The sequence below is a fragment of the Sediminibacterium sp. FW305-C-269 genome (assembly GCF_058231045.1).
Map to the genome: position 1 here is coordinate 240,191 of NZ_JBIQXQ010000003.1, position 57,671 is coordinate 297,861.

52 protein-coding genes and 1 tRNA gene (2 of these 53 running past the window's edge) are annotated in these 57,671 nt (G+C 46.3%); 37 read left to right on the forward strand and 16 right to left on the reverse strand.

What is annotated here, in order from left to right; translation table 11 throughout:
• From ACH3Y6_RS11000 to fabG, 5 genes are all read right to left on the reverse strand, one after another.
• Window positions 1-709 carry the 5' portion of a hypothetical protein gene (locus ACH3Y6_RS11000; protein WP_490835659.1) on the reverse strand. 206 nt of this gene lie to the left of the window's left edge, so only the first 709 of its 915 coding nucleotides appear in the window; the start codon lies at window positions 707-709; the stop codon falls past the left edge of the window.
• 38 nt (window positions 710-747) lie between these two features.
• Entirely contained in the window at window positions 748-2,118 is a 1,371-nt protein-coding gene (locus ACH3Y6_RS11005; RefSeq protein WP_490835660.1) for a sugar transferase, read from the reverse strand.
• Window positions 2,119-2,120: 2 nt separating this feature from the next.
• Entirely contained in the window at window positions 2,121-3,095 is a 975-nt protein-coding gene (locus tag ACH3Y6_RS11010; protein ID WP_490835661.1) for a Gfo/Idh/MocA family oxidoreductase, read from the reverse strand.
• Window positions 3,096-3,184: 89 nt separating this feature from the next.
• A complete protein-coding gene (locus ACH3Y6_RS11015) occupies window positions 3,185-4,990 on the reverse strand; it encodes an acyl-CoA dehydrogenase family protein (RefSeq protein WP_490835662.1) in 1,806 nt (601 codons plus the stop codon).
• A 68-nt stretch (window positions 4,991-5,058) separates the two neighbouring features.
• Window positions 5,059-5,796, reverse strand: a complete 738-nt coding sequence (gene fabG, locus ACH3Y6_RS11020) for a 3-oxoacyl-ACP reductase FabG (protein WP_490835663.1) — start codon at window positions 5,794-5,796, stop codon at window positions 5,059-5,061.
• Window positions 5,797-5,955: 159 nt separating this feature from the next.
• Between fabG and ACH3Y6_RS11025 the strand changes: the two genes are divergently transcribed.
• The 3 genes from ACH3Y6_RS11025 to ACH3Y6_RS11035 all read left to right on the forward strand — a co-directional run bounded on the left by ACH3Y6_RS11025 (window position 5,956) and on the right by ACH3Y6_RS11035 (window position 9,366).
• Window positions 5,956-6,687 (forward strand): FkbM family methyltransferase, encoded by a 732-nt coding sequence (locus ACH3Y6_RS11025; protein ID WP_490835664.1) that lies wholly within the window; start codon window positions 5,956-5,958, stop codon window positions 6,685-6,687.
• A 189-nt stretch (window positions 6,688-6,876) separates the two neighbouring features.
• Entirely contained in the window at window positions 6,877-7,302 is a 426-nt protein-coding gene (locus ACH3Y6_RS11030) for a response regulator (RefSeq protein WP_490835665.1), read from the forward strand.
• Between the two features lie 468 nt (window positions 7,303-7,770).
• Window positions 7,771-9,366, forward strand: coding sequence for a M20/M25/M40 family metallo-hydrolase (locus ACH3Y6_RS11035; RefSeq protein WP_490835666.1), 1,596 nt, complete (start codon window positions 7,771-7,773; stop codon window positions 9,364-9,366).
• Window positions 9,367-9,423: 57 nt separating this feature from the next.
• Here ACH3Y6_RS11035 and ACH3Y6_RS11040 read toward each other — a convergent pair whose 3' ends face one another.
• The 4 genes from ACH3Y6_RS11040 to ACH3Y6_RS11055 form a co-directional block, all read right to left on the reverse strand.
• Window positions 9,424-10,260, reverse strand: a complete 837-nt coding sequence (locus ACH3Y6_RS11040) for an MBL fold metallo-hydrolase (protein ID WP_490835667.1) — start codon at window positions 10,258-10,260, stop codon at window positions 9,424-9,426.
• Window positions 10,261-10,322: 62 nt separating this feature from the next.
• Window positions 10,323-10,562, reverse strand: coding sequence for an acyl carrier protein (locus ACH3Y6_RS11045; protein WP_490835668.1), 240 nt, complete (start codon window positions 10,560-10,562; stop codon window positions 10,323-10,325).
• Between the two features lie 153 nt (window positions 10,563-10,715).
• A complete protein-coding gene (locus tag ACH3Y6_RS11050; RefSeq protein ID WP_490835669.1) occupies window positions 10,716-11,165 on the reverse strand; it encodes a DUF1573 domain-containing protein in 450 nt (149 codons plus the stop codon).
• A gap of 188 nt (window positions 11,166-11,353) precedes the next feature.
• Window positions 11,354-11,875 (reverse strand): DUF2911 domain-containing protein, encoded by a 522-nt coding sequence (locus ACH3Y6_RS11055; RefSeq protein ID WP_490835670.1) that lies wholly within the window; start codon window positions 11,873-11,875, stop codon window positions 11,354-11,356.
• Between the two features lie 213 nt (window positions 11,876-12,088).
• On the opposite strand from ACH3Y6_RS11055, the gene ACH3Y6_RS11060 reads away from it, so the two are divergent.
• The 3 genes from ACH3Y6_RS11060 (at window position 12,089) to ACH3Y6_RS11070 (ending at window position 16,146) form a co-directional block, all read left to right on the forward strand.
• Complete coding sequence (locus ACH3Y6_RS11060) at window positions 12,089-14,059, forward strand: glycoside hydrolase family 127 protein (protein WP_490835671.1); 1,971 nt, start codon at window positions 12,089-12,091, stop codon at window positions 14,057-14,059.
• A 27-nt stretch (window positions 14,060-14,086) separates the two neighbouring features.
• The gene (locus ACH3Y6_RS11065; RefSeq protein WP_490835672.1) at window positions 14,087-15,715 is read left to right on the forward strand and encodes a sodium/sugar symporter; all 1,629 of its coding nucleotides are present in this window, start codon (window positions 14,087-14,089) and stop codon (window positions 15,713-15,715) included.
• Between the two features lie 68 nt (window positions 15,716-15,783).
• The gene (locus ACH3Y6_RS11070) at window positions 15,784-16,146 is read left to right on the forward strand and encodes a YrdB family protein (RefSeq protein ID WP_490835673.1); all 363 of its coding nucleotides are present in this window, start codon (window positions 15,784-15,786) and stop codon (window positions 16,144-16,146) included.
• Window positions 16,147-16,174: 28 nt separating this feature from the next.
• Here ACH3Y6_RS11070 and ACH3Y6_RS11075 read toward each other — a convergent pair whose 3' ends face one another.
• Window positions 16,175-16,537: a hypothetical protein gene (locus tag ACH3Y6_RS11075; protein ID WP_490835674.1), complete on the reverse strand. Its 363-nt coding sequence runs from the start codon at window positions 16,535-16,537 to the stop codon at window positions 16,175-16,177.
• Window positions 16,538-16,775: 238 nt separating this feature from the next.
• On the opposite strand from ACH3Y6_RS11075, the gene ACH3Y6_RS11080 reads away from it, so the two are divergent.
• The 19 genes from ACH3Y6_RS11080 to ACH3Y6_RS11170 all read left to right on the forward strand — a co-directional run bounded on the left by ACH3Y6_RS11080 (window position 16,776) and on the right by ACH3Y6_RS11170 (window position 33,948).
• Window positions 16,776-17,234 (forward strand): (2Fe-2S)-binding protein, encoded by a 459-nt coding sequence (locus ACH3Y6_RS11080; protein ID WP_490835675.1) that lies wholly within the window; start codon window positions 16,776-16,778, stop codon window positions 17,232-17,234.
• A gap of 23 nt (window positions 17,235-17,257) precedes the next feature.
• On the forward strand, window positions 17,258-19,420 hold the full coding sequence (locus tag ACH3Y6_RS11085) for a xanthine dehydrogenase family protein molybdopterin-binding subunit (RefSeq protein ID WP_490835676.1): 2,163 nt from the start codon (window positions 17,258-17,260) through the stop codon (window positions 19,418-19,420).
• 16 nt (window positions 19,421-19,436) lie between these two features.
• On the forward strand, window positions 19,437-19,850 hold the full coding sequence (locus ACH3Y6_RS11090) for a c-type cytochrome (RefSeq protein WP_490835677.1): 414 nt from the start codon (window positions 19,437-19,439) through the stop codon (window positions 19,848-19,850).
• A gap of 15 nt (window positions 19,851-19,865) precedes the next feature.
• Window positions 19,866-20,963, forward strand: a complete 1,098-nt coding sequence (locus ACH3Y6_RS11095; RefSeq protein ID WP_490835678.1) for an XdhC family protein — start codon at window positions 19,866-19,868, stop codon at window positions 20,961-20,963.
• On the forward strand, window positions 20,960-21,553 hold the full coding sequence (locus ACH3Y6_RS11100) for a nucleotidyltransferase family protein (protein ID WP_490835679.1): 594 nt from the start codon (window positions 20,960-20,962) through the stop codon (window positions 21,551-21,553). The genes ACH3Y6_RS11095 and ACH3Y6_RS11100 overlap by 4 nt, the downstream gene beginning before the upstream one ends.
• A 4-nt stretch (window positions 21,554-21,557) precedes the next feature.
• Complete coding sequence (gene moaA, locus ACH3Y6_RS11105) at window positions 21,558-22,538, forward strand: GTP 3',8-cyclase MoaA (protein ID WP_490835680.1); 981 nt, start codon at window positions 21,558-21,560, stop codon at window positions 22,536-22,538.
• A 10-nt stretch (window positions 22,539-22,548) separates the two neighbouring features.
• Window positions 22,549-23,724, forward strand: coding sequence for a molybdopterin molybdotransferase MoeA (locus ACH3Y6_RS11110; RefSeq protein ID WP_490835681.1), 1,176 nt, complete (start codon window positions 22,549-22,551; stop codon window positions 23,722-23,724).
• 5 nt (window positions 23,725-23,729) lie between these two features.
• A complete protein-coding gene (locus ACH3Y6_RS11115; protein ID WP_490835682.1) occupies window positions 23,730-24,458 on the forward strand; it encodes a sulfite exporter TauE/SafE family protein in 729 nt (242 codons plus the stop codon).
• Window positions 24,459-24,462: 4 nt separating this feature from the next.
• Window positions 24,463-24,696, forward strand: coding sequence for a MoaD/ThiS family protein (locus ACH3Y6_RS11120; RefSeq protein ID WP_490835683.1), 234 nt, complete (start codon window positions 24,463-24,465; stop codon window positions 24,694-24,696).
• Between the two features lies 1 nt (window position 24,697).
• Window positions 24,698-25,792, forward strand: coding sequence for a ThiF family adenylyltransferase (locus ACH3Y6_RS11125; RefSeq protein ID WP_490835684.1), 1,095 nt, complete (start codon window positions 24,698-24,700; stop codon window positions 25,790-25,792).
• A complete protein-coding gene (locus tag ACH3Y6_RS11130; RefSeq protein WP_490835685.1) occupies window positions 25,789-26,232 on the forward strand; it encodes a molybdenum cofactor biosynthesis protein MoaE in 444 nt (147 codons plus the stop codon). The genes ACH3Y6_RS11125 and ACH3Y6_RS11130 overlap by 4 nt, the downstream gene beginning before the upstream one ends.
• A 1-nt stretch (window position 26,233) precedes the next feature.
• A complete protein-coding gene (gene moaCB, locus ACH3Y6_RS11135) occupies window positions 26,234-27,145 on the forward strand; it encodes a bifunctional molybdenum cofactor biosynthesis protein MoaC/MoaB (RefSeq protein ID WP_490835686.1) in 912 nt (303 codons plus the stop codon).
• A 405-nt stretch (window positions 27,146-27,550) separates the two neighbouring features.
• Window positions 27,551-28,207: a response regulator gene (locus ACH3Y6_RS11140; protein ID WP_490835687.1), complete on the forward strand. Its 657-nt coding sequence runs from the start codon at window positions 27,551-27,553 to the stop codon at window positions 28,205-28,207.
• 13 nt (window positions 28,208-28,220) lie between these two features.
• Entirely contained in the window at window positions 28,221-28,616 is a 396-nt protein-coding gene (locus ACH3Y6_RS11145; protein ID WP_490835688.1) for a response regulator, read from the forward strand.
• Window positions 28,617-28,618: 2 nt separating this feature from the next.
• Complete coding sequence (locus tag ACH3Y6_RS11150; protein WP_490835689.1) at window positions 28,619-30,517, forward strand: sensor histidine kinase; 1,899 nt, start codon at window positions 28,619-28,621, stop codon at window positions 30,515-30,517.
• Between the two features lie 28 nt (window positions 30,518-30,545).
• A complete protein-coding gene (locus ACH3Y6_RS11155) occupies window positions 30,546-31,619 on the forward strand; it encodes a hybrid sensor histidine kinase/response regulator (RefSeq protein WP_490835690.1) in 1,074 nt (357 codons plus the stop codon).
• 4 nt (window positions 31,620-31,623) lie between these two features.
• Window positions 31,624-32,421, forward strand: coding sequence for a response regulator transcription factor (locus ACH3Y6_RS11160; protein WP_490835691.1), 798 nt, complete (start codon window positions 31,624-31,626; stop codon window positions 32,419-32,421).
• Window positions 32,422-32,523: 102 nt separating this feature from the next.
• A complete protein-coding gene (locus ACH3Y6_RS11165; protein WP_490835692.1) occupies window positions 32,524-33,300 on the forward strand; it encodes a hypothetical protein in 777 nt (258 codons plus the stop codon).
• A gap of 270 nt (window positions 33,301-33,570) precedes the next feature.
• Entirely contained in the window at window positions 33,571-33,948 is a 378-nt protein-coding gene (locus ACH3Y6_RS11170) for a hypothetical protein (protein ID WP_490835693.1), read from the forward strand.
• 19 nt (window positions 33,949-33,967) lie between these two features.
• Here ACH3Y6_RS11170 and ACH3Y6_RS11175 read toward each other — a convergent pair whose 3' ends face one another.
• From ACH3Y6_RS11175 to ACH3Y6_RS11185, 3 genes are all read right to left on the reverse strand, one after another.
• Window positions 33,968-36,586: a sensor histidine kinase gene (locus tag ACH3Y6_RS11175; RefSeq protein WP_490835694.1), complete on the reverse strand. Its 2,619-nt coding sequence runs from the start codon at window positions 36,584-36,586 to the stop codon at window positions 33,968-33,970.
• Between the two features lie 267 nt (window positions 36,587-36,853).
• A complete protein-coding gene (dapA, locus tag ACH3Y6_RS11180) occupies window positions 36,854-37,732 on the reverse strand; it encodes a 4-hydroxy-tetrahydrodipicolinate synthase (RefSeq protein WP_490835695.1) in 879 nt (292 codons plus the stop codon).
• 66 nt (window positions 37,733-37,798) lie between these two features.
• The gene (locus ACH3Y6_RS11185; RefSeq protein WP_490835696.1) at window positions 37,799-38,800 is read right to left on the reverse strand and encodes an acetyl-CoA carboxylase carboxyltransferase subunit alpha; all 1,002 of its coding nucleotides are present in this window, start codon (window positions 38,798-38,800) and stop codon (window positions 37,799-37,801) included.
• A gap of 122 nt (window positions 38,801-38,922) precedes the next feature.
• Between ACH3Y6_RS11185 and ACH3Y6_RS11190 the strand changes: the two genes are divergently transcribed.
• The 7 genes from ACH3Y6_RS11190 (at window position 38,923) to ACH3Y6_RS11220 (ending at window position 46,804) form a co-directional block, all read left to right on the forward strand.
• A tRNA-Asp gene (locus ACH3Y6_RS11190) sits at window positions 38,923-38,996 on the forward strand.
• 258 nt (window positions 38,997-39,254) lie between these two features.
• The gene (locus ACH3Y6_RS11195) at window positions 39,255-41,231 is read left to right on the forward strand and encodes a hypothetical protein (protein ID WP_490835697.1); all 1,977 of its coding nucleotides are present in this window, start codon (window positions 39,255-39,257) and stop codon (window positions 41,229-41,231) included.
• 19 nt (window positions 41,232-41,250) lie between these two features.
• Window positions 41,251-42,141 (forward strand): hypothetical protein, encoded by an 891-nt coding sequence (locus ACH3Y6_RS11200; RefSeq protein WP_490835698.1) that lies wholly within the window; start codon window positions 41,251-41,253, stop codon window positions 42,139-42,141.
• A 74-nt stretch (window positions 42,142-42,215) separates the two neighbouring features.
• The gene (locus ACH3Y6_RS11205; protein ID WP_490835699.1) at window positions 42,216-43,100 is read left to right on the forward strand and encodes a hypothetical protein; all 885 of its coding nucleotides are present in this window, start codon (window positions 42,216-42,218) and stop codon (window positions 43,098-43,100) included.
• A gap of 86 nt (window positions 43,101-43,186) precedes the next feature.
• Complete coding sequence (locus tag ACH3Y6_RS11210) at window positions 43,187-44,365, forward strand: acetyltransferase domain-containing protein (RefSeq protein ID WP_490835700.1); 1,179 nt, start codon at window positions 43,187-43,189, stop codon at window positions 44,363-44,365.
• Window positions 44,366-44,397: 32 nt separating this feature from the next.
• Complete coding sequence (locus tag ACH3Y6_RS11215) at window positions 44,398-45,048, forward strand: methyltransferase domain-containing protein (protein ID WP_490835701.1); 651 nt, start codon at window positions 44,398-44,400, stop codon at window positions 45,046-45,048.
• A 106-nt stretch (window positions 45,049-45,154) separates the two neighbouring features.
• Entirely contained in the window at window positions 45,155-46,804 is a 1,650-nt protein-coding gene (locus tag ACH3Y6_RS11220; RefSeq protein ID WP_490835702.1) for a SulP family inorganic anion transporter, read from the forward strand.
• Window positions 46,805-46,847: 43 nt separating this feature from the next.
• On the opposite strand, the gene ACH3Y6_RS11225 is transcribed toward ACH3Y6_RS11220, so the two are convergent.
• From ACH3Y6_RS11225 to ACH3Y6_RS11235, 3 genes are all read right to left on the reverse strand, one after another.
• Window positions 46,848-47,255 (reverse strand): VOC family protein, encoded by a 408-nt coding sequence (locus ACH3Y6_RS11225; protein WP_490835703.1) that lies wholly within the window; start codon window positions 47,253-47,255, stop codon window positions 46,848-46,850.
• 21 nt (window positions 47,256-47,276) lie between these two features.
• Entirely contained in the window at window positions 47,277-49,919 is a 2,643-nt protein-coding gene (gene mutS / locus ACH3Y6_RS11230; protein ID WP_490835704.1) for a DNA mismatch repair protein MutS, read from the reverse strand.
• A gap of 172 nt (window positions 49,920-50,091) precedes the next feature.
• On the reverse strand, window positions 50,092-51,702 hold the full coding sequence (locus ACH3Y6_RS11235; protein WP_490835705.1) for a M20/M25/M40 family metallo-hydrolase: 1,611 nt from the start codon (window positions 51,700-51,702) through the stop codon (window positions 50,092-50,094).
• A 95-nt stretch (window positions 51,703-51,797) separates the two neighbouring features.
• Between ACH3Y6_RS11235 and ACH3Y6_RS11240 the strand changes: the two genes are divergently transcribed.
• The 5 genes from ACH3Y6_RS11240 to def form a co-directional block, all read left to right on the forward strand.
• The gene (locus ACH3Y6_RS11240) at window positions 51,798-52,310 is read left to right on the forward strand and encodes an RNA methyltransferase (RefSeq protein ID WP_490835706.1); all 513 of its coding nucleotides are present in this window, start codon (window positions 51,798-51,800) and stop codon (window positions 52,308-52,310) included.
• Between the two features lie 62 nt (window positions 52,311-52,372).
• A complete protein-coding gene (locus tag ACH3Y6_RS11245) occupies window positions 52,373-53,299 on the forward strand; it encodes a UbiA-like polyprenyltransferase (protein WP_490835707.1) in 927 nt (308 codons plus the stop codon).
• 123 nt (window positions 53,300-53,422) lie between these two features.
• Window positions 53,423-53,836, forward strand: coding sequence for a Holliday junction resolvase RuvX (ruvX, locus tag ACH3Y6_RS11250; protein ID WP_490835708.1), 414 nt, complete (start codon window positions 53,423-53,425; stop codon window positions 53,834-53,836).
• A gap of 210 nt (window positions 53,837-54,046) precedes the next feature.
• Entirely contained in the window at window positions 54,047-57,166 is a 3,120-nt protein-coding gene (locus tag ACH3Y6_RS11255) for a PAS domain S-box protein (RefSeq protein WP_490835709.1), read from the forward strand.
• An 88-nt stretch (window positions 57,167-57,254) separates the two neighbouring features.
• Window positions 57,255-57,671, forward strand: the 5' portion of a protein-coding gene (def, locus tag ACH3Y6_RS11260) for a peptide deformylase (RefSeq protein WP_490835710.1). It continues 162 nt past the right edge of the window; 417 of the gene's 579 nt are visible here — the first part of the coding sequence; it begins with the start codon at window positions 57,255-57,257; its stop codon lies beyond the right edge, outside the window.

Here is a 57,671-nt window from a genome sequence, read left to right on the forward strand (position 1 = left end):
GAAGGGTGGTGTTCATCAGGTTATATATGCGCCGACTGTCTTTCAATAGTAACGCAATGGCTAGCAACCCGCTCTGCTGATCGCTGACCGATCGTACCAGGCATTGTTCTTTTGATTGCAAATCTTCACAAAGCAATTGGAACCGTTGGTAGTCGTCAGGCTGTACCTGTTGCATCCTGGAACCATATTGTTCCCTGAAATGTGACACTGCTTCCTGTATACTGCCATGGCTGTACACCAGTGATAGTTTTTCAGCTTTCCTGATATTTTCTTTCAGATCGCTTTTGTAATGTGTTCTTATCTCCTCTATGGATCGGTCAAGCGGAATGACCAGATTGGTTTTGGTTATCACCGGAACTGATTTCAGAAAGTCTTTGTTCAGAAAATTAAAATGAATATCGGCATAGAGAACAACGCTTCTGATCATCGGTAGTAGCGTTTCCATTGAAACGGACCTGCTATCGCCCACGAGTCCTAACTGTTGTATGAAAGCGGGTGTGTAAGCGTAACGGATCCCCCATTTTTTTCGAATCGGCAGGGGCATTACTGCTTCGTAATCGTTAACCACGATACCGTACCATTGTGTGGACAAAGCATTCAGGTAAGTGGTGTTGGCATAGATGAGTCCATTGGTCTGCTGCTGTATGCAGTGGTCCCATTGCTGGTACCCGATACTGCAGGAAGGCAGGATTTGAACAGTTGGTTTCATCAGGTGAAAAATACCGCAATATTTAGAGGCGGAAAAGATTATTTTCCTTTGCCCGAGAGAATAATACGCAGGCTATGCATCATGATCTTGAAATCAAGCAGGAGAGAAGCATTCTCTATATAGATGAGATCGTACTCCATCCTTTCAATCATCTCATCCACACTGGAAGCATAACCGAACTGTACCATGCCCCAGGAAGTAAGACCGGGTTTGGCCCGAAGCAGGTAGCGGTAGTAGGGGGTTCTTTGCATGATCTGGTCGATGTATTCCTTTCTTTCAGGCCTTGGGCCGATCAGGCTCATATCGCCCCTGATGATATTCCATAACTGTGGCAATTCATCCAGCCGCCATTTGCGCATGAATTTGCCCCAGGCTGTGATGCGCGGATCGTGATCGCTGGACAGTGCGGGGCCATTTTTCTCTGCATCAGCTACCATGCTTCTGAATTTATAGATGGTGAAAGGTTTGCCTTTGTAACCGATTCTTTGCTGGCTGTACACAATACCACCTTTTGATGAAAGGGCTGTACGAATGGCGATGAATAACAACAATGGACTTAACAGGATCAATGCGGTAACGGATAAGAGCAGATCGAACAGGCGTTTTACATTCTGCTCCCGGGCCGACAGGGCACTGCTCTGGATATCGATCAGCATAGCACCCAGTACGTTGTTGGTTTTAACAGAACCCGAAAGTATGTCGAGCGTATCGGGCACCAGTTTGATATCCACATCCTTCTGTGCCAGTCGGTTCACCAGCTCTTCCGTAAGCAGGTGTTGTTTCTTTTCCAGGGCAAGGATCACTTTTTCTACCTGGTGTTGGTCGATCAGAAGTTCCAACTGTTCTGTTGTACCCAGATGAGGCAGCCATTTGCCTAAACCGTTCCGGGTTTCGGGAGTGACTGTGATGAAACCGATGGTCTTAAAACCGAGATAACGATAGTTTTTATTGAGTTCTTTATACAGTTTTACAGCTTCCGGGGTATTACCAATGATCAGTGTGTTGAAAACGATATCACCTTTTTCGAGTGCGATCTTCACCTGGTATAATAGCAGGTTCCTGCCCAAAAAAACCAGTAGGAATTGCAGGACAAAATAGAGCAGGAAGGAATTGACAGAAAAAGATTCATTGCCGGGAATAAACCATAGGATCAGAAAAGATCCCAGGAAACTGTAGATCAGGGTTGACGTGAATTCGTTCAGCCTTGATTTTTCATAAAGGGATTGGGTATAGTTACCGGCAAATGCATATAGGATAATCCAGACAAGGCCCAGTGCCAGGGCTCTCAGTATTGCTGCCAGGCTGAAGCCACCGGATAGATAATAGGCGTAAAATAACAGTAAACCGGTTACAGAAAAAAGATAATCGCTGATAAGGTACCAGCTGATATTTTTTTTTCGGTTAGGCATGGTCAGACGAGTATACTGGTATTGTTGATCTTCTCCAGTATCTGGTGGGCCACTTCCATGGCCAGGAAACCATCGATCTCACTCACAACTGTAGGTTTGTGGTTGAGGATAGAATCTACAAATGCTTCCAGTTCCAGTTTGATGGCATTGAGTGGTTGTACGGTAGGGTTGGCAATAGCAATGGTTTTTTTACCGTTCAGGGTATCTATGTCGAAGGAGAAAACATTGGTGTCATCGGGTTGTTTCAGTTTGATGATCTCTGTTTTCTTTTCCAGGAAATCGATCCCGACATATGCGTCTTTCTGGAACAATCGCATTTTTCGCATCTTCTTCATGCTGATGCGGCTGCTGGTGAGGTTGGCCACGCAGCCATTGTTGAATTCGATACGGACGTTGGCGATATCCGGCGTTTCTGTCATAACGGCCACACCGCTGGCAGAAATATGTTTCACATCACTTTTCACCAGGCTCAGGATAATATCGATATCGTGGATCATCAGATCGAGGATCACGCTCACTTCCGTACCCCTCGGGTTGAATTGTGCCAACCTGTGCACTTCGATGAACATGGGGTTCAGCGGCATGTCTTTGATGGCCAGGTAAGCCGGATTGAATCGCTCCACATGTCCTACCTGCAGTTTGATATTGGCTTCCCGGACCATATTCACGATATCCCGTCCTTCCTGTATGGTATGTGCCAATGGTTTCTCTACAAATACATGTTTGCCTTTACGGATGGCCTGCATGCAGATGGCGAAGTGATGATCTGTGGGAGCGATGATATCGATGATGTCACAGGCATCCATCAGTTTGTCTTCATCCATGTACCGTTTCAGGCCGTATTGCTCACTGACCGCTTTGGCATTCTCGTTGTTGGGGTCAAAAAAGCCCACCAGCTTCACACCTTCAATTTCCTTCCAGTTGTTCAGGTGAAACTTACCCAGGTGGCCCACTCCAAAAACTCCTACTTTCAGCATATTGATGGCTTTTTATCAGGCGGTAAATATAATTATTCGCAGGCTTTCTGCTGGTGACCGGACAAAGATGTGGATATTCTCCTGCCATATCAGGCAAAGTAATCCAAGTTCTTTACCTGGGTTAATCCCCCGTGTGCCAGCAGGGTATTGGCACAGGCTTCTGCATGCGGCATTTCATAACGGAAAAAGAAATGAAGGGTATGGATCTTGCTTTCGTAAAAAGCCGGTGTATTCCGGCTGAAATCTTTTTTCGCTATCCTCTCTGCCGCTACCGCAGCCTGTTTCAGCCACTGCCAGCCGATCACTACATACGATACCATTTCCATGAATACGGTGGCATCCGCCAGGTAAAGGTCAATGTCTCCTTTCAGGGCAAAACGGGTAAGATGTCCCAGAACGCATTCGATCCGGTTCAATTCCTGTGCCAGCATTTCGGCATGCTTCTGCAGTTCGAGGTATGCATTGGCCGATTGTATGGTATGTTGAATCTCTTCGACCAGTAAGGCCAGCGCTTTTCCCTTCTCCATGGTCACTTTACGGCCCAACAGATCAAGCGATTGTATGCCGGTGGTTCCTTCGTAGAGCGACATGATCTTCAGGTCCCGGTACAATTGCTGAACAGGGAAATCGGTGGTATAACCGTATCCTCCCAGGGTTTGTATGGCCAGTGCAGCGGAACGGCTTCCCTGTTCGGATGCGTAGGTCTTTACAACAGGGGTCAGTATCTCCAGCAGCAGTTGGTATTTCTGTTTTTCTTCCTCACCGGCCACATGCGTCAGGTCGTATAACCGGTTACATTCCATGACCAGTGACAGCGCCCCTTCTGCTATGGCTTTCTGTGTGAACAGCATGCGTTGTACATCCGGGTGATGGATGATGAGGGTAGGAGGCTGGGAGGGGTCTTTCTCGCTGGCCAGCCTGCCCTGCGGCCGCTCCATGGCATATTGCAGCGAAGCCTGGTAAGCGGCCATGGCAACCGATGCCGCACTTTGTCCTACACTGATCCTGGCGCCGTTCATCATCTGGAACATATAGCTGAGTCCCTTATGAGGTTCGCCCACCAGGTAGGCATGACAATCATCGTTGTCGCCGAATGACAGATGGGTAGTAGCATATCCTCTTTGTCCCATTTTCTGGAAATCGCCTGCACAGTAAACATCATTGTAAGTGAGACTGCCATCTGTTCCTGGCCGGAATTTGGGTATGATGAACAGGGAGATCCCTTTTACACCGGCAGGGGCGCCCTGTATCCTTGCCAGGGTAAGGTGTACAAAATTCTCGCAGGCATCGTGCTCACCGCCCGAGATAAAGATCTTTTGTCCTTTTACAGTATAATAGCCCTTGCCGGTAGGCGTTGCAGCACAAACAATATCTGATAAGGAACTGCCTGCCTGCGGTTCCGTAAGTGCCATGGTTCCCTGCCATTCACCGGAGAAGATCCTGGGCACATAGGTGGCGATCTGCTCAGCAGAACCGAAACTGGTAATCAGTCCGGCGGCACCTGCAGACAACCCGGTATATCCTTCCACTCCATTGTTGGCAGCCTGGAACAGGTGATGCCCGGTGCTGAAGATCATTTCGGGTAATTGCATGCCACCGTGTTCGAAAGAAGCATATCCTCCGATCCAGTTCTGCTCAGCCGCTTTCCGGATGATGGTCTGCAACTGCGGGTGTGTTCTCACACCACCTTTACCGTCATACTGCGCGGGAGAAGCATCCATCTCTTTGAAATAAGGAAACATCTCCTGCTCAGCCAGCAGTTTAGCCGATTCAATGATCATCCATGCCTGCTCCCCATCCAGATGCGAAAAATGTTCATACGAAAACAGCTCCTCCACCCGGTGAACATCAAACAGCAAAAACCGCAGATGCTCCATACTTGTAAAACGTGCCATACTATTAAATTTATTACTACTCTCAACATTCACTCATTCACTCATCCACTCATTCACTCATTAAATAATCACCTCGCACTCCCCCCATCTATCGTTAAGCAGATACCATTGACATAAGCAGCTTCATCAGATGCGAGGTATAGATAACCGTAGGCGATATCCAGTGGTTTACCCCAATGCCCCACAGGGATCAAAGGGATCATTTTTTGTTTTACTTCTTCAGGTATGGCCTGGGTCATCTGTGTTTCTATAAAACCCGGGGCAATGCAATTGGCAGTGATGCCGAATTTACCTAGTTCCAGCGCCCACACTTTGGTCATGCCGATAATGGCCGATTTGGTAGCCACATAATTCGTTTGCCCGTAATTTCCTCTCAGTCCCACATTAGAAGAAGCGGATACGATTCGTCCATACCCTCTTTGTTTCATGTGTTCGGCAATGATCTGCGTACAGTTGAACACACCGGTCAGGTTGACTGCGAGTACCTGTTCCCAATCATCCTGCCCCATCTTAAGCAGCGTTTTGTCTTTGGTGATACCGGCATTGTTGATCAGGACATCTATTTTACCGAACTGGCCGATTGTGTCAGCAGCGGCATCGGTTATTTGTTGCCTGTCTGTTACGGATACCTGCCGGAACAATACCTTATGTCCTTCTGCAAGTAATTTGTCAGCGAGTTCCTTTCCGGATGCGGTAATGTCCCAGATGGCGACTGCGGCCCCTTCTTTGAGGAATAATTCGGTAGTTGCTAATCCGATACCAGCTGCACCGCCGGTGATTACAGCAACTTTATTGGCTAATCGCATGTATCGATCTTTTATATTTTGATGACTACCTTAGTAACGGATGTTTTGTGTTGCGTATCTTTTCAAGGTGCTGTTTCAACAGTAACCCATACCTTGAATTTACAATGAATCGTTGAAAACAGCTGGTTCTGTTTTATTTTTAACAGGTCAATTTTTCGCATGCTTAAAGACAGAATCCGCGGCTGGTGTCAGCAATTGCTCGGTTTAGAGCATTATCTTTTTGTGTTTGCCCGGATCCAGGTTTTCCGAACCCGCTACCTGGGTCATCAGCCAGAATTCAGGTTCTTTATGCAGCTGATACGGGGAGAGGGGATATTACTGGATATTGGTGCCAATATAGGCACCATGACGGTGCTGCTGGCCCAGCAGTTTCCACAGTGCCGGGTGTATGCATTTGAGCCGGTACCAATGAATGTAAGGACGGTTCGAAGATTAGTGGGGCTCTTCGGCCTTCGTAATATAACCATATGTGAAACGGCCCTGGGTAATACCAACGGAACACTGACCATGGTAAGCCCCACCCGTGAAAAAAGCCATATGCATGGGTTGAGTTATGTATGGCAGGGACCGGCAGGAGCCTATCCGCCCGGGGCATTTGAGGTACCGGTGGCTACACTCGACGATCATCCTGTGCTGCAGCAAGTGCAAAGGATCAGTGCGGTTAAAATAGATGTTGAGAATTATGAATACTATGTACTGCTTGGAGGAGTGGAACTGTTGCGGCGTCACAGGCCTCTTGTGTATGCCGAACTCTGGAATGATGCCAAACGCACGTTATGCATGCAGTTGATGCGGGAGCTGGGTTATCGCGTAGCCATTTTTAAAAAGGACAGACTGGTCGAATACCAGGGAGAAGATGCACTGAACTATTTTTTTCTACCCGGGCAGTAAGGGCAGATGCATGATGTTTAATTGAAATGTAAACCGGCGGCATAGTTTTTGTCCCGCTTACCCTGTACTTACAAGATATCAATTACCTTCGCTGCAGGTAAAAAGAATTCATTTCGTTTTCCTGAAAGATGCATCTTTGCCAGGTACGAATGATTGTCCGGGCCTGCTAATGTTTCAAACGAAGAACCAATGCTCAAAAAAGTACTTTGCGTTGATGATGATACGATCTCTCTGACGATCTCCCAACTGCTGCTGAAGCGGACAGGTTTTGCATTGGATGTGGATACCGTGATAGATGGCAGTGAAGCACTCGAATATTTTGAAAAATTATTTTCTGAAGTAGCGGACCCTTCGGCGGCGGCTCCGGAACTGATCCTGCTGGACATTAACATGCCGGTAATGAATGGTTGGGAATTCCTCCAGGAATACGATCCCCGCTTTCGTGATAAATTGCCGAACACGCATATCGTTATCCTTTCATCCACCATCGACCCCGAAGATTTTGCATTGGCAAAACAATACCCCGTGGTGGCACAGTTCATCAGCAAACCGTTGAGTGTAGAAAACCTGGAAGAGCTGAAAGAAAACCCGGTGATGAAGCCACTGTTCTCTTAAATAACGTCTCTTTTGATGCAATGACTTTGATCAGTAGCCATTCGGTTGCAGTATCGCTGTATCTGGTATATTGATTGCCGGCACTTACCGGCATAAAAAAAGCTTTGTAGAAGTTGTTCGTCCTACAAAGCTCGTGTAGCATCCCGCTACAGGGGGTTTTCAAGGAATAAGACCGGTTACGTCTTGGATGAACTGGCCGGTCAGTTTAGATCTTTACAAAGGATTCTTAGATGTTACTCTCATTATGGCCAGAACAGGGTTCTTTGCTTAATGTGATACCATAAAGTAACTAAGTATTCTTTTTTGCACCTATCAGGCATTTTTTGATTTTAGGGTAATGAATAATTGATTATTTGTAGGGTAAAAACTACATATTGTTATTTTCAGGTGTTGGGCGGCTAAAAAGCCGGTTTCGCACGTTTATCCCAATTATTCGGTTGCTTACCAATGTTTTAATACATTGGTCACATGAAAACCTCTCATTCTTTACTGCGTTTCGGCCTCGTCAGGTACCTGGCCGGGTTTTGTATGCTGAGTTTTGTGCTGAATACCACCCCGGTTCTTGCCCAGTCGCAGGAGTCTGTGGTTGAGCAGATCCTGAAAGAAGGCAACACGAACTCCCAGCTTGAACCATTGGCCCATGAATTATTAGATAGGATCGGTCCCCGTTTGGTGGGTACCCCGCAGATGAAACGTGCCAACGATTGGGCGGTTGAAAAGTATACCGGTTGGGGTATTCCTGCCCGGAATGAAAAATGGGGCGAATGGAAAGGATGGGAAAGAGGCATCAGTCATATAGACATGATCGCTCCCTGGGTAAAAAGCCTGGAAGGCACCCAGTTGGCCTGGAGCCCTTCTACCAAAGGCAAAGCTATCACTGCGGAGTTGATCATCCTGCCAGACCTGGTTGATTCGCTGGCTTTTGCACAGTGGCTGCCCAATGTAAAAGGCAAATTTGTGATGGTATCCATGCAGCAACCCACCGGCAGACCCGATCAGAACTGGCAGGAATTCGGTACCAAAGAATCGTTCGACAAACTGAAAGCTACCCGGCAGGAACAGACGGAAGCCTGGGCAAAACGCATTAAAAAAACAGGGCACTCTGTGCGCATGTTACCCATCATCCTGGAGAAAGCCGGAGCGGCAGGTGTGGTGGGCAGTAACTGGTCGCAGGGTTTCGGTGTGAACAAGATCTTCAGTGCTTATACATCCAGCATACCTACCGTGGACATAGCACTGGAAGACTACGGATTGCTGTACCGTTTGGTAGAATCGGGCGATCATCCGAAGATCAGTGTACGTACCGATTCGAAAGAGCTGGGTACTGTGCCCGCTTACAATACCCTTGCAGAGATCAGGGGTACAGAAAAACCGGATGAATATGTGATGCTCTCCGCGCATTTCGATTCATGGGATGGTGGTACCGGCGCTACCGATAACGGTACGGGCACACTTACCATGATGGAAGCTTTGCGTATCCTGAAGAAAGTATACCCCCATCCCAAAAGGACCATACTGGTAGGGCATTGGGGCAGTGAAGAGCAGGGGTTGAATGGCTCACGTGCTTTTGTGGAAGACCATCCGGAAATCGTTGCCAAACTGCAGGCCTTGTTCAACCAGGATAATGGTACAGGCCGTATTGTGAATATTTCCGGGCAGGGTTTCCAGCATGCAGGGGAGTATCTGACGCGTTGGTTGTCTGCGGTTCCCAAAAACATGCGCGACTCCATTAAAACCAATTTTCCGGGAACACCCGGTGGTGGTGGCTCTGATTTTGCTTCATTTGTGGCAGTGGGTGCCCCTGGTTTTTCATTGGGTGCACTGAACTGGTCTTATTTCAACTATACCTGGCATACCAACCGCGACACCTACGATAAAGTGGTATTTGATGACCTGCGCAATAACGCATTACTCACCGCTATCCTGGTGTATATGGCTTGTGAAGACCCGAATACCTTCCCCAGGGATAAGGCGGTATTGCCCAATGACCGTACCGGCAAACCTGTTCTGTGGCCAACGCCTACCAAAGCCATCCGCAAAGGACCGGTAGCCCCGACCAATTGATCAGTATCAAATAACCATAGTGAAAAGCCTCCTCCGGGAGGTTTTTTTCTGCGGTGATCAGAACAGCGAAAGCTGTACCTGTGATGATGCAGGAGCTTTGGTTTGCCGTATGACCTGTGCAGTTCCATGCGCCTGTATATGATATACTTCTGTTTCCTGGTAGCGGGAAGCCACCACGATCCGTGTATTACCTGCGTGCTGCTGAAACAGATCTTCCACCAGCTTGGGATGGTTGTTGTTCTTGGAAAGATGCGCCAATACCAGGTGGCTCATATGAGCGGGTCTGTGCTGCAGAAAAAGTTCTAAAGCCTGTTCATTGGAAAGATGTCCCTGTCCGCCACTGATGCGCTTTTTGAGGTGATAAGGATAATTGCCTTTTTCGAGCATATTCACGTCATAATTGGCTTCGAGAAAAGCAGCATGACATTGTTTGAAATGTCGGATCAGCTGTTCACAGGCAATCCCCAGGTCGGTGAATACGCCTACGTTCACATCGCTGGAACTGACCAGGAAACTATGCGGTTCGGCAGCATCATGAAATTTTGGGAAAGCCGTAATGGCCATATCTCCAATACCGATAGTGTCATGGGGCTGAAAATGCCGGATCAGGTCGGCCTCAATGGGAATATGACTGTTGGAATAAGTGGCTGCTGTGATATAAACAGGTAAACGAAATTTTTTGGATAGTGCAGGTATCCCGGTAATATGGTCACCATGTTCATGCGAAACGAAAATGGCTTTTACCTGTGCCATTTCCAGCCCCAGCCGTTTCATCCTTTTCTCTGTTTCACGGCAGGAGATGCCTGCGTCTATCAGCACTGCTTCCTGGCCGTTACCTACATAATAGCAATTACCGTTGCTGCCCGAGTTAAGAGAAGTGATGTATAGCGACATGGGTTACAAAACTAACACCAATATCGGTATTCTGCCGGGTTAATCGGCATACAGAAAAGATCTCAGCTCAATCGCTGTTTTCTGACAGCTGCCAGCAACTGTTCCACATTGCCGATGTTTTCCTGCTCGTTTTGTGCAATGGATACATGCCATTTGTTTTCTACCGCATTCAGCAGGTATTGCATTTCCCAGTCAACCAGTTCCAGGTCCTTCTTCAGATCCGTTGCGGGACTAATGGGTGTAAAAGAAATATTCAGTTTTTGTTTCAGTATTTTCTGGATACCGTTGAGTAAGGGTTGCATATGGTTCGGTTTCTTATTCACAAGAAACTTCATAGACCAAAAACGTTGCCAGAAGCTTATTAAGATACTGTTAAAAGCGGTTGACTTATACATATAAAAAAGACCCCGAAGCAGAATCTGCCCCAGGGTCTTTTTTATATGTAGATAAGAAATTTAGTGCTTATTAGGAGCTGCCTGTTGTACGGGAGCAGCTGCAGTTGTAGCGGTCTGTGCTTTTACCTCGCCTTTGATCACCAGCACTTTCTGGTTGGGACTGGCGTTGGAAACCACCGTGATTGTTTTGGTGAAAGGTCCCATGGATGCTGCATTGTAAATGGCTTTGATAGAAGCAGTGCCACCTGGTTTTACAGGTTCTTTAGGCCATTCGGGCGTGGTGCAACCACAGGAAGCCGTAACAGACGTGATAACCAGAGGCTCTTTGCCGGTATTCTTGAAAGTGAATACATGGTTCACCGGTGTGCCTTGTGGAATGGTGCCGAAATCATACGTGTCGGCTGTAAATGTCATCACAGCCTGGGTGGATGAAGTGTTTTGTGTCTGGGCATGTGCTGTTGTCAGACCCACAAAAAGAAGAAAACTGACTCCCGCTAATATTTTTTTCATTGGTTACTATTTTCCGGAAAGATAAAGATTTTATTGTTTACGCAGCCTGCTGTATCCTGACAGGTGTTCTATAAAAAATACTGTCATAGGTATTGTTTTGATCAGCAGACTTACTCCCTGCGTTCAGGGTTTGTTACATCAAGAGCCTGCTGTTGGGAAACAGCAGGCCCGGTTAGCAATTTTTCGGCTTATTTGATGTGTACGGGCACATCCAGGTTCTCCCAGCTCAGTACGAAGCCTTTGTCGTTGATGTTATACACCAAACGCTCGTTCATGCTGGCTGATTTCTTCGGTTTCACTGTTACACGAAATACGTCTTTGGCCGGATCAGCTGTGGTCTCACCCTGGCGGGTGATACCCCACTGACCAGTTTGAGCATTCACGATGATGGTCCATTCTGTTTCTCCGGGGATGGCATAGATGCTGTATTTACCAGCCGGCAGTTTCTTGCCTTCAACGGTGATGTCTTTATCTGTTTCCAGGATGGTTGCCTGGTTGGCTCCGGCGCGCCATACCTTGTTATAAGGTACCAATGCTCCCCAGATCTGGCGGCCTTTTACGGAAGGACTGCTGTACCTGATGGTGATATTGGCGCCATGGATGGTGCCGGTGGCAGTGGCTGCAGGACTGGCCTGCGACCAGCTAAGGGTGCTGATGCAGGACAAGGCAAAGCTCAGTACAACAGTTTTGAGAAAGGTTGTTCTTTTCATAGTGTGGTTTTTTATTATTTAATGTGGTAAGGTTACGATATAAGAAAATTACAGGTTTCCGGAATCAATGGGTCTGTTTTTATATAAATGGTAGTAGTTGCTATTGTTGTTGATATAGTCAGCTACGGTCGGGTTTCCTAAAAAATCCATTCTGAAAAAGGCCTGTAACAGCAACCCGATTTAGCTTATCTTGTTACTAACAAAACTACTGCCATGTTGTTTACTTTCTATCGGAATTGCCTGATAGCGGGCTTGCTGTTGTGTGGGATAACGGTTCAGGCCCAGCGTGTTTTACAGCAATACCAGGCCGTTAATTTTTCTAAGGTTCGGATCACCGATGATTTCTGGCGTCCGAAACTGGAGAAAGTATCAACGGTCACTATCCCGGTGTGTATCGACCAGACAGAAGTAAAAACACCCCGTATCCGCAATTTTGAGATCGCAGCCGGCAAAAAGCAGGGTAAGTTCCAGGGGATCTTCTATGATGATTCAGATGTATTCAAAGCCCTGGAAGCGATCGCCTACTCTTTAAAAAACCATCCTGATGCAGCTCTGGAGAAAAAAGCGGATGAGTGGATCGACCTGATCGCAGCGGCGCAATTGCCTGATGGTTATATCAACACATATTACAGTCTCCAGTTCCCGGAAAAGCGCTGGACAGATATGAGCATGCATGAAGACTATAATGGCGGCCACCTCATAGAAGCCGCAGTTGCCTATTACGATGCTACCGGCAAAAGAAAACTATTGGATGTGGCTATCCGTTTTGCAGACCATTTTGATTCCCTGTTCGGTCCGGGTAAACGGGATTGGGTGACCGGGCACCAGGAACTGGAACTGGCTTTGGTAAAATTGTATAAGACCACCAACCAGAAAAAATACCTGAACCTGGCAGACTGGCTACTGAGCGAACGCGGACAGAAAAAAGCGGTAGGATACACCTGGACAGACTGGAAGGACACCGCTTACGCGCAGGACAGCAAACCTGTGAAGGAACAGCGAGAGATCACCGGTCATGCGGTGCGGGCCATGTACCTGTATACCGGCGCTGCGGATGTGGCGGCTTTGACCGGAGATGAAGGATACATGCATGCGATGAAAACGGTTTGGGAAGATGTGGTATACCGCAATATGTACATCACCGGGGGGATCGGTTCTTCCGGCAGTAATGAAGGGTTCTCGGTAGATTATGACCTGCCCAATGAAAATGCCTATTGTGAAACCTGTGCATCCGTAGGAATGGTATTCTGGAACCAGCGGATGGGTATGCTGACAGGAGATGCAAAATACATAGATGTACTGGAGAAGAGTTTATATAACGGCGCATTGGATGGTATTTCACTGGCGGGCAATCAATTCTTTTATGGCAATGTACTGGCCTCCAATGGCAAACAGGCCAGAAGGGATTGGTTTGGTACAGCCTGTTGTCCATCAAATATTGCCAGGCTGCTGGAATCGTTGGGCGATTACATTTATGGTTATAACGAGAATAGTATCTGGGTGAATTTATTTGTAGGAAGCCAGACAGCTATTCCGCTGAAAGGCCAGGAAGTCAATATCCGCACACAAACCAATTATCCATGGGAGGGAAACATGGATATTCATGTATCGCCCAAAAAGAAAACAGTTTTTGCTGTACGGGTCCGTTATCCGGGATGGGTATCAGGGGAAGCCGTGCCTGGGGGCTTGTATACGTATGATGCACAGCAACCTGCTGCTGCAGTGGTCAGCGTGAATAACCAGCGGGTAAAATATCAACTGGAGAATGGCTATCTGGTCATCGACCGCGAATGGGCGCCGGGTGATAAACTGACGGTGTCTTTTCCGATGGAGTTCAGGCGTGTGTACAGCAGGGAAGAAGTGAAAGCCAATAGAGAAAGGGTGGCCCTGCAAAGAGGTCCGTTGGTGTATTGCGTGGAAGGTGCCGATAATGAGGGCCGGGCCATGAACCTGGTATTACCGAAAAACGCGTCTGTACAAGCTATTCCTTACAAGGTGCTTGCCGAACCTGTAATTGGCTTGCAGACCGAAGCCACTGTGCTGACTGTATTACCGGGAGGAGACAATATCAAGACGGAAAGAAAAAAGATCACTGCCGTTCCCTATTATACCTGGAACAACCGCGGGGCCGGGCAGATGCAGGTCTGGTTGCCGCAAAGGATCATCGATATCAAGATCAATTAAGCCTATTTTTGCGCCAACCTGCTGCTTATGCATACATTACATATCGCTGATTATATTGTATTTTTTCTGTATTTCATTGTGGTGACCGCTTATGGTGTGTATGTTTACCGTAAAAAGAAATCGGTCAATACCAGTTCCAAAGAATTTTTTCTGGCAGAGGGTTCGCTTACCTGGTGGGCCATTGGCGCCTCGCTGATCGCTTCCAATATTTCTGCAGAGCATTTCATCGGGATGTCGGGCTCGGGTTTTGCACTCGGACTGGCTATTTCCACTTATGAGTGGATGGCGGCTGCTACCCTGATTGTGGTGGCGGTGTTCATTATTCCCCTGTACCTGAAGAACCGTATCTATACCATGCCGCAGTTCCTGGCCAAAAGGTATAACGATAAAGTTAGCACCATCATGGCGGTGTTCTGGTTACTGGTATATGTGTTTGTGAACCTCACATCCATCATCTATCTCGGTGCGCTGGCCATCTCTTCCATTTCGGAGATCAGTTTTTTCTGGTGTGTGGCCGGGGTAAGTGTGTTCGCGATCATTGTAACTGTGGGGGGTATGAAAGTGATCGGTTATACGGATGTGATACAGGTGTTGGTACTGATCATCGGTGGATTGGTGACCACTTATCTCGCATTGTCGCTGTTATCTGAACATTACGGTTATGGAAGCGATATCCTGAAAGGGCTTTCTGTATTGCGTAAGGAAGCACCTACCCATTTTCATATGATCTTTCAAAAAGGGGATCCCTATTACAAGGAATTGCCGGGTCTGTCGGTTCTGATCGGAGGTATGCTGGTCAATAACCTGGCTTACTGGGGCTGCAACCAATACATCGTGCAGCGGGCATTGGGTGCTGATCTGCCTACGGCCCGGAAAGGGATCTTATTCGCCGCTTTTTTAAAACTCCTGGTTCCGGTGATCGCGGTATTGCCGGGAATCACGATGTATGTCTTGCATCAGAAAGGCCTGTTTCAGCAGGAAATGAGCGACGGGGGTGTGATTAAACCGGATCATGCCTATCCCACGCTGATGAACCTGTTGCCTGCGGGCTTAAAAGGGATTGCTTTTGCTGCATTAACGGCCGCCATCGTGGCTTCACTGGCAGGCAAGGCCAACAGTATTGCTACTATTTTTTCACTTGATATTTACCGTAAGTTCATTAATAAAGATGTTTCAGAAAAGAAACTCGTCAGGGTGGGCCGCTGGGCGGTATTGGTATCCATGATCGCAGCGGCACTGGTGGCACCGGCACTCCGCTCGCTCGACCAGGCGTATCAATTCATCCAGGAATATGTGGGCTTTGTGTCGCCGGGGGTACTGGCCATTTTCCTGCTGGGTTTTTTCTGGAAAAGAACTACAGCTCAGGCGGCCATGGCAGGCGCATTGTTGACAATCCCGGTTTCTACTGTTTTGAAATTCCTGCCGGTATGGACAAATGATTGGTTCCCTGATTATCCTTTTCTCGACAGGATGACGATTACTTTTGTAACAGTGGCGGTTGTGATGGTCCTCATTAGTTGGTGCTTCCCGCAGAAGGAAAATGAGAAAGCCATCATAGAAGTGGACCCGAAATGGTTCCGGGTAAATACCGGTTTTGTTATCGGTTCCGTGATCATATTGGGAATACTGGCCGCATTGTATACTGTATTCTGGTAAAGCTGACAGCACTAAAGCGATCTCTTTGTTATATTAGCAAAACAATCCAATCCAATCCCTGATCCTGTATGAGCAATCATCCCTTTAACCTGGCGCTGCGTTTTATCCTGGAGCTGGCGGGCTTATGCATTATTGCCACCTGGGCCTGGGTATTTCATCAGGGTATTTATCAATGGCTGGCCGTGGTCTTGTACCCCGCCGTGGCCGCAGCCGCCTGGGCTATCTTCAGGGTAGAGGGAGAATCGGGGAAAACCCTGGTGCGGGTGAACGGTATCACCCGCTTACTGATCGAGATCCTTTTTTTCAGCACCGCGGCCAGGATGTTGTACCAGCTGGATGCCGGCAGGCTGTACTCTTTTTTCCTATTGTTTGTGATGATACACTACGCGGTCTCATACGACAGAATACTCCGGCTCATCCGGAACCGTTAGTACCCGCAGACGGATCAGCTGACCGGAATCATTTCCCCGAGAGGAAATTTCCCGGAATACGCATGCCTTCCTCTTTATCCAGCACATGTTTCATCAGCTTTTTCAAAGCTTCGGGAATGCTTTCTTTTTCCTTGTCGGTTAATACATGTATGATCTCGAAGAACTCATCTTCATCATCGTAATAACCAAAGTAGAGGTCGTACAGGTCGTTGGGATGCAGGCGTAGAGAGATCTCTTTGTCTTCTTCATACACGTGCATGGTCAGAATGGCCCACTGGTCATTATCCTGGTAGTCGAAATGAATATCCACCGCATCGGTGTTCACCGCCCAGGTTACCAGTCTTTCGATCATTTCAGCAGCGTGGTTCCTTACCAGTTCTTCGTAGTTCATAATTTGCCGGTTGATGGCGCGAAAGTAAGGCCGTTTTGGCAGCCGGCAAGCGGAAATCAACGAAATGCCGGGATCCTTGTTACAACCTGTTAAGTAAGTTGCTTCGGAAAAATAGGGATAAGCGTTATTTTTTGCACAAAGCAGGAAATTCATCTTCCGAATGCCCGATAATTTTGATAAATTTCCTGTTCCAAGTGTTAATTTTATAAGCGAATGTGTTCCTGCTAAAACCTTTTTTATGATCAAGCTAACAATCAATAACCAGTCTTATGAGGTTGATGCCAGTCCGGAAATGCCCCTGCTTTGGGCTATCAGGGATATGGTAGGGTTAACCGGTACCAAGTTTGGATGCGGCATGGCCCAATGCGGAGCCTGTACGGTTCATGTAGACGGTAACCCTGTCCGCTCCTGTAGTTTCCCTGTATCTGCTGCAGTAGGTAAAAAGATCACTACTATTGAAGGCCTGTCCGAACGCATCGGCGAAGCGGTAAAAAAAGCCTGGATCGAGCTGCAGGTGCCGCAATGCGGTTATTGCCAGTCGGGCCAGATCATGAGCGCTACGGCTTTACTGAAGAACAAACCCAAGCCTACAGATGCCGATATTGATGCGGCCATGCAGGGTAATCTTTGCCGCTGTGGTACCTACCAGCGTATTCGCAGTGCCATTCACCGTGCATCAGAACTGATCCAATCCTAAACTTCAACTTCAAACGCAATCTTATGGCTAATCAACTTACGAATATAGATCGCAGGAATTTTCTCCGTTTAACCGGTATCACCGGCGCCGGATTGGTATTGGGTCTTTCTGCCCATGCTGACGGGGTCGCTACCGTAGAGAACCTGGCTGCTGCCGGAGAATCCTTTGAACTGACCCCTTATGTCTTGATAGAGAAAAGCGGTCAGATCACCATCTTCAATACCAAACCTGAGATCGGGCAGGGTACCTTTCAGTCGATCCCGGCATTGATCGCAGAAGAACTCGAAGTATCGCTTGACAAAGTGACTATTCAGCATACCGGCGGCGAAAAGAAATTTGGTGGTGCCCAGTTTTCGGGTGGTTCAGCATCGGTACGCACCAGTTATACCAGTTTACGTAAAGTGGGTGCATCGGCTCGCGAAATGCTGATTACTGCGGCAGCAACGCAATGGAATGTTCCGGCATCGGAATGTTATGCTTCGGATGCAAAAGTGTTTCACAAACCATCAGGCAAAAGCCTGGGCTACGGTGAACTGGCCGAAGCGGCTGCCAAAGTGGAGGTTCCGAAAGAACCCCGTTTGAAAGACCCCAAAGACTTTACCATATTGGGTAAATCCACTCCCAGACCCGATGTGCCACTGAAAGTGAACGGAACGGCGCAGTTCGGTATCGATGTGTCTGTGCCGGGCATGGTGTATGCATCCATTGAGCGCTGCCCCGTACTGGGTTCCAAACTTGTGAGCTATGATGATAGTGCTGCCAAAAAAGTAAAAGGTGTAGTAGCGGTAGAAAAATGCGAAAGGATACATGGTGTATACCGTTCCGAAGGCGTGGCCGTTATTGCAGAGACCTATTGGGCTGCTTTACAGGGAAGGAAAGCATTGAAAGTGACTTGGGACTACCAGGGAAATGATAAGTTCAATTCCAAATCCTACGAACAGAGTTTGCGCGACGCTTCTAAACAAGAGGGTGCTGTGGAACACAGTCAGGGTGATTTTGATAAAACATTCGCGGAAGCTCCGGTGAAACTGGAAGCTTTTTATGAGACACCCATCGTGTCGCATTCACCGATAGAACCCATGAACTGCGTGGCCAGCTGGAAAGATGATTCGCTGGAGATCTGGACCTCTACACAAGTGCCGGGAAGGATTATGGATGATTTTACCAAGACTTATGGCATAGCCCCCGAAAAATTGAAAATACATGTTATGTTCAATGGGGGAGGATTCGGCAGAAGACTCTATCCTGATTACGTGCATGAAGCGGTACAGTTGACCAAAAAGATCGGGCGTCCGGTAAAATCTATCTGGACCAGAGAAGACGATACCCGGATGGGACCTTTCCGACCTATGACTTTCTCGGCCATGAAGGGGGCATTGTCTGCCGATGGTAAAGCCATTGCCTTCCAGCACAAAGTGATTTCACCCACGCTGGACATGCGTAAAGACTATGACAAGACCAAGGCAGACGGTACGATGACAGAAGGTATCAGTGAACAGAAGTATGAGATAGCGAACATGAAGAACCTGTATGTGCATCATTACCTGCATCTTCCTTTGGCTGCATGGCGTGCAGTAACCAGCACTACGCTGGCGTTTTCGCATGAATGTTTCATAGATGAAATGGCCGTGAAAGCAAAAAAAGACCCGATGGCTTTCCGTTTAGGAATGCTGACAAAAGAGTCTGATACCAAAAACGTACTGAATAAATTGAAGGAAGTATCTCATTGGGACAAACCGCTGCCAGCAGGATGGGGACGTGGGGTGGCGCAGTATGAATTTTTTGCGGGCCTTGGCGGATTCGTAGTAGAAGTATCTAAGAAAGGAACCGGTATCAAAATTGAAAAAGTATATGCGGTGATCGATCTCGGTACTGTTGTCAATCCAGATACAGTGGAAGCGCAGGTGCAGGGTGCTGCGGTAATGGCTTTGACTGCCGCGGTGAAAGGCGGGATTACTTTTGAGAACGGTCAGACCGTGCAGACTAATTACCATAATAACCAGCTGATACGCATTAACGAAATGCCAAAAGTGGAAGTGCATATACTGGCCAATGGAGGTCCGCGTATCAAAGGTGTGGGTGAACCAGGTTTACCGCCATTTGCACCGGCTCTGTGTAATGCCATTTATGCGGCAACGGGAAAACGGATCCGTCGTTTGCCATTTGATATCAATAAAATTGTTTGACGATAGAAGAAAATACATGATGAAAAAAATTGTTGCAGGCAGTGTCCTTTTATTGTTGATGATCGGTGGCTCAGCTTTCGTTCAGTCGTATGACCTGCCTAAGAGTGTGGCACGTGGAAAGGAGTTGTATGTTACGTATTGTCAGAATTGTCATATGGCAGACGGCAAAGGGGTAGAAGGTGCTTTTCCTCCGCTGGCCAAAGCCGACTACCTGAAAAAGCAACCTGTTAATTCGATCATCGCCATCCTGTTGAAAGGGCAGAACGGTGAGATCACAGTAAACGGGGTCAGCTACAATACCCCGATGATGCCATTAGATTATCTAACGGACGAGCAGGTAGCGGATATTTTGAATTACACCTATAACAGCTGGGGTAACAAATCGGTAAAAGCGGTAACGCCTGCGCAGGTAAAAAAAGCAAGACAATAGTTCCTGCATCTTTTCATGAAAGAGATCAAAGACATCGTACATGCTTTTGATGAAGCTGACCGTATGCATAAAAAAACGGCATTGGCTACTGTGGTCCATGTGTCAGGTTCCTCCTACCGCAGGCCCGGTGCCCGCATGCTGGTTACCGAAGACGGGCAGCTGACCGGTGCTATCAGTGGTGGCTGCCTGGAAGGGGATGCTTTGCGGAAAGCAGTACTGGCCATCACCCAGGTAAAAAATAAACTGGTTGTTTACGATACCACCGACGAGGACGATGCCAAACTGGGCATACAGTTGGGTTGCAACGGAATAGTTTCTATACTCTTTGAACCCATCCATGCAGGAGATCCTGAGAATCCCATTGCTATTTTGCGATCTGTGATTGCCGAGCGCAGACCTTATGTACTGGTTACGGCCTATTCGGTGAACCAAGGGGAGCACCTGGGTACACGCAGGGTGGAAGAACTCCCGTCACTGGTACAACCCCAGCTTAGTGCAGTGGTAGCCGAAGTATTTGCAGCAGCATGTTCAACACATATAGAATTAACAGTATCGGAGAACCAGCAGCATTTTTTTGTGGAATACTGTCATCCCTCCATTGCCCTTGTCATAGTGGGCGCAGGTAATGATGCAATACCGCTGGCTACTATCGCCCATAACCTGGGCTGGGAAACCACAGTGGTAGACGGGAGGGCCTCTCATGCAACCAGGCAACGTTTTTCCATGGTCGATTCATTGATCGTTGGCAAACCAAAGGAAGCTGCTAAGCAGCTGGAGATAGATGAACGAACAGCAGTGGTACTCATGACGCATAACTATAACTATGACTTAGAAATGTTACAGCAGTTACCCGCTACTGCCATATGTTATGTAGGCATGTTGGGCCCTGCCGCTAAACGTAAGCGGATGCTGGATGAGCTGGAACAAAAAGGGGTTGTTTTTACGGAAGCGTTTCTGGACAGGATATATGGCCCAACAGGTATTGACCTGGGTGCAGAAACAGCGGCTGAAATCGCTTTGTCCATAGCGGCAGAGATCATGGCTGTGATGCAGCAAAAGATGCCGTTGCACCTGCGCGGCAAACAGGAAGCCATTCATTACCGGGATTCATGAGAACGGGTATACTGATATTAGCGGCAGGAAGTGCTTCCCGTATGCAGCAGCCCAAAATGTTACTGCCTTTCGGCAAGGGAAATATTCTTTCGCATCTGCTGGATGAGGCCAGGGCATTAGAACCGGCAGCTATTTGCCTGGTAACGGGGTACTATCATGATGAGATCTTATCGGCTATTGCCACAGAAGGTCTGCAAGTGGTCCGGAATCTGCAGTGGCAGGAAGGGATGTCGGGATCGATACGATGGGGACTCTTGCATTTGTTGCAGCAGGAACCTGCCTTGGAACAGGTAGCGATCCTGGTAAGCGATCAGCCTTTTCTTACTCGTAGCTTATTGCACAATATGCTGCAGGTACAAAAGGAAACCCAAAAAGGGATCATTGCCGCCGGTTACGCAGGAATACAGGGAACCCCAGTACTGTTTACAAAAGATTATTTTGATCAATTGAAACAGCTTACGGGTGATAAGGGGGCGAAACCTATCTTACAAACACATTCCGGTGATGTGGCTGTAGTAGATTTTCCCGAAGGCGTTCGGGATATTGACACACCGGAAGACTATTCAAAATATTGTACATCCATCAAATAAGCGCATGCTGAAAGATACACATCAACGGATACATACTTACCTGCGGATATCGCTGACGGATAACTGTAATCTCCGTTGTTTTTACTGCATGCCTGAAGAGGAATATGCATTCATGCCCCAGCGCCAGCTGATGCAGGCCGATGAGATACTGGAACTGGCAAAGATCTTTGTGGCGCAGGGAGTCAATAAGATCCGTCTGACAGGCGGAGAACCGCTGGTTAGAAAAGACGCGGCAGCGATCATCCGGTCGCTGGGTGAACTGGGTGTAGAATTAACGATCACCACCAACGGTACCCGGGTGCATCATTTTGTGGACGACCTGTTTGCCGCCGGGGTACGTTCTGTTAACATTAGTCTGGATACCTTACAGGAAGATACTTTCACGATCCTGACCAGGCGAAACCAGTTCCGGGTGGTGAAAGATAATATCAGGCTGCTGCTTGACCGGGGGTTTACCGTAAAGGTGAACGTAGTGGTGGTAAAAGGATTGAATGACCGGGAGATCCTTGATTTTATTGCCTGGACTGAGAATGAACCGGTGCATATCCGTTTCATCGAATTCATGCCCTTTGATGGAAATAAATGGCAAAGCGATAAGCTGGTTACCTGGAAAGAAATACTCGAAGTGGCACAAACGAAGTATGAGGTACAGCCTTTGGAAAATGCTGTGCATGATACCTGTAAGAAGTACAGGGTTGAGGGTCATGCAGGAACTTTTGCCGTGATCAGCACGATGAGTGCTCCCTTCTGCAGTAGCTGTAACCGCATCAGGCTTACCGCAGACGGTAAGATCAAGAACTGCCTGTTCTCGGAAGAGGAAACGGACCTGTTACAGGCTTTGCGTAATGGAGAAGACGTATTGGCACTGATAGAAAAATCGATCCTCTCCAAACACAAAGAGCTGGGTGGACAGTTTTCCAACGATTTTACTACCATTGATACCTCTCATTTACATAACCGGAGTATGATCGCCATTGGCGGATAAATAGCAGACTATGATATCGGTAGCAGCAGCCAGGCAGATCGTTTCAGCACAGAGCAGGTTACTGCCGGCTGTGTTATTGCCTTTTGACAGATCAATAGGATATGTGCTGTCAGAGGATATGATTAGTCCTTTGTCCATACCTTCTTTTCCGCAGTCATCCATGGATGGTTATGCCATCCGTGTTGCCGATAAGGCGTTTTTGCTGGAAATACAGGATGAGTTACCTGCAGGCACTTCGAATGAACGGGTGTTGCAACCGGGTAAAGCCATCAAAGTATTCACGGGTGGCCCCGTACCGGCAGGTGCAGACGTGGTTGTGCAGAAAGAATGGGTAAATGTTATTGGGAACCAGATCCGGATAAATGCAGAAAAAGAGATCGAACCAGGCAGTCATATCCGTATGCCCGGTTCCGAGATCAGCAAAAGAGCAGTAGCGATTTCCAAAGGCACAGAAATTGCGCCAATGCATATTGGCTTTATGGCAAGCCTGGGGCTTACAGAAATTCCGGTTATAAGGAAACCGTCGGTTGCCATTGTGATCACAGGTAATGAGCTGGTACAGCCGGGTTCCCCCATTTCCTTCGGTCAGGTGTATGAATCGAATTCCTTTGGTCTGAGAGCTTGTTTGCAGCAGTTACATATTTCAGACATAACCGTAAGTTACACCAAAGATACCCTGGCAGAGACCGAATCAACGATTGCGCAGGCTTTGGCTATTCATGACCTGGTACTTATTACAGGAGGGGTAAGCGTGGGCGATTATGATCATGTGGCGGAGGCATGTATGCGTTTGGGTGTGGTTCAGCAGTTTCATGGTGTAAAACAAAGGCCGGGCAAACCTTTGTATTTTGGCACCACGGAAAGTAAATGGGTGTTTGGCCTGCCTGGTAACCCGGCATCGGTATTGTCCTGTTTTTATCAGTATGTGCGGCCATTGCTGCATGCATTGTCAGGGGTAGCAGCAGCAAAATCGGTAATAGCTGCATTAGCAGAACCCTTTGAGAAAAAACCGGCGCTCAGTTTTTTTCTCAAAGGATATTATGAAAATGGCACAGTACGTGTGATGCAGGCGCAGGCGTCATTCCAGTTAAGTGCTTTTGTTCAGGCTAATTGCTGGATAGAGCTGGAGGAGACCCAGCATTATTTTGCCAAAGGCACAGAAGTAATCGTTCACCCATTTCTCTAAAATATATGGAAGAGATCCTTTTATATGCATTGTTTTTCCTGGTGGCATTTTTATATGCATCTGTAGGACATGGCGGAGCCAGTGGTTACCTGGCCTTAATGGCATTGCTTGGATTCAGTGCGGCTGTGATGAAACCCACTGCGCTGCTGTTGAATGTTATGGTATCGCTGATGGCGTTCATTTCATTTTACCGGGCCAGGCATTTCCGTAAGGAATTGTTATGGCCCCTGATCGCAGCATCGATACCTTTTGCTTATTTAGGAAGTGTATTGCAGGTGTCGGAAGTGCTGTATAAGCAAGTGCTCGGAGTGGTGTTGCTGTTGTCGATTATCCGGATGGTATGGACCAGTTCTGAACAGCCGGTAAAACCTGCTCCCCGCTGGTATGTATTGTTTTCGATCGGGGCGGTCATTGGCCTGGTATCAGGTATGATCGGTATGGGAGGGGGTATCCTGCTTTCTCCGCTGTTATTATTGATGGGCTGGTCTACACAAAAACAAACGGCTGCCATCAGCGCTATTTTTATCTTCTTAAATTCGATGGCGGGAATTGCCGGACAGCTGAAAACGGGATTCAACCTCAGTCCGCAGATCTATACCATTATTGCATTTGTATTGGCAGGTGGTTTGCTGGGTGCTTATGTGGGTGCAGAGAAACTGCGGGCAAAGAACATGAAATACATATTGGCATTCGTGTTAATACTGGCAGCAGGTAAACTGTTTTTTGTAAAATAAGTGTATGGCGATTGAAATTTTATTTTTTGGATCATTAACAGATGCTACTACGGTGGGAAGGCTGATTGTAGAAGATATTACGGATACGGATCAACTGAAAACTTATCTCATAGAGAAATATCCTGCTCTGCGTTCGGCCCGGTATTTTGTAGCAGTGAATCAGCGTATGATACAGCAAACAGAATCTTTACAATCCGGCGATATTGTTGCCCTGATGCCGCCATTTTCCGGAGGATGATATGTTGCATAATGAACGTTACATACGACAGATAATCCTGCCAGGTTTTGGTCAGGCTGCACAGGATAAACTTCGTGCCGCCAAAGTATTGATCATTGGTATGGGTGGACTGGGATGTCCGGCCCTGCAATACCTGGTTGGTGCAGGGGTAGGTACCATCGGTTTAATGGATGAAGATGCTGTGAGTATGAGTAATCTGCACCGCCAGTTACTCTTCAATGAATCCGATATCGGTAAAAACAAGGCTTCCGTTGCGGCTGAAAAAATGAAACTGCTGGACCCGGGAATCAGCTTCTTTGTGTACCCTTTTCAGCTAAGTAACCGGAATGCATTGGATCATATTGGCGCCTATGATATCGTGATCGACGGAACTGATAATTTTGCGGCCAAATATATGATTAACGATGCCTGCGTGTTATTGCACAAACCTTTTGTGTATGGTGCGGTATCACGTTACCAGGGGCAGGTATCGGTCTTCAACCTCCCGGTAGAGAAGGGGCGTTCACTGAACTATCGCGATCTGTTCCCCGTATCACCTGCCAGGGGAGAGATACAGAGTTGCGAAGAGGCCGGTGTGATCGGCGTATTGCCAGGTATTGTTGGTACTATGCAGGCGGCAGAAACGGTTAAGCTGCTTACTGGATTGGGTGAAACCTTGTACGGACGTTTGTATAACTATGATTTTTGGCAGGCCAGATCCTATGAAATCGCATTGTCATTTCATCCCGATGTAACGGAAATAGAGGAAGCTGTTTTTAGGCAGGCGGATTACAGCTTTGCGTGTGATGACGGGGAAGAAGATATACCGGAGATTAATGTGGCCGAATTCAATCGTTTGCTGCAGGAACCCAATGTATTTGTGCTGGATGTACGGGAGCGGCATGAATTTCCCAGGATCGATTTCTCGGATGCGCAGATACCCATGTCTGAACTGCAGGCATCGCTGGAAACACTTCCCGAAAAAGAGATCTGTGTAATCTGCCACCAGGGGATACGCAGTGTGTATGCGGCACAACTGATCAAAACACGCCGTAATCTGCCCGTATATAGTTTAAAAGGAGGATTGGCCGCTTACTTCAATCAACAGGAAATATGAAAGAGCATAAGGTTAAAAATATCTTCACGGAAGGCCCAATCCCCGCTCAAAAGATAGCGGAGGATATACAGAAACATGCCACACAAACGGCTATCGGGGCGCATAGTATTTTCCTGGGCCAGGTTCGTGCTGATGTAAAAGAAGCGGGAACGGTTAGGGCTATTTCTTATACAGCATACACCGAAATGGCTTTGGAAAAAATGCATGAGATAAGGGAATCTTTATTTGCCAAATATCCGCTTACCTGTATGCATGTTTATCACAGTTTGGGTACCGTGGCTGCAGGTGAGATCTGCCTGTTTGTTTTTGTATCTTCCCAACACCGGAAAGCGGCGATCGATGCCTGCGGAGAGCTGGTGGAAGCGATCAAATTCCAGTTGCCTATCTGGGGAAAAGAGATCCTGGACAACCAGACCACTGCCTGGAAAGAAAACAAATGATATGGTGAACATCACACATAAATCAAACAGTCTGCGGAAAGCGGTGGCAGCAGCCACAGTTCAGGTATCCGCTCAGCAAACCATTGATGCGATTGTTAATAAGACCGTACCCAAAGGAGATGTTTTTGAGTTTGCCAAAGTAGCGGCCCTGTTCGCTGTAAAAAAAACCAGTGATACGATTCCAGATTGCCATCCTCTGCCTGTTGAATTCACACAGGTGAGTTTTGAGATACAGGGGCTCACTGTGGAGGTTCGGGTAGAAGTACATACAGTGTATAAAACGGGAGTGGAAGTGGAAGCCATGCATGGGGCATCTGTAGCAGCATTGACTTTGTATGATATGCTGAAACCGATCGACAGGTCAATTGAGATCCAGCGGATCCGTCTGTTGCATAAGGAGGGAGGGAAATCGCAGTACCGGTTACCCGCTGGTGAATCCATTAAAGTGGCTGTGATCGTTTGCTCGGATTCTGTATATCGGAAAAAAGCCGAAGACAAAGCGGGTTTGGCAGTGATCGAAAAACTGAAAGCACTCGCTATTGAAACCACAGAATACCGGGTAATACCTGATGAGGCTGATGCCATACGTGAACAGGTGACCATCCACGCCGGCAATGAAGTTCAGTTGCTGTTGTTTGTAGGAGGTACCGGCGCTTCGCCAAGGGATATCACCCCGGATATTATACAGCCCATGCTGAACAAGGAACTTACGGGTATAATGGAGCAGGCCCGCCGTTACGGACAGGAACGTATGCCTTATGCCATGCTTTCGCGAAGTGTTGCCGGTTTTGTGGAAGGAATGCTTGTTTTAACGCTTCCCGGCTCAACAAAAGGGGCTGTAGAATATATGGATGCCCTCTTTCCCCAGGTGCTGCATGTGCTCGAAATTGCCCGGGGGGGGCGACATGAATAAGGTACTGGCGGCCCCTGTATTTTGCTACTCTTCATACCACAAATAATCAGGCATTCACTACAGCGCAAACGATTGCATACGTATGAAATAATAAAACTGTTTATAACTCTTTGCCGATTTTGTTATTTTCTGTAGGTGAGAATATCCCGTTGTTGTAATTTTGTATTTATAAATGATAATGATTAATCATTATTGCGATAAGCTGTCATCCGAAAACGTTTATCCTTAATTCATCCCCGTGTTTAAGGGGGGTAATTAACAAAAATTAATCATTTTCTTTACTTCCTGCTTTATTCCTGTAAAATAAGTAATGCATTGACGGATTCGTTATATACGTTTCACTACGTCGTGTGTGTACTTGTTTACAAGACTTATTTATTCAGAAGCAAATCAAATTGAGCAGGAATGATCACAGTTGGTATTATTGAAGACAACCAGGCTTTACGAACTGGTATTGAAGAATTCGTTTCCCAGAACAGTACTATGCGGATCCTTTTTTCATGCAATAGTGTGGAAAAATGGCTGATGCATTACGATCATAATACTGAGGGGCCTTACGTACTTTTTCTCGACATTGGCTTACCGGGTATTTCCGGCCTGAAAGCCATCTCTGTTATTAAAAATAAGTACCCTGATACTAAATTGGTTGTTATTACCGGTGACAGCTCCCGGGAAAGTGTATGGGAAGCTATTACCAGCGGCGCCGATGGTTACCTGCTGAAACCTTTTTCATTGAAAGAGATCAGTCAGCAGATTGATATCATCCAGAATGGTGGTGCCGCCCTTTCTCCATTGATAGCCGAAAAACTGATTCATCGAATCAATGCCAGTAACAGGCCAGTACGGGAGGGTAAAAATATGTTGCTCACCCGGAGGGAAAATGATGTTCTTGAACAATTGGTAAAAGGGCTCAGCTATAAAGAAGTGGCCAATATCCTCAAGATATCGTTTGCTACGGTAAACGATCATATCAAGAATATCTATTTCAAAATGGGGGTTAATTCCAAATCAGAACTGATTGCCAAAGTGCTGTCAAACAGGCAATCGGATATTATATTATAAACGATTGCCTGATATGCCAGAACAAAAGACTGATTATACCATATTGATCGCAGAAGATAATTGCATTAACCGGATCGTATTAACCAATATGCTGAAACACCTGAATAAACGGATCGTTGAGGTTGAAAATGGCAGGGAAGCGCTTGATGCTTTGGGAGAACTGAAGGATACGGCTACTGTACTGTTGCTTGATTTGAACATGCCTGTTCTGGATGGGTATGGTGTGATCAGAAAAATGGCCGAGAATGCCGAAACATACAGGAATGTAAAAACAATGGTTGTAAGCGGTACTTTTTATAACGATTTTCTGGAGAAAGGATTGGGTGAGCATATCAACGCTTATCTGGAAAAGCCTGTTGTAAAAGAGCAGTTGATTCATAAATTACGTGAATGCGTGATTAATTTCTGATCTTGGAGCAAAACTTATTACATACAGATGTCAAACAGTTGACTGGGCTGAAATATCTGCTCAATAATATTTCTCATGCCATATTGTTTGAAACACTGGATAACAAGATCGTATTCGTAAACCAGCAGTTTTGCGAATTGTTCCAGATACCGCTTAGTCCTGAATTGTTGATTGGTGCTGATTGTTCCAAGTCGGCAGAAACATCGAAGCATTTTTTCCAGAACCCTGAAGCTTTTGTGGATGGCATCAGGAAAATATATATGGGCAAAGTGCCTGTATTGAATGAAGAACTCGTACTTGCGAATGGGAGGTCTATCTATCGGGATTATAAACCCTTACTTGACAATCCTGAAAACAAAGGGCATTTATGGATTTATAAGAATTTTAATGAAATCAAGTCCGTTCTTACACAAACCCAGGAACAGAAATTTTTTTACGAACAGTTACTCAATAACATTCCGGCAGATATTGCCATTTTCGACAAGGATCATAAGTATTTGTTTTTGAATAAAACGGCTGTTCAGGATGATGAAATCCGTCATTGGATGATTGGAAAGGACGATTTTGATTTTTGCAGGCATACCAATCGGCCATCACACCTGGCTGTTTACCGGAGAGGTATTTTTAAGGAAGCATTGGATTCTGCAGAAATGGTGGAGTTTGAGGAAACCAATTATTCGAAAGACGGGAAAAAGGTTCATAATCTCAGACGTTACTATCCATTGTTGGATAAGGATGGCCGAGTGAATCAGGTGATCGGGTATGGTGTAAATATTACCAGGATCAAAGAACGGGAAGAGAACCTGATGGAGAGAGAGCAGGCATTGAAAGACCTGGTGCATTCCATGGATCAGGTAGTCGTGACATTGAATATGAACGGCCAGATCAAATATGCCAACCCTAAGTGGGAGGAACTTACAGGATTGCAGATACAGGAATACGGGTCACAGAAAATCGGAAGTTTTATTAAGAAGGGATGGGATGCTTTTTTACGGAATCTGCAGGTTTTTATTGAAGAGGGTAAGTCGGATATGCCGGCTACCTATATCTACCTGAATGACCATACAGGTGCACAACGGATATTCAGTTATTACCTGGCTAATTTCAGCAACTATTATACCACGGAGAAAAGAGTAGCGGTATTTCTGAATGATATTACGGCCCGCTTGATTGTGGAGCGAAAACTGAAGCGGATTGCTGCAGAAGAGAGAAGAGTCAATGAAATGAAATCGGGTTTTATTAGTCTTGTTTCGCATGAATTACGTACGCCGTTATCTGTTATCCTTGCCAGTACAGAGCTGATAGAAATGTTGGTTGCGAGGAAAGCCGGGGAAGACACTACCGGAACTACAAAGTATACGGAGCGGATCATTCATCAGGTAGATAAGATGACACAACTGATGAATGAGTTTCTTTTCCTGAGTAAGATCGAATCTGGAAAATTGTCGCATTCTCCTGTACTATTGGATGTAGAAGAGCTTGTCAGAAAACTGATCAACGATTTGTACTCGCCGTGGACAGATGGCCGTTCATTGGTTTTCTCCGTAAAAGGTAAGCCAGTGAAAGTAATGGCTGATGAATTGATGCTGACACATATTTTGAGCAATTTGATCAGCAATGCATTCAAATATTCACAGGATAAGGAAGCCCCGAAGCTCAGGTTGCGGTTTACAAAAAGATCCTGGAGCCTGCTGGTAGTGGACAATGGAATTGGTATTCCGGAAACCCAGCGTGCTAAGATCTTTCAGCCTTTTGTGCGAGGGCCAAATGTTGGATCTGTTACGGGCACAGGGTTCGGTTTAATGATTGTAAACCTGTTTGTTAAAAAGAGTAAAGGAAAAATACAAATGAAAAGTTGCGAGAACCTTGGATCGGCATTCCTGGTCAGGTTCCGAAAATAGTCATAATTCCCCCTAATTAGTAAAGTCAATGGATAAGATATTGTTGGTAGAAGACGAAACGATCATCAGGGCCTCTATAGCGGAGATCTTGCGTCATTATGGGTATGAAGTGATTGTGGCTGAAAATGGCAAACTGGGCCTTGCCAAAGCATTGACTGAAAAGCCGGATCTGATTATTTGCGATGTAATGATGCCGGAAATGGATGGCTTTGAGATGTTGCAGGAGTTGCGTAAGCATCCCGATTTTGATACGCCTTTTATTTTCCTTACAGCCAAAGTGCAGGCGGATGATATCAGGGCAGGAATGAACCTGGGTGCCGACGATTATATTTTCAAGCCCTTTAAAAGCGCTGATCTCATCAAAGCTATTGAAACCAGGCTGGATAAAAGGAAGCTGGTTATGAAAAGAATTGAAGAGAAGACCAAAGACCTGGAAAATCTGATCAGGCTGATGTTGGGTCATGAATTTAATACACCAATGAATGGTATTAAAGCTATGTCTGAATTCATACACCAGAACGTAGAGAAATACAATGATACCCAGTTGGGTGAATTCTGCAACTATCTTTCACTCAGTGCAGAAAGACTTCAGTCTACTTTTGATAAAGTGAGAAAAGTATACGAAGTAAAAGAACTGGATAAGGCAGAAATAACTGATACGATATGTGAAGGTGTTCGGAATACCATTATGCAGATCGGCCAATCACTGGCTGAGAAAGCAGGTAGGATGGAAGACCTGGTGGTAGCAGATTTGGATGATATAGCACTTCCGGTAAAATCAAATCTCTTATTTACCGCATTATATGAGATCATTGAAAATGCATTCAAGTTTTCAGAAAAAGGCTGCAAAGTAGAGATCAGTACACATAGGTCTGAGAATAATTATGAAATCATAGTAGCTGATTCGGGGAATACGATTGCGGCAGAAGAACTGTCTACCTACACTTCATTCAGGCAGTTCGACCGATCAAAGTACGAACAGCAGGGACTTGGTGCAGGTTTGGCACTTACCATCAGTATTCTTGAGAAATACAACGCAACAATACTATTCCGGAACAATACACCCAAAGGCATCATAACTATCTTACGTTTTAAAATATAAATATATGGCAGAGTATAAAGGCACTACCATTCTTGTAGTAGAAGACGACTTGGATCTTCGTCAGACGCTGGCCGAGAGTCTTTCCAGTTATCACAATGTAATTGAAGCTGAAAGTGGTATCATGGCACTGGATATCCTGAAAACACAGAAGCCAGACCTGGTATTATTGGATGTAATGCTTCCGTTCCCGCTGGATGGATTTTCTGTTCTTCGCGTGTTGAAGAATGATCCTGTTCTTTCTCTGATACCAGTTATTTTAATGTCGGGAATCAAAACCGAACAGACCATTCTTGAGGGACTGAAAATGGGGGCAAACGATTATATCGTAAAACCTTTCAGGGCAGCCGAATTGCAGCTGAAATGTAATAACCTGATTGCTATGCGACAGAAAATACTGCAAAAAGTGGAGAGGGAAATGTTCATCAAGACTCCCGAAGTTTACCAGTTTGATATCGAATCGGAGTTTAAGAAGAAGTTTGAGAATATTACCAAAGCTATGGTAGAAGGATCGGATTTTACAGTGCCCAATATTGCTAATAAAATGTCGATGAGCATATCTACCCTGGAACGCTGGACCAAGAAGATATATAATATGACGCCTAAGCAGTATATCCAGAATACCAAATTAACCAAAGCTGAAATATTCCTGCGTCAACGCCTTACTTCTGTGAATGAGATTGCGTACACGCTGGGATTTAGTTCTGTATCCTATTTCTGTCTTTCTTTCAAAAAGAAATATGGTAAAAGCCCTAAAGCGTACATGCGTTTCCCGTCAAAAGTAGATACGCTTACGATGGATTAACGATTGGGTATGGGTTTCGCCGGAAAGGGATTGTTTTTTGTATCAATATAAAATTGTTATATGGTTTGTTGTAAAGGGGATAATATTCTGATTCTAAAATATTTGTCGGAAGTATTCCAGGCAGAAGGTGAGAAGCTGATCACTTTTTTTTCTGAGTCTGATAATGCTGTCTGGCTTGAATATGAGACATGGTTGAGTATGATCAATAAAAAGGATCTGCAGGGGGAGCTCACTTATTTTCACCTGTCATCCTTCCCGTTCGATACATACGATGTATTTAGTAATTTTAAAAACAGCTACCAATTTGCAAGGGGTATTGTAAGTCAAAAATTCGAGTACCATGTTGTACTCTCATTGGTGAACGATGAGCTCTTATACATGGATTCCCTGGAAAAATTAGCGGCACAATTCCTGGAGAAGGCAGCTGAGTTAACATCTAAATATCCATCTTCCTTTGAAGTGGTTATACGTTTGCATGCAGTTTACAATGTATTTGGTGATAATAAATTTTCATCTATTTCCAATACTAACCAGATACAGCAGTTCATCAACCTGTTTTACGATGTGAATACGGCCTACTTAACAGTAGATCCTAATATATATGTTACGGGAACCGATGCACGTGCACTGGCTCAGGCTTTATTCGAAAGGCGTAAATCTGGTCACCAGTATGTTGGTAATAAGTTTCAAATCATTCCTTTTTCAACCCCGGTTAGCCTTTCAGAGCTGGTTACTGCTTCTCCAAGATTGACTTACCAGCTGCAGGAGTCTTCCAATGATGCCAAGAAACAGTTGCTGCTTAAAACCTGTTTTGAAAAATATGCACGCCTGAAAGAACCGGATCTGTTGCTGAAGCAGATATACAGTTATATCGGATAACACAGCTTGCTGCTGATAAACCCTGTTTCCTTTTCTGCGCGTCACACACATGCAAGATTTTGAAATTTAGTTTGTCGGGCCAGAATTCCGGATATCCCTTATTTAAGGGTTCTGTATTTGTCAAAAAAGATGTTAAGATTGTTGTTGGAAAGTAGTTTAAGCGGAGTATGGATAAATTGTCATTCTAGTGTTGCTTGCTATAAAAGTCACCGTATAGTACAGGTGACTTTTCTTTATTAAAATAAATTGATCGGGGTATAAGCCCAGGCCATGCTGCTCAGAAGGTTTACATACGCTATCAGTAAAAAGTACAGAAAACTGGATAACGCCATTTCCGGGGCACGCTCTCTGGGGTATATGGTGCATCTTTCTTTTCCTACTTCTTTTCAGGTCTCGTTCATTGATGAAAATGGCTTACCCAGGATACGCGAGTGTACGGGTACCCGTTTTGATCAGCGGTTGCTGGTTCCGGAGAATTTTAAAAAGATACTGATCAAGGTATTTGTGTCGAATCCCATGAAACTGAAGGAGCAGACCGTTAAGATTGCCATACTGCAGGAAGACCAGGTATTGAAAGAGAAAAGTTTTGCGATCTGTCATAACGAAAAGTTCGATGGCTGGTTCAATCTTGACCTGGCACAGGCCTGAGTGCTTCAGACGTTATGGTCTATGGCATAATATAAGGTAGTACCACATGAAATGAACTTCCCTTTCCCAATTCACTTTCGAAATAGATTCTTCCTTTGTGCATGGATATAAAGTTGTGCACAAGTACCAGTCCGATGCCGGTTCCAGTAATGTTTCCCGTATTTTTTGCCCTGTAAAATGAGTTGAAAATCTGGTTGTGTTCATCAGGCGGTATGCCAATGCCATAATCTTTGATCAGTACTTCCAGCTCTTCCTCTTTGTAAGTGAGGTACACTTCTGGTTGAGGTTTGCCCATGGAATATTTGAAGGCATTTGATAATAGGTTGTCAATTACGTGTGAAATATGTGTAGCATCCAGTAATGCCTTTCGGGAAGTACCTGAAACAAAGAATTCGGCTATCCGGTTATCATTCTGCAGGCTGTTCTGGCGGACGATAGATTTTCGGATCAGTTCCTCCATATCGATTTCTGTGGCAGAGAGGGGTTCTGTATCGGATTCTAATTTGCTTAAAAGCAGCGTATCATTAATCAGGTCAGAAAGCCGATCAATTTCACTGTCTATATTTTTAATAAACTTTCGGGCTTTAATAATATTCTCATCATCATATTTCTGTAAGTATAACTCGGCAATTTCCGCTCCCGATTTGATTGATGTCATCGGGGTTCTGAATTCATGAGAGGCCATCGCTACAAATTTGGACTTAAGCTCACTCAATTGCTTTTCTATGCCAAGTGCGGCAAGCATCTGTTGCTCAGCTCTTTTGCGTTCATCAATTACCCTGGATGAAGTGATCAACAGATTCCTGCCGTAAAAATCATCATATAATGACCTTGCACTGGTTTCGAGCCAGTTATAACCGCCTGACTTATTTCTGAAACGGTATACAGACATAACATCTTCCTTCATTACCTGGTTCATACTGTTGTGAATCTGCAGCATCATGTCTCTATCGTCAGGGTGGAAAAAATCGAAAGGATTTTTTCCAATCATTTCTTCTGGAAGGTAACCTGATATGGATTGAATTGTTGGGGAAACGTAAATATACGTAGCATCAATCTCATGCACACAAACAAGATCATTTACATTCTTTGATAGTAATTCGTATAAATAACTATGCTCTTTTTCCGAAGTGATGTCTTTTAGTGTCCCGGTAGTACCCGTTATGTTATTTTCCTGATCAAGAAGCAATGTGGCAAATACCCGTATCCATTTGATTTTTCCTGATTTGGTGATGTAGCGTATTTCATGCGAACAGTAGCTTTTCTCCCGGTTGATTAACGGCGTGAAAAGTAGTTGGTTTTTTTCTACATCATCCGGATGCAGAAAATTGAAAAAAGGTACCCCAATGGTCTCATCCAGGCTGAATTCCATGATGGTTTGCCATGCTTTATTCAGATATACCCAATTGCCGGTATTGTCAGTCTGAAATATAATATCTGTCACATGATCTACGATATATTTATATTTCGACTCGCTTTCTGCCAGTTTTTGTATGGATTCTCTTAAAAGGGTAATGTCTTTTGAGTTTACGGAGATACCAATTACTTTCCCTTCGGTGTTTTGTATGGGGTTGATAATGATTCTGAGGATCCGTTCATTGAATACCAGTTCTTCTTCTACTTTTACTCCACTCATTCCCTGTAGATACCATTTCTGTAATTGCCTGTTCACTTCTGCTACTCCGATGAAACTCCTGGAGACTGCTCCAACCACCGGATCTTCATTGTAGTAGTCCTTGTAAAGTTGTTTATACGATTGATTGAATGATAAGAACCTGTAATCTGTATCTAGCGTATAGATGTTTTCTTCTGAAGTGTTGATGATGCTGTACAGGCTGTTTTTCAGTAAAGCGGTGGTATCGGAAAGAGGAGAGTAGTTAGCTGTGTTCAGAAGCATGACAGCTATTTCAGCAACCTTATCGCCCATAAGCAATGGCGACATTGCAATATGCAGATGCTGATGGTTGATAGTGATGATCTCCTGTATAAAATCACCTTTGAAAGCGAGGTCGAATAAATTTTTTATTTCAGTTTCAAAACTGCCATGAAGGTTTCCTGTAAAAAAATCGTCTCCGGTCTCATATCTTATACCTGTTTCTTTTTTCATCCATTCGTAGAAGATCTTATTTCGTGAGGTGATCTGGTAAGAATGGTTAATGGTGAAGAAACTGACGCCCAGACTGCTCATCAGCTGATCAAGATAATAACGCGGGTTGTCCTGCGAATGTCCAAAGATTTTGGTGCTATTGGTTTCCTGCAGATTGCCGATGAAGAAGGTAATGATGCCGTTTTCTTTTTTTACAGAACCGGTATTGCTTACCATAAGATAAGTGTCGTCAGACCGGCGTATTCTGAAATTGGCTTTGAAGTCGGTTAATTCAGACAGGTTGTTGTAAAAATCAGTTACAACAGAAGCGTCTTCGGGATGTATTAATTGCATCCAGTTGTTGGTTCCTAGAAAATGACTCTCATCAAAACCCAGTAATTGTTTAATGGATGGGCTAAGGAACAGTATATTCCCATTGATATCCATAATGTACATTACCGAACGAAGGTTATTGGTAAGCGCCCTGATGATGGAGTAACATTGCTGGATATCTTTTTCCTGGGTGATCTGTGGCGAAAAGGCACTGTTCATAAATGATGGAGGTTCTTTGTCGGGCGTAATGCTATATGTAAAATTTGAATAATTTTTAGTAAAAAAGTATAAAATATTCAGCATTCGGGCCGTTGCTGCTTTTATTCATCGAATTCTTATCTGACAGGCTGTTTTTATTTATTGGTTGATGCCGGCCTGCACAGGATAGCCCTTGCAAGGTACATAATGGTGCAAAGCTCAGTTCCTGACAAAGAAAAAGGGGCAAAGTTGTACTTTGTCCCTTTTCCACTGTGTTTTGATCTGGTCTTATTTTTTCAGGTAATTCCTGACTTTGGCGTGCAGTCCATCGCTTAATGGCACTACCGGTAAACGCAGGTGGTTTCCGATCCATCCTTTTTCGGCCATAAATGCTTTTACGCCGGAAGGGTTGTTTTCGGCGAACATCAGGTCATAAGCTTCTATCAGCTTGTCGTTAATGGGTTTAGCGGCTGCAAAATCCTGTTTCAGGCACAAACGGATCATCTCAGAGAATTCAGCAGGGAAAGCGTTGGCAGCCACACTGATCACACCATGCATACCGCAGGCAATCAGGGGGAGTGCCAGAGCGTCGTCGCCGCTTACCAGCAGGAAATCTTCCGGCATATCGCGTAATAACTGCATGCATTGTGCCATATCGCCACTGGCTTCCTTCATACCGGCGATATTGGGTAACTGGGCCAGTCGCAAAGTGGTCTCTGCAGTCATATTCCTGCCTGTACGGCCCGGAACATTGTATAAGAGGATGGGCTTGGGCGATGCTGCTGCCAGTGCTTTATAGTGCTGGTAAATACCTTCCTGCGAAGGTTTATTGTAATTGGGTGAGGCACTCAGTACGGCTATCGCCTTATCCAGCGGGAACTTATGCAGGTCGTTGATGAGCTCTGCCGTATTGTTGCCACCGATGCCCACTACTACGGGTACCCGGCCGGCCACTTTTTCGAAGGTATAGTTAACAATGTCCAGCTTTTCCTGTTTATCCAACGTGGGGGTTTCTCCGGTGGTTCCTAAAGTGATGAGGTATTCAACCCCATCCTGGATCATGGTGTCGATCACATTTCCCAGCGAATCGAAATCCACTTTCAGATCGGAGGTGAACGGTGTAACCAGTGCTACCCCCGTTCCCTGCAGTTGTTGACGTAAAGACATTGTTTGTTTATTGAATTATTTTTAATTACTGTTTGATACTCTCCCTCAACTACTAACTATTAATTACTAACTACTAATCATCCCCACCGCTTTCCCATTCTCCTCCCAGAATCCCATTTTGCCGTATTTATCGATCCGGTCGTTGATACGTTGCATGGGGTCTTTGTCTTTTATTTCCTGCAGTGCTTTCTGTATATAAGATTTGAGAATGGAAGAAGCTTCTGCATAATCCCAGTGGGCACCTCCCAGCGGTTCATGTACGATCTCATCCACCAGGCCGAAATTTTTCATGTCGGTCGCGGTCAGACGCAATTGCTCTGCCGCAGTCTCTTTTTTATCCCAGCTGCGCCATAAAATGGAGCTACAGCTTTCGGGAGAGATCACGGTATACCAGGTATTCTCCATCATCAGTACTTTATCGCCCACGCCAATGCCCAAGGCACCGCCGCTGGCGCCTTCACCGATGATCACAATGATCACGGGCACTTTTAAGCGGATCATTTCATAAATGTTACGGGCAATGGCTTCTCCCTGACCACGTTCCTCAGCTTCCAGTCCCGGATAAGCACCCGGGGTGTCGATCAAACAGATCACAGGTTTGTTGAATTTCTCCGCCAGTTTCATCAGGCGCAGAGCTTTTCGGTAACCTTCCGGGTTAGCCATACCAAAGTTGCGCAACTGGCGGGCTTTGGTATTGATCCCTTTCTGCTGCCCTATGATCATTACGGTTTCACTATCCAACTGGGCAAAACCACCAACCATCGCCTTGTCATCCTTGAAATTCCGGTCACCGTGCAATTCTACAAAATGGGTGCACATATTCGTAATGTGCTTCATGGTATAAGGCCTGTCGGGGTGACGGCTCAGCTGTACCCGCTGCCAGGGAGTGAGATGCTGGGTGATCTCTTTCCTTTTTTCCAGGATAGAGGCTTCCAGTTGTTCCAGGGTAGCGGTATAGTCGATCCGGGGATTTTTCTCCGCCAGTTTTTTGGTGTCATCTATCTGTTCATAGATATCCTTGATGGGGTTCTCAAAATCAAGGAATTGCCTATTTGGGTATTGGGGCATAGGGTTCAGTTAAGATGGTAAAATTAGGGGTTGCATTTTTTTTTTGAAAAGATTTGTTTGAAACTTGTTAACCCCTATCTTTGCCGTCCGAAAAACGGGATATTTATCCCGGATACAGGTACGGATCGGTAGTTCAGTTGGTTAGAATGCCGCCCTGTCACGGCGGAGGTCGCGGGTTCGAGTCCCGTCCGGTCCGCAAAAAAGTCTCTACTTAGTAGAGACTTTTTTGTTTTCGGTCCCCAACTGATCCCTATGTGTACAGATAAACGTTCTTGCCAGCAAATTCCCCCCTGCAGGCTGGAACTGGTCTGCAGTATTTAATATACTTTATTGTAATATAATAAACACAGTACTATTCATCTGGTATCAGTACCTGTAGACCGAAATTTTGTATTAGGATTTGGTCTATATGACTAAAGCAATTATCTTTTGATTTAAATTACTGACTGCTCCTATGAAAAAGCCATTATTGGGCATTTTGTTGTTTTTCATACAGTTCGCCCAGGCACAAACCTTTGTCAGTGTCAGAGACTGGCCCATGCCGGCCGGCGACAGGTCCGGACTGGTAACCCCCGGCTTCAAAGTGGTGCCTAATTTCTTTCTTGAAAAAATAGGCACAAAGACCTACCTGGTCCTTAAAATGGACATTACACTGGCCAGTCCCCGAAACCCCATCGCCCCTTATTCGTACAGGTACATGCGTGAGGGAAAGATCTATACAGACCGCGACCTCGGTTTTGATCCTTTTTATCCGATCGGCCTTTCGTCGGCAACTTTCAGCGTTCGGGTGCAGGGGCCGGGTATCAACCAACAGATCAGTTATGAAAGTTTCCTGGGACGGAACCAGGTAGGAGAAGTGGCCAGTGATGCGCGACTGGACAGCTACGCGGCACATATACAGGGATTAACTTATGTAGCGTACAGGGGTACCGAAGCCATAGAAAGAGCGATCACGAATTATGAATCCGCTATGCGTAAAAAAGAGGAAGATGCCAAAAGGGCGGAAAAAGAAAAAACAGATGCTGACAATAAAAAACTGGATGATGCGAAGCGGAATGCAGAATTAGAAAAGAAAAAGGCAGAAGAGGATAAAAGGAAGGAGGATACAGAAAAGACCAATCCCCAGGCAACTAAGAACAGCGCTGCAAATGACGCTGAGAAGTCGAATATAGGCGCTGCAAAATTAGCTCCCTTTAGCAGCTATCCGCAAGGCGACCCTTCCATAAAGCCGACGGCTACTCCTCCGTTGGGCAATAAGTCAAAATCAGATCAGAGTTTCTGGTCGGAAAAAAAGCAGGAGAAGGGCGGGCCAATACCGGAACAACCCAATCATAAGAACCTTCCCGATTTTGTGCGAACGACCGATGGGGGGTATTTTCACAGGGGGGCGGACGGTAAATTCAGGGAACTGACGCAAAAGGAATACCAGGATGCTAAAACAGCGGCTGCTGCCAAATCGCAAAAACCGGCAGAGCCGGAGCAGCCAACCATGACCGCAGAAGAAGTGCGTAGCCAGGTAAATAAAATGTTTACGGATGCGGAAGCGCGGAACAACGCCATCACGCAAAGGATAGAGCAGAAGGCAGAAATGTGGAAACAGAATTATTACTATGCGGAAGCGGTCCGCAATGGAAAAGAGAACCTTGCCGCACTCAGCTCATTGAATGGCACATATAATTCCGTTCAGGAGCTGGAAGCTGCTTTTCAACAGCAAAGCAGCTCCATACGATCCGAAGTACAGAACCTGGAACAGGCGCGTAATGCCAAATTGAGCAATGCCGTCAACGGTACTTTTAATGAGAACAGCACAGAACGGGCCATCGGTCAGAGCATGCAGCTGATCGGCAGCATCATCAACAGCAGTAAAGCCGCCAAAGAAGAAAGGGAAGCCAGGGAAGCGCTGAAGGCCGAACGGGAAAGGCAACTGGCTGCCATCGCTGCAGCCAAACAGAAAGCGCGGATAAACATGCGGAACCAGCTTCTCCGCAGTTTCCCCAACGGCGGTACCCCGCTGACCTCGCACAAAGTGACTTTACCTGAAGTATATATGTTTGCTTATATAACAGAGATGGCATCCTTCGATAAGGAGCAGTCTGTTGTAGCAGTAAGTAATGTTTTCCCTGTTCAGCAGTATTCAGATGGTACATTCCCGTATAAGACCAGCGTGATCAGCAAACTAAAGGGCTATGCACCCGGAGATGTGATGCTGGTGGGCTATTATGGCGAGAAAGATAAGGCCGAACAGATGCGCAAGACATTTGTGAACCTGGCGTCCCAAAGTGAACTTGCCGTAAAAACATTTGCCATAAAAACCCCGCCAGGCACCACGGCCCTTGTATCAGGCGCTGGGGGCGATTTCTGGGAAACCGGCAAGAAGGATTCCACCGGCACAAAAAAAGCAGCCACAAAAAACGATTTCTGGAATAATTAAATGACTAAATAGAAACCACATGCGTTCGTACTTGATCTTTTCTTTTTTATTGGTAATGACTTTCCCGGCTTTTCCGCAGATAAATGAAACCGAGGCCAAAGCCTCCTATATGCTGGCTGAGGAGAATTATGGCAAGGGCAACTACCCGATAGCACTTACGTTCCTTAAAAATGCCAAGACCAACCTGGGTGGCGCCAACTGTAAGATCCTGTATCTCCAGATCCAGATAGAAAGTGAATTGGCCAAAACACGGAAGAATTACAGGGATAGCCTGCTCAACACAATCGCCGCTTTTCAGGCTGCACCGGATGTAAAGGATTTCAATGAGGATAAGGTATTGGAAGTGGTGAAAATGAAACTGGAATTAGCACAAAAACTAACAGAAGAAAAGGCGTTGCTGGCAGAACAGAAGGCAGCAGAAGAGGCGAAAAATGAAAAGACCTTTAAAGACTGGCGTTTCACTGCGGGATTGAACCTGGGGTTGACGGTGAAAGAAGCGGAAAAAATGTATCCGGCTTTTTTCCGCAGAACAAAAACGGAACCCAGCCAGGATTACCCCGGACTGGAAATGATCACGTCAAGGCCTGTGGATGCCGCTAATGTGATCACCACTGCTTCCATTTTCATCAGGAACGATAAAATTGTAGGAAACAGGATATCGATAGAATATGTGGAGAGTGGTAGTAAAAAAAATAGTTACGAAACCTTCCGGAAATCCATGCTGGATGAGCGGGACAGGAATAACAAACTATTCGGCTTTGAACCGGAATCTCTGCCTTCTGTTGATGGGTTGGGATTTGTATGGAAGAAAAATAGCAAAACGTTTACCCGTAACTGGACAAAAATTATCAGAAAAGGAGATGGCTTTTATGGTGTCTATGTCTCAGATATAGTGGATGAATCGTATTAAAGAATTTTCCGGTAAGGTTTGGATAATTGCTGAGGCGCTGTTGAATTTTTTATCTATAGATGAAATCGGTTTATATGAATGGTACTCAAAAGGTAATGTTTGTTTTTTTGTTGATGCTATTCTTTGGTCCCCTTTACAGCCAGGTGAATGAAACGGAAGCCAAAGCTGCTTATATGCTGGCTGAAGAGAATTATGGGAAAGCCAATTATCCCGTAGCGCTCACCTTCCTCAAAAATGCAAAACTGAAATTGGGCGGGGCCAACTGTAAGATCCTGTATCTGCAGATCCAGATAGAATCTGAGCTGGCTAAAACACAGCGTAATTACCGGGATAGTTTGTGGCAGACCATCGCTGCTTTTCAAACCTCACCTGACATCAAAGATTTTAATGAGGATAAAGTGCTGGAAGTGGTGAAGATGAAACTGGAAATGGAGCAGAAAGGCATTGAGGAGAGGGATCAGAAAGAAAAAAGGATGACGGATTCTCTCAACAAGGAGAAGCTTTTCGGAGATTTTTCATTCACCGCAGATTGGGAGATTGGTCAGACGCTGGAGGACGCCGGGAAAAAACACCCTGATTTTTTCCGAAGGACCTCAAGTGAAAAAAGCGGCCTCTTCCCAGGGCTGAAACTGATCAGCTCAAAAGATGTAACGAATCTGTCGGTCTATGTGAATGATAATAAGAAGATCGTTGGATTCAGGAGCAATATGGATTATCCCAAACTGATCAGCAAATACCAGGATTATGCTTCTGCCAAGGATCTCAAGATGAAGATGGTCGATGCCTACACACAATTGTTCGGATTTTCTCCGGTGGCAGGTTATGTGAGTCCCGATGGCCTGCAGTATACCTGGCAAAAGAATAAGAAATCCGTGGTAATCTCATGGATGGTGTATAGGAACGGGAATGGTTTTTATGGCTATGAATACTTGTATGTGGTAGATAATGCTATTCAGTAACAATACGTTATAAGCGGCCCCTGTTTATTTGTTGTGCAAAGCCTTTACAAGAAGGATAGTTTCCGTATTTTACCCAAAACCAAGCTATGGAACAGCGGGCCTTGTTGAAAAAAAGAATCGATTCGATCGATATCCTACGTGGCGGTATCATGATCCTGATGGCGCTGGACCATGTACGTGATTTTTTCCATGCCGGGGCCATGACCAGCGACCCCACCGATCCGGCCACCACAACACTCATTTTGTTCTTTACCCGTTTCATCACCCATTACTGCGCACCTGTATTCGTATTCCTGGCAGGCACTTCCGCCTTTTTATCGGGCAGGAAAAAAACGAGAAAAGAACAGTCTGTTTTCCTGCTGAAAAGAGGCCTGTGGCTGGTTCTGTTAGAGGTTACAGTATTCAATCTGTTATTTTCCTTCGACCCCCTGTACCATTTCCTGGGGTTGCAGGTGATCTGGGTAACCGGGATCTCGATGATGCTGTTGGCGGCATTTATCTATCTGCCCATCAATGTTTTGTTTGTGATAGGACTAGTGATGGTAGTGGGGCATAACATGCTGGACAGCCTGAACACGACGGCCATGGAAAAAACGAGTGTATGGTGGGGACTGCTGCACCAGCAATATTTTGTTCAATATGCACCGGGGCGTTTCTTCGGAGTGCTCTATCCTTTGATTCCCTGGCCGGGTATCCTGTTGCTGGGTTATTGTATGGGTACCTTGTTCGTACCTGGTTACGATGCCGGTAAACGCCGGCGTAAACTCATCGGTTTTGGTGTAACCGCCACGCTGGCTTTTTTCCTGGTTCGCTGGCTGAATGCTTATGGCGACCCGGTTATATGGACAGAACAAAAGAACAGTACTGCTACTGTCTTATCCTTCTTTAATGTATCCAAGTATCCCCCTTCTTTCCTGTATTGCTGTATCACACTGGGGCCTGCCCTGATTCTGCTTGCCTGGCTGGAAAAGGTCAAAAGCAAGTGGACAGAGATAGTGGTGGTGTATGGACGGGTTCCCTTGTTTTATTATCTGCTCCATTTCTTCCTCATTCACCTGCTGTGTACCATTGCCTTTTTTGCCAGTGGGTATACCTTATCGCAGGCGGCAACCGGTATGATGTTGTTCCGCCCTAATGATTTTGGTTATCCGTTGGGCATAGTGTACCTGATCTGGATTGCGGTGGTGGCCATATTATACCCGTTCTGCAAGCGTTACAGCCGCTATAAAGCCACACATGATCAATGGTGGTTATCTTACCTGTAGACAAATCGCTACCAAATCAGTAACTTTGCACCATGAAGGCAGGTAAGATGGCTCAAAAGGGGCCATTACATACAACACAAGCTGTTCATACAGTACCCGGGTCCATCCACCAATGGTTCGCATCCGATCTGCAGTTTCATCGCTTGTATCCCGAAGCTGTGCAGGCCCAGGCAAATATGCACTGGACACCCCTTCATGTGGCGCGCAAGGCGGCAGAATTTCTTACAGCAGATAATAACAAACGTATTCTTGATATCGGCAGTGGCGCAGGAAAATTTTGTCTGGCAGCGGCTTATTATTGTCCGGATGGCACCTACACTGGTGTAGAACAAAGGGCCAATCTCGTGGCCTGTGCCGAAGATGCCAGGCGAAAGCTTGGTTTTGCCAATGTTTCATTCCTGCATCAGAACATCCTGCATACCGATCTGTCGGATTACGATCATTTTTATTTTTTCAATGCTTTTTTTGAGAACCTGGATCATAGTTTCCGGATAGACGAAGAAGTGGTGTATTCGCGTGAGCGTTATGCGCAGTATAACCACTATCTGTTCCGTCAACTGGAAAAAAAGCCTTCTGGCACACGCCTGGCCACTTTTCACAGTACCGAGAATGAGATCCCCGGCGATTACCATGAAGTAGGGGCTACGGCAGATGAGCTTTTGAAATTCTGGGTCAAGATTTAGGAATACCTGTATAAAAGTTCTTTGAATACATAGGTGAACAGAAGAGAATATTGAATCGTACTGTTCTGTTCACTTATGTGTTTGCATCTATAAACGTACTATACATATGTTCAAACCCAAACTGGTTGATACGCTGAAGAATTATAACCGGCAGCAGTTCTCCAAAGACCTGATGGCCGGTATCATTGTGGGTATTGTGGCTTTGCCACTGGCTATTGCATTTGCCATCGCTTCGGGCGTATCGCCCGAGAAAGGTTTGTTTACGGCTGTGGTGGCTGGTTTTATCATATCAGCCCTGGGAGGTAGCAGAGTGCAGATCGGCGGTCCTACGGGTGCATTCATAGTGGTGGTATACGGTATCGTACAGCAGTTTGGCGTGAATGGCTTGATCATCGCCACTTTGCTGGCGGGGATCATGCTGATCATCATGGGTTTCGCAAGACTGGGTGCTGTGATCAAATTCATCCCGCATCCCCTGATCATCGGGTTTACGAGTGGAATCGCCCTGATCATTTTTTCATCGCAGATGAAAGACTTCCTGGGTCTGCAGATGGGGGCAGTTCCGGCCGATTTTATGGATAAATGGGGAGCTTATGCGGAGCATCTTTCTTCGGTTAACTGGATTGCAGTCGTAATGGCAGCAGTAACGGTGATCATTATTCAGTTATGGCCAAAAATTTCCCATAAGATTCCGGGTTCACTGATCGCGATATTACTGACCACTTCCATCACTTATTTTTTTCATCTGCCCGTTGAGACCATCGGCAGTCGTTTCGGAAGTATCCCTTCCTCGCTGCCGTCTCCTGTATTCCCGCACATAGACCTGCAAACCATCAAACAGCTGATGCAGCCGGCTTTCACCATTGCCCTGCTGGGCGGCATTGAATCGCTGTTGTCTGCAGTGGTGGCCGATGGTATGATCGGTGGTAACCATCGTTCCAATATGGAACTGGTAGCGCAGGGAACGGCCAATATCTTTTCCTCTCTGTTTGGAGGAATTCCTGCAACAGGTGCTATCGCCAGAACCGCTACCAATGTGAAGAATGGCGGAAGAACGCCCATTGCCGGTATGGTTCATGCTGTAACCCTGTTACTCATCATGTTGTTCATAGGACAATGGGCTTCTCTGATACCTATGGCCACACTGGCCGGTATACTGGTGGTGGTGGCATACAATATGAGTGAGTGGGAGAGTTTCCTGTCCGTGTTTAAAGGTCCCCGCAGTGATGTGGCAGTTTTGCTAACCACTTTTTTTCTGACGGTGCTGGTAGACCTTACCGTTGCTATCGAGATTGGTATGGTGCTGGCGGTATTCCTGTTTATGCAGAAGATCATTAAAGTGAGTGATGTGAAGAGTATGACGCTACAGGCAGAAGATAGTGGTTCGGATGTTGACTCGATCGATGATTACCAGCTTCCCAAAGGAGTGGAAGTGTTTGAGATCACAGGGCCGCTCTTCTTTGGTGCAGCATACAAGTTCAAAGATGCCATGCGTTTTATCGAAAAACCGCCCAGGATACTGATCATCCGTATGCGCAGGGTGCCGATCATCGATGCAACAGGGATCAAGACCTTGCAGGAGGTACACAAGGAATCCAGGCACAGGGGTACCAAGATCATCCTTTCAGAAGTACACAGCACACAGGTATTACAGGAACTGAAAGATGCCCGTTTGCTGTTTGCCGTAGGGAAAGCCAATGTAACCGCAACCTTTGCCGCTGCCCTGGAACGCAGTAAAAAAATACTCGCCGGTTGATTGGTATTTTTACCGGCAAATGATTTGCCAGGTGCAACAACGCTTACAGTGTTGTGAACTTACTTTCCTGTTGGATCAGGTCCCAAAGATTGCCATAGAGATCTTCGAATACGGCAACCGTACCATATTCTTCTACCTGGGGCGTGCGGATGAACCTGATATTTTTGGCACGCATGGCCTCATAATCGCGCCAGATATCATCTGTGTTCAGGAACAGGAATACGCGGCCGCCCGTCTGGTTCCCGATTCTGGATTGTTGTTCTTCCGTTGCCGCTTTGGCCAGTAAGATGCTGCATTCTTTGGCGCCGGGTGGCGCTACCAGCACCCATCGTTTGGTCTCGCTCAATACCGTATCTTCCAGTAACCTGAAATTCAGTTTTTGGGTATAAAAGGCAATGGCTTCATCATAATCACGTACGACCAGCGCAAAATGGGTGATGTATTGTTGCATAGGGGGTGGATTGCTATCAGCTTATTTCAGCAGGTTTTTGATCTCGTTCAGTTTCATCAAAGCTTCTACCGGTGTCAGTCGGTTGATGTCGAGGTCGTTGAGTTTTTTCCGGATCTCATCAAAGGTTTCTGAATGAGCGTCAAAAATGGATAACTGCATTTGAGGTGCAGATATATTTTTAAGGCTTTGTGCAGAGGGAACCCGCATACTGGCCGGTAGATTGCCCGCCGTTTCCTGTTCTGCATCTCTTCCCGATCTTTCTTCCAACTGTGCCAGTATCTCGTTTGCCCGGTTGATCAATGCAGGAGGCATACCGGCCATTTTGGCTACATGAATACCAAAGCTATGCGTACTGCCACCTCTTGCCAGTTTCCGAAGGAAGATGATCTTATTCCCGACTTCCTTGTTGGTGACATGATAATTCTGCACACGGGGCAGTTTTTCTTCCAGTTCGTTCAACTCGTGGTAGTGCGTGGCAAACAATGTTTTAGGGGCAGCAGGGGAGTTATGCAGGTATTCTACAATGCTCCAGGCGATGGAAATACCATCGTAGGTAGATGTGCCGCGACCGATCTCATCCAGCAGGATCAGGCTGCGTTGCGAAATATTATTGATGATACTGGCCGTCTCATTCATCTCCACCATGAAGGTAGATTCACCTCCGCTCAGGTTGTCGCTGGCACCTACCCTGGTAAATATCTTGTCGGTAAGCGGCACTTTTGCAGTACTGGCCGGAACAAAACTTCCCATATGCGCCATCAGCGTGATCAAAGCGGTTTGCCTGAGTATCGCGCTCTTACCGCTCATATTCGGACCGGTCAGGATAATGATCTGCTGATCTGCCTGATTCAGTATAATGTCATTCGAAATATAATTCTCTCCCACAGGTAAGTTCCGTTCGATCACGGGGTGACGGCTCTCTGTAAATGCCAATTCAACCCCATCGTGCAGTTCCGGTTTTTTATAATTGTACTGTTGCGCATTCTCTGCAAAACAAACCAGGCAGTCCAGTGTTGCCAGCATATGACCGTTTACCTGTATCGGTGCGATATAGTCCTGCAAAGCCAGTAGGAGTTTATCGTATAGATCCAGTTCAATGGCCAGTATCTTGTCTTCCGCACCGGTGATCTTTTCTTCGTATTCTTTTAATTCCGGAGTGATATACCTTTCTGCATTGGCCAGTGTCTGTTTACGGATCCAATCGGCCGGAACTTTGTTCTTGTGTATATTGGTCACTTCAAGATAATAGCCGAACACATTGTTGAAGCTGATCTTGAGGGATGAGATCCCTGTTTTCTCCGATTCCCGTTGCTGTATGTTAACGAGAAATTCCTTTCCGCCACTGGCAATATTGCGTAATTGGTCCAACTCTTCGTGAACACCTGCTTTGATCACTTCCCCTTTGTTCACGGCTACAGGTGGATTGTCGTTGATCTCTTTACGGATCTTATTCAATATCGTTTCACACCCATCCAATGCGCCTGCCAACTGTTGAAGGTAGGGGTTGTCTGCAGTGGAGCAGATCTGTTTGATCAGTGCGGTCTGCTCCAGTCCTTTCGCCAGCTGCATCACTTCACGGGGATTGATCTTCTTCATCGGGATCTTGCTCACCAGTCGCTCAATATCCCCACAGGTGTTGATGGCTTGTGCCAGTTGTTTGCGCAGGTCGGGTTGCAGTACCAGGTATGCCACCGCATCCAGCCGTTCATTGATGCGGCCGATGTCCTTTAACGGAAAGATCATCCATCTGCGCAGCATGCGGGCACCCATGGGACTCACCGTATTGTCCAGCACTTTCAATAAACTGTTGCCGGTATCGGTGCCGGTATGCAGCAATTCCAGGTTGCGAATGGTGAAGCGGTCCATCCACAGAAAATCCTCCCGCTCCATCCGCTGAATGGAAGTGATGTGCTGCAGGTTGGGATGTTCCGTTTCTTTCAGGTAATATAAGATGGCGCCGGCAGCGGTAATGCCGTTGCGCAGTCCCTCAATGCCAAAACCTTTTAACGAGTGTGTCTGAAAATGTTTGAGCAGACTCTCGGTAGCAAAAGCCTCATCAAAGATCCAGCTCTCCATGGTGTACGTATAGAACCTGGGACCGAAGACCTCTTTAAAATGTTTCTGGTAACTGCGCTGGTAAATGACTTCTGCAGGTCTGAGTCCCTGCAGTAATTTGTCGATGTATTCGTCATTGCCCTCAGCGATAAAGAACTCACCGGTAGAGATATCCAGGAAGGCGATCCCTGTGCCGTTATCGGTAAAATGGATCGCTGCCAGGAAATTGTTGCTGTTATGCTCCAGTAATTTATCGTTGGTAGCCACACCCGGTGTCACCATTTCGGTAACGCCTCTTTTTACGATGCCTTTAACGGTCTTGGGATCTTCCAACTGATCGCAGATGGCAACCCGGTAACCGGCTTTTACCAGTTTGTGCAGGTACGTGTCCAACGCATGATGCGGAAAACCAGCCAGTTCACTGGAAGCTGCCGCACCATTGTTCCTTTTGGTCAGGGTAATACCCAGCACTTTGGAAGCAACAATTGCATCCTCACCGAATGTTTCATAAAAATCTCCCACACGGAACAACAGGATGGCATCAGGGTATTTCTGTTTGATGGCCCTGTGTTGCTGCATTAAAGGGGTATCTGCGCTGGATTTTGACATGACGGACAAATATACAGCGGCACAATTTGTGGCAGGAAAGAAAGAGAGGGATGTGGAAAGAAAGTGAGAAGGAGGGGAGGATGAGATAAAAATTAATAGTTACAAGTCAGGAAGACTGGAATTGTCCCAGCCTCCTGACTTTGTAATCTTTAACTTCTAACTATTCATTGCTTTAAAACCCAAATCCCCCTGCTGGTCTGGGTTTGGGCATTTCTTTTCGGGGTAATTTTCCATCACGCTGGGATGCATTGTATACAAATGCTGCAACAATGGTGGCGATCTGTTTCAGATCGGCCTCTATCAGGTGATCGTAGCTGTCCATATTGCTGTGGTGCGTGCGGGTGTCATACTCGATCGGGTCCTGGATGAACTGGAAACCGGGCAGACCAACTGCATCAAAAGCCTGGTGGTCGGTTCCGCCTGTATTATTGATGGTCACAGTTGTGGCGCCCAGGTCTTTGAACGGAGCAAGCCATTGCGAAAAGATATCGCGACAGGCTTCGTTGCCCTGCAGATAGATACCCCTGATCTTTCCGGTACCGTTATCGATATTGAAGTAGGAAGAGAATTTCTCGTGTGCCGGCGTTGTTTGCATGGTAGCGGGATCGGCAAAAGTATTTTTTACATAGGCCCTTGATCCCAGCAATCCCTGCTCTTCACCACTCCACAAACCGATACGGATGGTACGGCGGTTGCTGAATCCCAGTGATTTCAGGATGCGGATGGCTTCCATCATCACTGCAGATCCCGAAGCATTATCTGTGGCCCCGGTAGCGGTTTGCCAGCTGTCGAGATGTGCGCCAATCATCACCACTTCCTCCTTCAATGCCGGATCGGTACCCGGAATTTCTGCAATCACATTATATCCGTTCAGGTCCTTGGTCTGGAACCTGGTCTTCACATCCACATCCATTTTCACTGTCTCGCCTGATTTGGCCAGTCGCAGCAAAGTATTGTAATCTTCCACACCCAACACGATATCGGCGAAGTTCTCCGGATCGTTGGCTTTATAGGCGCCTCCTCCCTGGGCAAAAACGGTTCCGTCGTGACTGCGCGTGCCGCCATTACTGAACAAGGCCACGGCGCCCTCTTCTTTGGCCATATTCTTCAGTACTGCCAGCATACGGGCGGCCGGATTGTTGAAACGTGCTGCCATGGCTTCCCGCTGCCTTCTCTGGGCGGCAGTGTCGGCTGCATTGGCTTGTCCCTGACGGGGGGCCGGAGCTTTGGCGTTGGCCATCACTTCCAGTTCCGCGTCGGTATACCTCACAGCATCGGGTTTGAATGAGTGTTTGTATGGGGTTGACTGGTCAAGTATCAACAGTTTTCCCTTCAGCTGTCCGCGATAAGCCTGCAGTTCGGTTGAATCTTTGGCGTTGATGACCAGTATCTCGGCATTCTTCAGTCCCCTGGTACCCGCAGTCCAGGCTTTAGGGTGTGCGGCAAGTGCCTTATAATAAGGGGCGGTAATGGCTACATAACTCTTTTCCAGTTCCCAGCCTTTACCAAATTCGCCCCAGGGCTGTATGGCAGCGTTGGTGAGTCCCCAGCCAGCCAGTGTTTCCTTTGCATAACTGGCAGCGCGCATAAAACCGGGGGATGCTGTAAGGCGGTTGCCACTTTTATCAGTCAGGTGAAAGGCGATCTCCATCACTTGGGAGTTCTCAAGGCCTTCCTTGCGGATCTGCTGCATAATGGCAGGGTCCACTTTTTCGGTCTGAGCCAGGCTGGCAACAGGCAGGGCCAAAGCCAGCAGCACCGACAGGCGGATGTTTTTTCTCATAGTTCGGGTTGTTTAAGTTTTGGACTGAACAAAATAATCAATCTTACCCATTTCTGCCGAACCTTTATTTGAGTGGATGGAATTACCTTTGCGCCATGCGAAAACTGAGCATGGATGAGCTGGGCCGTATGTCGGTGGATGCGTTCAAGCAGGCCGAAAAGAACCCGGTAATGGTGGTATTGGACAATATCCGCAGTATGCACAATGTGGGTAGCGTATTTCGCACTGCAGATGCATTCCTGGCCGAAGGGATCTGCTTATGTGGTTATACTCCCCAGCCTCCGCACAGGGATATCCACAAAACTGCGCTGGGTGCTACGGAAACGGTTGATTGGATCTATTTTCCCACCACGCTCGATGCCGTAAAGGCCCTGAAAGAAAAAGGATACCGGATCTACGCAATAGAGCAGGTGGAGAACAGCATCCCGCTACAGCATTTCAACCGGGGTAATGATAAAGTGGCATTGGTGTTCGGAAATGAAGTGGAAGGTGTGGATGTTGCTGTATTGCCGTTTTGTGATGGCAGTATCGAAATACCACAATATGGAATGAAACATTCCTTGAATGTTTCTGTGGCAGCGGGGATCGTTTTGTGGGAGATGGTGTGATCAATGATAGAATGATAGAATGAGTGAATGATAGAATGAGTGAATGTTTTAATTAGGATGATATGACGACAGTAAAAAAATATTTAAGTCTGGTGAAATTTTCGCATACCATTTTTGCGATGCCGTTTGCGTTGATTGGGTTTGTTCTGGGGACTTCTCATTCCCAGCCCTCGGGTTGGCATACGACTATCCAATCGCCGACGGCCGGTGATTTATTTTATCATGTATTTCTGGAAACCTCGTGGGTAAGGAAATTGCTGTTGGTACTGGTTTGTATGGTAACGGCAAGAAGTGCGGCCATGGCATTCAACCGGTATCTCGACAGGAGTTTTGACGCAAAGAACCCCCGTACGGCTATCCGTGAGATACCGGCAGGTATTATCTCTGCAAACAGTGCCCTGCGTTTTGTGATCCTGAACTGCCTGTTGTTCGTAACGGCCACCTATTTCATCAATGATATCTGTTTTTTTCTCTCGCCGGTGGCTTTGTTTGTGATCCTGTTTTACAGTTATACCAAACGTTTCACACCGCTTTGTCACCTGGTGTTGGGGCTGGGCCTGTCATTGGCGCCTATCGGGGCTTACCTGGCCGTGACGGGCAGGTTCGATATTTTACCCATACTGTTTTCCTTCGCCGTCATATGCTGGGTAAGCGGTTTTGATGTGATCTATGCACTGCAGGATGTGGAGTTCGACCAGTCCCAGCAGCTTTACTCCATTCCCAGTGTGATGGGTAAGGCCAAAGCTTTGCGGGTGTCTGAATTATTGCATTTGGGCAGTTCGGCCTGTGTGGTTGCAGCAGGTATCTACGGAGGGTTTCATTGGCTGTACTGGATCGGGATCGCCGTGTTCGTAGGCATGCTCATTTACCAGCATTCCATTGTTAAACCCAACGACCTCAGCAAAGTGAACATCGCTTTCATGACGGCCAACGGGGTGGCCAGCGTGGTATTCGCTCTGTTTGTGATAGGAGATCTGTTGCTGATGTAAAAAGGGGGCTACATAAAAAACAGCAGCCCTCAGCGAAAACTCCCTGAACTCTGCGGCTCCTGCGGTGAAAAATCCATCAACCTGCAGTAACTTTCCGCTTCAAACCCAAAACTTTCATTTAATATGTCCCGGATCATCTGTATCGATTATGGAGGAAAAAGAACCGGGCTGGCGGTTACGGATCCGTTACAGATCATTGCCACTTCTTTAACCACTATCGAGACCAAAGACCTGATCCCTTTCCTGAAGAATTATTTCCTGCAGGAGCCTGTAGAATTGATACTCATTGGCGAACCGCTGAATCTTGATGATACGGCTACCCATGCCACTCCGCTGGTGAAAGCAGCCATCGCCAGGTTGAAAAAAGAATTTCCCGCCATACCCATTCAGACCGTTGATGAAAGATACACTTCCAAGCTGGCATCCCGTGCCATGGTAGAAATGGGTATGAAGAAAAAAGACCGCAGAATCAAGGGGAATATTGATCAGATAGCGGCTACCATCATGCTCCAGGAATATTTACAATCCAGGTATTGATATTTCTTTTCTATAACTCTTTTTTATCTATCTTTAAACAAGACAGTTTTTTACCTGTTGTGGTATTTTCCATCCCCCGCTAATATTCCTGAAAAGCCGTTGGGTATTGTTACCCGTTATCAGCGCCTATTGCTGATTTCGGATCGGCAATACAGATGTTGCATGAACCATTTTTTAAGATGAAATAAAAGGGTACCCCCTCGCCCGAATATGAAGATTAATTTTTCTCCATCATTTGCTCATGCGCCGGAGCTGTCTACGGAGTATTATGCCCGTATTATTGAGAATGTACGTGATGCGATCATCATTACCGATGCGGATATGGTGATCCAGAGCTGGAACAAAGGAGCAGAACTGATCTATGGCTGGACACAGGAAGAAGCTGTAGGCCGCAAAATCAATGATTTGCTTGTTTCAGCGGAAGGGCAGGAGTTATACCGTACAAAAGTGAACGAGTTCCGCCGGGAGGGACATTTCCTGAGTGAAGAGACCCGCCCAACCAAATCGGGACGTATCATTCATGTTTCTATCAGCGCTTCCGCTGTATATGATAATCAGGGGAGGCAGGTTGGTCTGGTATCTGTCACTAAAGATATTACGGAGAAAAAGCAGATCGAACAGCAACTCCGTTTGCTGAATCAGCACCTTACCCAGGAAGTGAGTCGCAAAACCAACCAGATCAACCATGTGTTTGACAGGATCACGGATGGTTTTTTTTCGCTGGATAAAGACTGGCGTTTTCTGTATCTCAACAAACGCATGGGCGAGATCGTTCACCATACTGCCGATTCCCTGGTCGGTACGATTATCTGGGAATCTTTTCCTGCTTTGCTTGGTTCAGAATCAGAAAAGATATTTAGAGCTGCCGCTGCAGATGGTGAAAAGAGCGTGCATTACGATTATTATGCGCCCCTGTCTCTCTGGTATGAAATGCATATTTACCCTTCAGCAGAGGGTCTTGATGTTTTTGTAAGGGATGTTACCGATAAGAAGAAGGCAGAGGAGTTAATCCTGAAGAAAAACCGCCTGTACCAGTTCATCAGCAGTATCAACCAGATGATCGTTCGGGCCACGAGTGAAGAGCTTATTTTCAAAGAAGCCTGTGATATTGCCATACAGGTGGGTAAATTCTCCATGGCCTGGATAGGCAGGTTGGATGAAATGACAGGTACGCTTATTCCCGTTTCTTATGCCGGGGAAAATCTGAATCATTTTGTTTCCCTTGGCCCGAACGTTTCCTCCTATGAGAGGCTGGGTGAAATAAACAGTCCTACCATAAAAGCCATCAATGAATCCAGGCATATTATCTGTAACGACCTGGCTGCTCAGGTTGACAATGTGGCCTGGAAAGAAGCTTCCCTGCAATTTGGCTTCCGTTCTTCCATAGCGCTGCCTCTTTTTCATGATGGAAAAGTGTTTGGTGTTTTTTCTCTGTATGCGCCTGTCATAGACTTTTTTGATGAAGAGGAAGTGGCATTATTGCTGGAGAGTGCCGGTGATATCTCTTTTGCAGTCGGTGTGATAGATCGTGAGAGGAAACGCAGAGCCGCAGAAGAAAAGCTCTTATTGTTGAATGAAAGGTTTACCCGCATATCGAATGCGACCAATGATGTGATCTGGGACTGGAACCTGCAAACCAATGAACTTTGGTGGAATGCCAACTATAATAGCTTATGTGGATTTCCGGCCGATGCCCCCATGCCTGACATGGCCCAATGGGAATCGCATATTCATCCGGATGATAAACAACAGGTTCTGGATGGGTTACACAAGGCGATCGGGAGTAAAGAAACCTTATGGTCGGCCGAATACCGTTATGTGTGTTTGGATAAGAAGGAAATGGTAATCTATGATCGAGGGTATATCATGCGTGACGAAACCGGTAAACCTTTTCGGATCATCGGGTCTTTGATGGATATTACTGAGCGTAAAAAAGCCGAAAAAGAGATACGGGATTACAAATTGGCGCTGGATAAATCGGCCATTGTGGCAATTACTGACCAGCGGGGTATCATCAGATATGCGAACGATAATTTTGCAGAGATCTCAAAATACAGAACGGATGAATTGATAGGCCAGGATCACCGTATTGTTAATTCCGGTGTTCATTCCAAATCTTTCTTTAGCGAGTTGTGGACGACCATAGCCAAGGGGGGAATTTGGAAAGGCGAAATATGCAATCGCGCTAAAGACGGTACCTTGTACTGGGTGGATACCACTATCGTTCCCTCCCTGAATGAACAGGGAAAACCTTACCAATACCTCGCAATCCGGTATGATATCACTGAAAAGAAAAAAGCCCTGCTGCAGACACAACTGGTGAATGAACTGTACGAAAATGTGTCAAAAGCGACCAGTGATACCATCCGCGACTGGGATCTTGTTACCGATACCATTCAGTTCAATACGGGTATTTTCGATGTGTTCGGTTATACAGCTTTTGATTTGAAGCAGGCTTCGAACTTCGGCTGGGATAAGGTACATCCTGATGACAAGGCAAGGGTGGAAGACACACTCTCTGTCTGCCTGGAGCATAAACTCAGGAATGTGCAGATGGAGTATCGCTTCCGTTGTGCAGACGGATCGTATAAATATGTGTTCGACAGGTCATCAATCGTTTACGACGATACCGGAAAACCGATCAGGATGGTTGGTGCCATGCAGGATATTACCTGGCAGAAAGAAGAGAACCTGCGTATTACCAAAGCTACGCTGGAAGCACAGGAACAGGAAAGGAATCTCCTGGGAAGGGAACTGCATGACAATATCAACCAGATACTGCTGGGCTCTTTGCTAAGCCTGGATATGTCGAGGAAAGTGGAACAGGACCGAAGCCCGATTTTCGTAGAAAAAACAATGGGGTATATTACCCAGGCAATTGATGAGATCAGAAAACTGTCGCACAGATTGGCACCCGCTTCCTTAACGGAACTTCCGTTGAAACAGATCTTTGAAGGGTTACTGCTCACATTCAATATCGGCGATCGTCCGCATATAGTGTTGGAGGTGGATGTATTTCCTAAAGAGATGCTGTCCGATGAGATCAGAACCAATCTCTACCGTATTTGCCAGGAACAGGTGGGTAATGTGCTCAAATACGCTGATGCAGAAAACCTGTGGATTCATGTAAAGTGGTCGGGTGACCATATTGTGATGACCATCCGGGATGATGGTAAAGGATTCAATCCGCGGGGTAAACACAAAGGCATCGGCCTCAGCAATATGCAGAAACGAGCAGAACTGCTGCAGGGTACATTCTTCCTGAAAACAGCGGTCGGGCAGGGTTGCGAAATAACCATTATGGTTCCTGTTCCGGGTTCGGCAAATTAACGGGCTGTTCACCTTTTATCTACCTTATCCATTTGCCGGTTGCCCGTTTTACGGTATTTTTGCTGCATTTTAGCAAATACTGTAGTCAATGATTTTTCCGATCGTCGCATATGGAGCACCTGTTTTACGAAAAGTAAGTCAGGATATTGAGCCGGGTTATCCCGGGCTGGCCACCCTCATTGAAGACATGTGGGAGACCATGTATGCCAGTAACGGGGTAGGACTGGCAGCTCCCCAGATCAATAAGGATATCCGTCTGTTTGTTATGGATAGCACCCAGATTTTCGCCAATCTTGAAAAAGAGGAGGAAGGCGTATACCCCGATGCACCTGGTATCAAACAGGTATTCATCAATGCCCGGATCCGTTCACTGGAAGGGGAAGAATGGGCCTATAACGAAGGATGCCTGAGCATTCCGCGTATCAGGGAAGATGTGAGCCGCCCAGAGACCGTAGTCATGGATTATCTTGACGAACAGTTTCAGCCACATACGGAAAGTTTCAAT

Excerpts from the sequence above, each read along its gene's own strand:
- ACH3Y6_RS11005 (WP_490835660.1), bottom strand. The coding sequence starts at position 2,118 with ATGCCTAACCGAAAAAAAAATATCAGCTGGTACCTTATCAGCGATTAT.
- ACH3Y6_RS11010 (WP_490835661.1), bottom strand. The coding sequence starts at position 3,095 with ATGCTGAAAGTAGGAGTTTTTGGAGTGGGCCACCTGGGTAAGTTTCAC.
- ACH3Y6_RS11015 (WP_490835662.1), bottom strand. The coding sequence starts at position 4,990 with ATGGCACGTTTTACAAGTATGGAGCATCTGCGGTTTTTGCTGTTTGAT.
- fabG (WP_490835663.1), bottom strand. The coding sequence starts at position 5,796 with ATGCGATTAGCCAATAAAGTTGCTGTAATCACCGGCGGTGCAGCTGGT.
- ACH3Y6_RS11025 (WP_490835664.1), top strand. The coding sequence starts at position 5,956 with ATGCTTAAAGACAGAATCCGCGGCTGGTGTCAGCAATTGCTCGGTTTA.
- ACH3Y6_RS11030 (WP_490835665.1), top strand. The coding sequence starts at position 6,877 with ATGCTCAAAAAAGTACTTTGCGTTGATGATGATACGATCTCTCTGACG.
- ACH3Y6_RS11035 (WP_490835666.1), top strand. The coding sequence starts at position 7,771 with ATGAAAACCTCTCATTCTTTACTGCGTTTCGGCCTCGTCAGGTACCTG.
- ACH3Y6_RS11040 (WP_490835667.1), bottom strand. The coding sequence starts at position 10,260 with ATGTCGCTATACATCACTTCTCTTAACTCGGGCAGCAACGGTAATTGC.
- ACH3Y6_RS11045 (WP_490835668.1), bottom strand. The coding sequence starts at position 10,562 with ATGCAACCCTTACTCAACGGTATCCAGAAAATACTGAAACAAAAACTG.
- ACH3Y6_RS11050 (WP_490835669.1), bottom strand. The coding sequence starts at position 11,165 with ATGAAAAAAATATTAGCGGGAGTCAGTTTTCTTCTTTTTGTGGGTCTG.
- ACH3Y6_RS11055 (WP_490835670.1), bottom strand. The coding sequence starts at position 11,875 with ATGAAAAGAACAACCTTTCTCAAAACTGTTGTACTGAGCTTTGCCTTG.
- ACH3Y6_RS11060 (WP_490835671.1), top strand. The coding sequence starts at position 12,089 with ATGTTGTTTACTTTCTATCGGAATTGCCTGATAGCGGGCTTGCTGTTG.
- ACH3Y6_RS11065 (WP_490835672.1), top strand. The coding sequence starts at position 14,087 with ATGCATACATTACATATCGCTGATTATATTGTATTTTTTCTGTATTTC.
- ACH3Y6_RS11070 (WP_490835673.1), top strand. The coding sequence starts at position 15,784 with ATGAGCAATCATCCCTTTAACCTGGCGCTGCGTTTTATCCTGGAGCTG.
- ACH3Y6_RS11075 (WP_490835674.1), bottom strand. The coding sequence starts at position 16,537 with ATGAACTACGAAGAACTGGTAAGGAACCACGCTGCTGAAATGATCGAA.
- ACH3Y6_RS11080 (WP_490835675.1), top strand. The coding sequence starts at position 16,776 with ATGATCAAGCTAACAATCAATAACCAGTCTTATGAGGTTGATGCCAGT.
- ACH3Y6_RS11085 (WP_490835676.1), top strand. The coding sequence starts at position 17,258 with ATGGCTAATCAACTTACGAATATAGATCGCAGGAATTTTCTCCGTTTA.
- ACH3Y6_RS11090 (WP_490835677.1), top strand. The coding sequence starts at position 19,437 with ATGATGAAAAAAATTGTTGCAGGCAGTGTCCTTTTATTGTTGATGATC.
- ACH3Y6_RS11095 (WP_490835678.1), top strand. The coding sequence starts at position 19,866 with ATGAAAGAGATCAAAGACATCGTACATGCTTTTGATGAAGCTGACCGT.
- ACH3Y6_RS11100 (WP_490835679.1), top strand. The coding sequence starts at position 20,960 with ATGAGAACGGGTATACTGATATTAGCGGCAGGAAGTGCTTCCCGTATG.
- moaA (WP_490835680.1), top strand. The coding sequence starts at position 21,558 with ATGCTGAAAGATACACATCAACGGATACATACTTACCTGCGGATATCG.
- ACH3Y6_RS11110 (WP_490835681.1), top strand. The coding sequence starts at position 22,549 with ATGATATCGGTAGCAGCAGCCAGGCAGATCGTTTCAGCACAGAGCAGG.
- ACH3Y6_RS11115 (WP_490835682.1), top strand. The coding sequence starts at position 23,730 with ATGGAAGAGATCCTTTTATATGCATTGTTTTTCCTGGTGGCATTTTTA.
- ACH3Y6_RS11120 (WP_490835683.1), top strand. The coding sequence starts at position 24,463 with ATGGCGATTGAAATTTTATTTTTTGGATCATTAACAGATGCTACTACG.
- ACH3Y6_RS11125 (WP_490835684.1), top strand. The coding sequence starts at position 24,698 with ATGTTGCATAATGAACGTTACATACGACAGATAATCCTGCCAGGTTTT.
- ACH3Y6_RS11130 (WP_490835685.1), top strand. The coding sequence starts at position 25,789 with ATGAAAGAGCATAAGGTTAAAAATATCTTCACGGAAGGCCCAATCCCC.
- moaCB (WP_490835686.1), top strand. The coding sequence starts at position 26,234 with ATGGTGAACATCACACATAAATCAAACAGTCTGCGGAAAGCGGTGGCA.
- ACH3Y6_RS11140 (WP_490835687.1), top strand. The coding sequence starts at position 27,551 with ATGATCACAGTTGGTATTATTGAAGACAACCAGGCTTTACGAACTGGT.
- ACH3Y6_RS11145 (WP_490835688.1), top strand. The coding sequence starts at position 28,221 with ATGCCAGAACAAAAGACTGATTATACCATATTGATCGCAGAAGATAAT.
- ACH3Y6_RS11155 (WP_490835690.1), top strand. The coding sequence starts at position 30,546 with ATGGATAAGATATTGTTGGTAGAAGACGAAACGATCATCAGGGCCTCT.
- ACH3Y6_RS11160 (WP_490835691.1), top strand. The coding sequence starts at position 31,624 with ATGGCAGAGTATAAAGGCACTACCATTCTTGTAGTAGAAGACGACTTG.
- ACH3Y6_RS11170 (WP_490835693.1), top strand. The coding sequence starts at position 33,571 with ATGCTGCTCAGAAGGTTTACATACGCTATCAGTAAAAAGTACAGAAAA.
- ACH3Y6_RS11175 (WP_490835694.1), bottom strand. The coding sequence starts at position 36,586 with ATGAACAGTGCCTTTTCGCCACAGATCACCCAGGAAAAAGATATCCAG.
- dapA (WP_490835695.1), bottom strand. The coding sequence starts at position 37,732 with ATGTCTTTACGTCAACAACTGCAGGGAACGGGGGTAGCACTGGTTACA.
- ACH3Y6_RS11185 (WP_490835696.1), bottom strand. The coding sequence starts at position 38,800 with ATGCCCCAATACCCAAATAGGCAATTCCTTGATTTTGAGAACCCCATC.
- ACH3Y6_RS11195 (WP_490835697.1), top strand. The coding sequence starts at position 39,255 with ATGAAAAAGCCATTATTGGGCATTTTGTTGTTTTTCATACAGTTCGCC.
- ACH3Y6_RS11200 (WP_490835698.1), top strand. The coding sequence starts at position 41,251 with ATGCGTTCGTACTTGATCTTTTCTTTTTTATTGGTAATGACTTTCCCG.
- ACH3Y6_RS11205 (WP_490835699.1), top strand. The coding sequence starts at position 42,216 with ATGAATGGTACTCAAAAGGTAATGTTTGTTTTTTTGTTGATGCTATTC.
- ACH3Y6_RS11210 (WP_490835700.1), top strand. The coding sequence starts at position 43,187 with ATGGAACAGCGGGCCTTGTTGAAAAAAAGAATCGATTCGATCGATATC.
- ACH3Y6_RS11215 (WP_490835701.1), top strand. The coding sequence starts at position 44,398 with ATGAAGGCAGGTAAGATGGCTCAAAAGGGGCCATTACATACAACACAA.
- ACH3Y6_RS11220 (WP_490835702.1), top strand. The coding sequence starts at position 45,155 with ATGTTCAAACCCAAACTGGTTGATACGCTGAAGAATTATAACCGGCAG.
- ACH3Y6_RS11225 (WP_490835703.1), bottom strand. The coding sequence starts at position 47,255 with ATGCAACAATACATCACCCATTTTGCGCTGGTCGTACGTGATTATGAT.
- mutS (WP_490835704.1), bottom strand. The coding sequence starts at position 49,919 with ATGTCAAAATCCAGCGCAGATACCCCTTTAATGCAGCAACACAGGGCC.
- ACH3Y6_RS11235 (WP_490835705.1), bottom strand. The coding sequence starts at position 51,702 with ATGAGAAAAAACATCCGCCTGTCGGTGCTGCTGGCTTTGGCCCTGCCT.
- ACH3Y6_RS11240 (WP_490835706.1), top strand. The coding sequence starts at position 51,798 with ATGCGAAAACTGAGCATGGATGAGCTGGGCCGTATGTCGGTGGATGCG.
- ACH3Y6_RS11245 (WP_490835707.1), top strand. The coding sequence starts at position 52,373 with ATGACGACAGTAAAAAAATATTTAAGTCTGGTGAAATTTTCGCATACC.
- ruvX (WP_490835708.1), top strand. The coding sequence starts at position 53,423 with ATGTCCCGGATCATCTGTATCGATTATGGAGGAAAAAGAACCGGGCTG.
- ACH3Y6_RS11255 (WP_490835709.1), top strand. The coding sequence starts at position 54,047 with ATGAAGATTAATTTTTCTCCATCATTTGCTCATGCGCCGGAGCTGTCT.